The sequence below is a fragment of the Microbacterium sp. BWT-B31 genome (assembly GCF_041379855.1).
Lineage (GTDB): Bacteria > Actinomycetota > Actinomycetes > Actinomycetales > Microbacteriaceae > Microbacterium.
The window spans coordinates 1-41,084 of the sequence record NZ_JBFECU010000024.1 but is presented as its reverse complement, the minus strand read 5'-3'; the positions used below and the strand labels follow the sequence as shown (position 1 = coordinate 41,084).

The 41,084-nt window shown below is 67.7% G+C and carries 40 protein-coding genes, 2 pseudogenes and 1 CRISPR repeat array; of the genes and pseudogenes, 20 read left to right on the top strand and 22 right to left on the bottom strand.

Annotation, left to right across the window (positions count from 1 at the left end):
- Positions 1-105: 105 nt before the first annotated feature.
- Positions 106-621: a CRISPR direct-repeat array (repeat unit 28 nt; unit sequence GTGCTCCCCGCCCGCGCGGGGATGATCC).
- Positions 622-809: 188 nt separating this feature from the next.
- On the top strand, positions 810-2,072 hold the full coding sequence (locus tag AB1K54_RS16725) for an IS110 family transposase (protein ID WP_371203896.1): 1,263 nt from the start codon (positions 810-812) through the stop codon (positions 2,070-2,072).
- A gap of 964 nt (positions 2,073-3,036) precedes the next feature.
- On the opposite strand, the gene cas2e is transcribed toward AB1K54_RS16725, so the two are convergent.
- The 8 genes from cas2e to cas3 form a co-directional block, all read right to left on the bottom strand.
- Positions 3,037-3,408, bottom strand: coding sequence for a type I-E CRISPR-associated endoribonuclease Cas2e (gene cas2e, locus AB1K54_RS16720; protein WP_371203895.1), 372 nt, complete (start codon positions 3,406-3,408; stop codon positions 3,037-3,039).
- A 3-nt stretch (positions 3,409-3,411) separates the two neighbouring features.
- Complete coding sequence (cas1e, locus tag AB1K54_RS16715) at positions 3,412-4,353, bottom strand: type I-E CRISPR-associated endonuclease Cas1e (RefSeq protein ID WP_371203894.1); 942 nt, start codon at positions 4,351-4,353, stop codon at positions 3,412-3,414.
- A 4-nt stretch (positions 4,354-4,357) separates the two neighbouring features.
- Positions 4,358-5,044, bottom strand: coding sequence for a type I-E CRISPR-associated protein Cas6/Cse3/CasE (cas6e, locus tag AB1K54_RS16710; RefSeq protein ID WP_371203893.1), 687 nt, complete (start codon positions 5,042-5,044; stop codon positions 4,358-4,360).
- Positions 5,044-5,757, bottom strand: coding sequence for a type I-E CRISPR-associated protein Cas5/CasD (cas5e, locus tag AB1K54_RS16705; protein WP_371203892.1), 714 nt, complete (start codon positions 5,755-5,757; stop codon positions 5,044-5,046). Before cas5e ends, cas6e begins: the two co-directional genes overlap by 1 nt.
- Positions 5,758-5,761: 4 nt before the next feature.
- Complete coding sequence (cas7e, locus tag AB1K54_RS16700) at positions 5,762-6,901, bottom strand: type I-E CRISPR-associated protein Cas7/Cse4/CasC (protein ID WP_371203891.1); 1,140 nt, start codon at positions 6,899-6,901, stop codon at positions 5,762-5,764.
- Positions 6,902-6,941: 40 nt separating this feature from the next.
- The gene (gene casB / locus AB1K54_RS16695; RefSeq protein WP_371203890.1) at positions 6,942-7,586 is read right to left on the bottom strand and encodes a type I-E CRISPR-associated protein Cse2/CasB; all 645 of its coding nucleotides are present in this window, start codon (positions 7,584-7,586) and stop codon (positions 6,942-6,944) included.
- Positions 7,583-9,310 carry a type I-E CRISPR-associated protein Cse1/CasA gene (gene casA / locus AB1K54_RS16690; protein WP_371203889.1) on the bottom strand — a complete coding sequence of 576 codons (1,728 nt, stop codon included), beginning with the start codon at positions 9,308-9,310 and terminating at the stop codon, positions 7,583-7,585. Before casA ends, casB begins: the two co-directional genes overlap by 4 nt.
- Positions 9,311-9,693: 383 nt before the next feature.
- Positions 9,694-12,624 carry a CRISPR-associated helicase Cas3' gene (gene cas3 / locus AB1K54_RS16685; RefSeq protein ID WP_371203888.1) on the bottom strand — a complete coding sequence of 977 codons (2,931 nt, stop codon included), beginning with the start codon at positions 12,622-12,624 and terminating at the stop codon, positions 9,694-9,696.
- A 120-nt stretch (positions 12,625-12,744) separates the two neighbouring features.
- On the opposite strand from cas3, the gene purL reads away from it, so the two are divergent.
- The 4 genes from purL to AB1K54_RS16665 all read left to right on the top strand — a co-directional run bounded on the left by purL (position 12,745) and on the right by AB1K54_RS16665 (position 16,258).
- Complete coding sequence (purL, locus tag AB1K54_RS16680) at positions 12,745-15,093, top strand: phosphoribosylformylglycinamidine synthase subunit PurL (RefSeq protein WP_371203887.1); 2,349 nt, start codon at positions 12,745-12,747, stop codon at positions 15,091-15,093.
- An 8-nt stretch (positions 15,094-15,101) separates the two neighbouring features.
- Positions 15,102-15,236 carry a hypothetical protein gene (locus tag AB1K54_RS16675; protein WP_371203886.1) on the top strand — a complete coding sequence of 45 codons (135 nt, stop codon included), beginning with the start codon at positions 15,102-15,104 and terminating at the stop codon, positions 15,234-15,236.
- A 91-nt stretch (positions 15,237-15,327) separates the two neighbouring features.
- Entirely contained in the window at positions 15,328-15,501 is a 174-nt protein-coding gene (locus tag AB1K54_RS16670) for a hypothetical protein (protein WP_371203885.1), read from the top strand.
- 55 nt (positions 15,502-15,556) lie between these two features.
- Positions 15,557-16,258, top strand: coding sequence for a hypothetical protein (locus AB1K54_RS16665; protein WP_371203884.1), 702 nt, complete (start codon positions 15,557-15,559; stop codon positions 16,256-16,258).
- Between the two features lie 27 nt (positions 16,259-16,285).
- Here AB1K54_RS16665 and AB1K54_RS16660 read toward each other — a convergent pair.
- Positions 16,286-17,112: pseudogene (locus AB1K54_RS16660) on the bottom strand (integrase core domain-containing protein).
- 118 nt (positions 17,113-17,230) lie between these two features.
- Between AB1K54_RS16660 and AB1K54_RS16655 the strand changes: the two are divergent.
- On the top strand, positions 17,231-18,157 hold the full coding sequence (locus tag AB1K54_RS16655; protein WP_371203883.1) for a hypothetical protein: 927 nt from the start codon (positions 17,231-17,233) through the stop codon (positions 18,155-18,157).
- Positions 18,158-18,160: 3 nt separating this feature from the next.
- Here the strand turns inward: AB1K54_RS16655 and AB1K54_RS16650 are convergent, their stop codons facing one another.
- Both AB1K54_RS16650 and AB1K54_RS16645 read right to left on the bottom strand, forming a co-directional pair.
- Positions 18,161-19,261 carry a 1-acyl-sn-glycerol-3-phosphate acyltransferase gene (locus AB1K54_RS16650; protein ID WP_371203882.1) on the bottom strand — a complete coding sequence of 367 codons (1,101 nt, stop codon included), beginning with the start codon at positions 19,259-19,261 and terminating at the stop codon, positions 18,161-18,163.
- Complete coding sequence (locus AB1K54_RS16645) at positions 19,258-20,103, bottom strand: patatin-like phospholipase family protein (protein WP_371203881.1); 846 nt, start codon at positions 20,101-20,103, stop codon at positions 19,258-19,260. The genes AB1K54_RS16650 and AB1K54_RS16645 overlap by 4 nt, the downstream gene beginning before the upstream one ends.
- Before the next feature lie 121 nt (positions 20,104-20,224).
- On the opposite strand from AB1K54_RS16645, the gene AB1K54_RS16640 reads away from it, so the two are divergent.
- Genes AB1K54_RS16640 through AB1K54_RS16630 form a run of 3 tightly spaced genes read left to right on the top strand, consistent with a single transcriptional unit; the run spans position 20,225 to position 22,223 of the window.
- Positions 20,225-20,617 (top strand): GntR family transcriptional regulator, encoded by a 393-nt coding sequence (locus tag AB1K54_RS16640; RefSeq protein WP_371203880.1) that lies wholly within the window; start codon positions 20,225-20,227, stop codon positions 20,615-20,617.
- Positions 20,614-21,531 carry an ABC transporter ATP-binding protein gene (locus tag AB1K54_RS16635; RefSeq protein WP_371203879.1) on the top strand — a complete coding sequence of 306 codons (918 nt, stop codon included), beginning with the start codon at positions 20,614-20,616 and terminating at the stop codon, positions 21,529-21,531. The genes AB1K54_RS16640 and AB1K54_RS16635 overlap by 4 nt, the downstream gene beginning before the upstream one ends.
- On the top strand, positions 21,528-22,223 hold the full coding sequence (locus tag AB1K54_RS16630; RefSeq protein ID WP_371203878.1) for a hypothetical protein: 696 nt from the start codon (positions 21,528-21,530) through the stop codon (positions 22,221-22,223). Before AB1K54_RS16635 ends, AB1K54_RS16630 begins: the two co-directional genes overlap by 4 nt.
- 9 nt (positions 22,224-22,232) lie before the next feature.
- Here AB1K54_RS16630 and AB1K54_RS16625 read toward each other — a convergent pair whose 3' ends face one another.
- On the bottom strand, positions 22,233-22,532 hold the full coding sequence (locus tag AB1K54_RS16625) for a chorismate mutase (RefSeq protein ID WP_371203877.1): 300 nt from the start codon (positions 22,530-22,532) through the stop codon (positions 22,233-22,235).
- Between the two features lie 94 nt (positions 22,533-22,626).
- Here AB1K54_RS16625 and AB1K54_RS16620 point away from each other — a divergent pair, with 94 nt between their 5' ends.
- Positions 22,627-23,823, top strand: coding sequence for an AI-2E family transporter (locus AB1K54_RS16620; protein WP_371203876.1), 1,197 nt, complete (start codon positions 22,627-22,629; stop codon positions 23,821-23,823).
- Between the two features lie 40 nt (positions 23,824-23,863).
- On the opposite strand, the gene AB1K54_RS16615 is transcribed toward AB1K54_RS16620, so the two are convergent.
- Together AB1K54_RS16615 and AB1K54_RS16610 are read right to left on the bottom strand one after the other, a co-directional pair.
- Positions 23,864-25,102, bottom strand: coding sequence for a lactonase family protein (locus AB1K54_RS16615; RefSeq protein WP_371203875.1), 1,239 nt, complete (start codon positions 25,100-25,102; stop codon positions 23,864-23,866).
- A gap of 112 nt (positions 25,103-25,214) precedes the next feature.
- Positions 25,215-26,501 carry an adenylosuccinate synthase gene (locus AB1K54_RS16610; RefSeq protein WP_371203874.1) on the bottom strand — a complete coding sequence of 429 codons (1,287 nt, stop codon included), beginning with the start codon at positions 26,499-26,501 and terminating at the stop codon, positions 25,215-25,217.
- Positions 26,502-26,607: 106 nt separating this feature from the next.
- Here AB1K54_RS16610 and argG point away from each other — a divergent pair, with 106 nt between their 5' ends.
- Positions 26,608-28,050, top strand: coding sequence for an argininosuccinate synthase (gene argG, locus AB1K54_RS16605; protein WP_371203873.1), 1,443 nt, complete (start codon positions 26,608-26,610; stop codon positions 28,048-28,050).
- A 190-nt stretch (positions 28,051-28,240) separates the two neighbouring features.
- Here the strand turns inward: argG and AB1K54_RS16600 are convergent, their stop codons facing one another.
- From AB1K54_RS16600 to AB1K54_RS16580, 5 genes are all read right to left on the bottom strand, one after another.
- A complete protein-coding gene (locus AB1K54_RS16600; protein ID WP_371203872.1) occupies positions 28,241-28,687 on the bottom strand; it encodes a helix-turn-helix domain-containing protein in 447 nt (148 codons plus the stop codon).
- The gene (locus tag AB1K54_RS16595; RefSeq protein ID WP_371203871.1) at positions 28,687-29,415 is read right to left on the bottom strand and encodes a hypothetical protein; all 729 of its coding nucleotides are present in this window, start codon (positions 29,413-29,415) and stop codon (positions 28,687-28,689) included. Before AB1K54_RS16595 ends, AB1K54_RS16600 begins: the two co-directional genes overlap by 1 nt.
- An 82-nt stretch (positions 29,416-29,497) precedes the next feature.
- Complete coding sequence (locus tag AB1K54_RS16590; RefSeq protein ID WP_371203870.1) at positions 29,498-30,001, bottom strand: hypothetical protein; 504 nt, start codon at positions 29,999-30,001, stop codon at positions 29,498-29,500.
- Positions 30,002-30,077: 76 nt separating this feature from the next.
- Positions 30,078-30,632 (bottom strand): hypothetical protein, encoded by a 555-nt coding sequence (locus AB1K54_RS16585; RefSeq protein ID WP_371203869.1) that lies wholly within the window; start codon positions 30,630-30,632, stop codon positions 30,078-30,080.
- 83 nt (positions 30,633-30,715) lie between these two features.
- On the bottom strand, positions 30,716-31,081 hold the full coding sequence (locus AB1K54_RS16580) for a hypothetical protein (protein WP_371203868.1): 366 nt from the start codon (positions 31,079-31,081) through the stop codon (positions 30,716-30,718).
- Between the two features lie 226 nt (positions 31,082-31,307).
- Here AB1K54_RS16580 and istA point away from each other — a divergent pair.
- From istA to AB1K54_RS16555, 5 genes and pseudogenes are all read left to right on the top strand, one after another.
- A pseudogene (gene istA, locus AB1K54_RS16575) lies at positions 31,308-32,517 on the top strand (IS21 family transposase).
- Complete coding sequence (gene istB / locus AB1K54_RS16570) at positions 32,517-33,305, top strand: IS21-like element helper ATPase IstB (protein ID WP_371203867.1); 789 nt, start codon at positions 32,517-32,519, stop codon at positions 33,303-33,305. Before istA ends, istB begins: the two are co-directional and overlap by 1 nt.
- Positions 33,306-33,445: 140 nt before the next feature.
- Positions 33,446-33,943, top strand: a complete 498-nt coding sequence (locus AB1K54_RS16565) for an RNA polymerase sigma factor (RefSeq protein ID WP_371203866.1) — start codon at positions 33,446-33,448, stop codon at positions 33,941-33,943.
- On the top strand, positions 33,940-34,956 hold the full coding sequence (locus AB1K54_RS16560) for a hypothetical protein (RefSeq protein WP_371203865.1): 1,017 nt from the start codon (positions 33,940-33,942) through the stop codon (positions 34,954-34,956). The genes AB1K54_RS16565 and AB1K54_RS16560 overlap by 4 nt, the downstream gene beginning before the upstream one ends.
- Entirely contained in the window at positions 34,953-35,351 is a 399-nt protein-coding gene (locus AB1K54_RS16555; RefSeq protein WP_371203864.1) for a hypothetical protein, read from the top strand. The genes AB1K54_RS16560 and AB1K54_RS16555 overlap by 4 nt, the downstream gene beginning before the upstream one ends.
- Before the next feature lie 224 nt (positions 35,352-35,575).
- Here AB1K54_RS16555 and AB1K54_RS16550 read toward each other — a convergent pair whose 3' ends face one another.
- Complete coding sequence (locus AB1K54_RS16550) at positions 35,576-36,025, bottom strand: hypothetical protein (protein ID WP_371203863.1); 450 nt, start codon at positions 36,023-36,025, stop codon at positions 35,576-35,578.
- Positions 36,026-36,762: 737 nt separating this feature from the next.
- Here AB1K54_RS16550 and AB1K54_RS16545 point away from each other — a divergent pair.
- The 4 genes from AB1K54_RS16545 (at position 36,763) to AB1K54_RS16530 (ending at position 40,403) form a co-directional block, all read left to right on the top strand.
- The gene (locus AB1K54_RS16545; RefSeq protein ID WP_371203862.1) at positions 36,763-37,356 is read left to right on the top strand and encodes a hypothetical protein; all 594 of its coding nucleotides are present in this window, start codon (positions 36,763-36,765) and stop codon (positions 37,354-37,356) included.
- Between the two features lie 181 nt (positions 37,357-37,537).
- Positions 37,538-38,578: a peptidoglycan-binding protein gene (locus tag AB1K54_RS16540; RefSeq protein WP_371203861.1), complete on the top strand. Its 1,041-nt coding sequence runs from the start codon at positions 37,538-37,540 to the stop codon at positions 38,576-38,578.
- Complete coding sequence (locus AB1K54_RS16535) at positions 38,575-39,222, top strand: ABC transporter ATP-binding protein (RefSeq protein ID WP_371203860.1); 648 nt, start codon at positions 38,575-38,577, stop codon at positions 39,220-39,222. The genes AB1K54_RS16540 and AB1K54_RS16535 overlap by 4 nt, the downstream gene beginning before the upstream one ends.
- Before the next feature lie 38 nt (positions 39,223-39,260).
- Positions 39,261-40,403, top strand: a complete 1,143-nt coding sequence (locus AB1K54_RS16530) for an ABC transporter permease (RefSeq protein ID WP_371203859.1) — start codon at positions 39,261-39,263, stop codon at positions 40,401-40,403.
- Between the two features lie 64 nt (positions 40,404-40,467).
- Here the strand turns inward: AB1K54_RS16530 and AB1K54_RS16525 are convergent, their stop codons facing one another.
- Together AB1K54_RS16525 and AB1K54_RS16520 are read right to left on the bottom strand one after the other, a co-directional pair.
- Positions 40,468-40,749 carry a hypothetical protein gene (locus AB1K54_RS16525; RefSeq protein ID WP_371203858.1) on the bottom strand — a complete coding sequence of 94 codons (282 nt, stop codon included), beginning with the start codon at positions 40,747-40,749 and terminating at the stop codon, positions 40,468-40,470.
- Positions 40,750-40,792: 43 nt separating this feature from the next.
- A complete protein-coding gene (locus AB1K54_RS16520; RefSeq protein WP_371203857.1) occupies positions 40,793-40,984 on the bottom strand; it encodes a hypothetical protein in 192 nt (63 codons plus the stop codon).
- Positions 40,985-41,084 lie beyond the last annotated feature (100 nt).

The following is a 41,084-nucleotide window of genomic DNA, read 5'->3' as shown; positions in this document are numbered from 1 at the left end:
TGGGTCATCGTGGGATCTCTTCTTTGCTTCTTGGCGGAAACAACTGGTCATCCCACGGTGGCCCTCAATCGTCAACGACGACGAGGAACCGCAGGAAGTGACACCACGCTATGGGACGCACCCGGGATGATCCGCGTCGAACCCGAACATCCGACCCACTTGCGAAGTGCTCCCCGCCCGCGCGGGGATGATCCCGGGACCGTGACCAGAGACTCAGCGGCCGCGCCGTGCTCCCCGCCCGCGCGGGGATGATCCGCTCGCGCACGGCACGAGCCTGAAGATCGATTTGTGCTCCCCGCCCGCGCGGGGATGATCCCGCCCCGCAGACGGCCGCGAACTCACCGTACTGGTGCTCCCCGCCCGCGCGGGGATGATCCGGCGACGGGGCAGCCCGTCTTGAAGCCGCGGCCGTGCTCCCCGCCCGCGCGGGGATGATCCGAAGAGATGCGCGACGACGAACGGAACGCGGTGGTGCTCCCCGCCCGCGCGGGGATGATCCGTCGCGTCGCAGGGTGGAGTGTTGCGCGTCGAGGTGCTCCCCGCCCGCGCAGGGATGATCCCCGCAGCTCGGCGTAGTCGTCACGTTCGCTTTCGTGCTCCCCGCCCGCGCGGGGATGATCCCAACACCCGTTACTTTCTTCGTGACCGTCTGGCGGAGGATGCTGGGTGGTGACGGCCTGCTGGGCCCGGCATGATTGCTGCCCCCTGTCCTTGATGATCTGGGGGGTGTTGTCACCGGGTCTGGTTGGCGGTGTGTGATCGCTGATAGGGGCTGGACCCGAGCGTGCTCGAGGCCGTTCGTAACGTGGATGCCGAAACGCACCGTCGCGGGCGCCGTCGCGAGTGAAGCGGAGGACACTGTGGTCACCAGCATCGATAGATACGACGAGGTCGACGTGTTCGTCGGGCTCGACGTCGGCAAGGGCGAACACCACGCTGTCGCCCTTGACCGGGCCGGGAAGCGGCTGTTCGACAAGCCAATGCCGAACGACGAACGCCGGCTAAGAGCAGTGCTCGATCAGCTCGCGATGCACGGCGCGGTGCTGCTGGTCGTGGATCAGCCGGCGACGATCGGCGCGTTGCCGGTCGCGGTCGCTCAGGCTTGCGGGGCGCTGGTTGGCTACCTTCCCGGGCTGGCGATGCGGCGCATCGCGGACCTGCACCCGGGAGAGGCGAAGACCGACGCGCGGGATGCGGCGATCATCGCTGAGACGGCGCGGACGATGCCGCACACGCTCCGGTCGATCCAGGTCGCGGACGAGCAGGTTGCAGAGCTGAGCATGCTCTGCGGGTTCGACGACGACCTCGCCGGGCAGATCACCCAGGTCTCCAACCGGATCCGCGGCCTGCTTACGCAGATCCATCCCGCGCTGGAGCGCGTGATCGGGCCGCGGTTGGACCATCCGGCGATGCTCGATCTGCTGCAGCGCTACCCGTCACCGGTGGCGATGAAGGCAGCGGGTGAGAAGCGGCTCGGGAACCGACTGCTCAAGAACGCGCCCCGCAAGGGCCGCGTCTGGGCCGCCGAGATCGTGACGGCGCTGGGCGAGCAGACGGTCGTGGTCACCGGCACCGACGCCGCGGCCCTCGTGCTGCCGCGACTCGCGGAGCAGCTCGCTGCGTTGCGGAGACAGCGGGATGAGATCGCCGTCGAGGTCGAGAAGCTCGTCGAGCAGCACCCTCTTCAGCCGGTTCTGACGAGCATGCCCGGAGTCGGCGTCAGGACCGCGGCCCGGCTCCTCACCGAAGTCACCACCAAGACCTTCCCCGCCGCCGGGCACCTCGCCGCCTACGCCGGCCTGGCGCCCGTCACCAGACGCTCCGGGACCTCGATCCGAGGCGAACACCCCTCCCGCCGCGGGAACAAGATCCTGAAACGAGCCATGTTCCTCTCCGCATTCGCCGCGCTCCGAGACCCCAAATCCCGCGCCTACTACGACCGCAAGATCGCCCAGGGCAAACGCCACAACCAAGCCCTCATCGCCCTTGCCCGACGCCGATCCGACGTCCTCTACGCGATGCTCCGCGACGGCACCCTCTACCAGCCGCGAACCGTTCAGCTGGCGGCGTGATCTTCTTCGGCACGGTCATGCACGAGAACTACGGTCCCCTGATGGAATCGAATCTCGGGAACCCCGTTGCTGAGATCCCATATCGAAGAGTGACGACTACACCCTGTCTCTGACTTGAGCCGGTATGTCACGAGCACAAGGTTGGGAGCGAGTTCGTTGAACTGCCACTCGTCAGGCTCCGGGCATCTCGCGATCCGGCTCTGCGCCCAGAGCCGACACGATCTCTCCACGCGTCCAGCGCCGCCCGGAACGACCGATCTCAACAAAGCCCGCGCGAAGGAGCTTGTCGACCTCACCCCGATCTCGGCGGACATCGCTGGTGAGCAACGCCAACTCAGCGTCCTTGACGACGCGGAAGCGCTCACCAGATTCCCACATTGCTCTCGGAGCCTAGCCCCCAACCCGATCCGACTCGCATCCGAGCGGCACATCCAACGCCGAGCTCTCGCTTGACAAAAGACATAGGGGCACCCCCCCGAGGCGGCCCCACCACCTGGATGTGCTCCCCGCCCGCGCGGGGACGATCCCTGTTCCCACGTGGTCGACTGCTCGATCTGTCCGTGCTCCCCGCCCGCGCGGGGATGATCCCCCGTACCTTCGCAAGAAGGTCGAGGAGCGCGCGTGTCCCCGCCCGCGCGGGGATGATCTCAGGAAGTCGCCCCGATAGCCGGGAACCGTCACGGCGGGTTGGGTGCTCCCCGCCCGCGCGGGGATGATCCCGCAGCGCTCGACCCGGCGCACTACGTGAGCGCGTGCTCTCCGCCCGCGCGGGGATGATCCGTATCCGGGCAGCTTCGGCTATCCCGATCGTGTGTGCTCCCCGCCCGCGCGGGGAGCGTACCGAGGCCCTCGGTCATGTCCGCCTCGAGCGCGAGCTCGAACACAGTCTTCGTCAGAGTTCCCAGCAGCCCGCCCGGCGGAGCAGGCTGACACCCTGCCCCTGCTCCGCGCCATTCGCGCACGCCTACTTAGCGCGTCCGCGACGCTTCGCAGCGTTGCTCCAACCAGTACGCTGCGCAGCGCCGATCGCTCCACCCGTCGATGGCTGTGCTGCCTTATTAAGCTCGTGCGGACGCAGCATGAGCACCACGCCCTCGACGTCTACGGGCTCCCAATGGTGACCGTGCACAAGAAAGTCGAGTCGCTGCTCGTTCCGCGCCGAGAACACCATGATCGCGCGCCCTGACCGCACCATCTCAGTTGTGCGCTTCCACATCAGTTCGCGAACGCGCGTCGACACGGATCCGACGAAGACGCCCGCCGAGATCTCCAACAGCCACCGTGTCAGGTATCCGCGCAGCCCACTCGGGCAGGCCGTCAGAACAAGCACGACCATCGCTCAGCCGTCCGTCCCGTACGCGGTTGCGCCGGCTACATTCTGCTGCGCGCCATCCCACAGGTAGACGATGTTCTCGCCGGAAGTGGCATCCTCTTCACCGTCGTCCGGAAGAAGAAGACGGCGGATGTCACGCACACAGCGGTCAAGAAATGCACCGCCGCGGAACTGGTCGCGTAGTGCGCGGCGAGCCGCGCTCCCGATGTCGAAGGGCGCTTCCGCCGCGAGGTCGAATGCCAAAGGAATGGTGAGCTCCGCTTTGTACAGATCCGCGATGTCGTAGACGAAGGATCGAGCATGCCCCGTGTGGACGAACCCGAGACCCGGAGAGCACCCGAGCGCGACGATTACGGAGTGGACCACGCCGTAGAGGCTCGTGTTCGCCGCAGAGAGCGCTTGGTTCACGGGGTCGCTCGCCTCGAACACCGCTACGTCGTAGTCCCGTCGACTCCACGGCACTCCCGTGCGATTCGAATGATCTCGGTAGGCGCGACGGATGCGTGAGCCTTCACGACCTCGGAGCTGCTGAATCGTGAGACCCGAGGTGTCCTCTCCGGGGAACCGCATCGCATACATCTCACGGGCCACACGAAGCCTCGAACTCTGATTTGACATGAGTCGCGCCTGCGCCTCGAGCAGCCGCGAACTGTGCGAAAGGGAACGTCCATGCGCGTAGTATCGAACACCTTCCTCACCCACCCAGACCACCGTCGAACCGCTCTCTGCCATGAGCAGCATCGCTTGTTGCGTGACGGTGGTTCCGGGACCGAGCAGCAACGCTCCCAGCGAGGCAGCGGGAATACGCATCACTCCACGTTCCTCCGTCGCCGTGATGGCGTTCGCCTCGCGGTGAATACTGCACTTCTCGAGATAGATGAAGGTCAGGCGGTCCTGAGCACGAACCAGATCAGGAAGGTCCGGGGGCCTGGCCCCTGGTACTGCCATCACATCACCAGTCCGGAGCGATCGTCATAAGGCCGCATCCGTAGCTCTTGGCGCGACCGATCCCGTGTGTAAGGGTTCGCTTGAATGCCTCTCGGTCGGTGACAGTGAGAGTGCCTTCGAATGTCGCCACCCGCAGCGTCACGCGAGTTTCGCGTCTCGAGAACGTCAGAGTCCGTCGATCCGACACGACCAAGTCGAGCGCCGCCGGAATCTCGCCGTCCGCCGCGCTTTCGACAGCCAAAGCACGCGCAACCGTGAAGCCCGCTGCCTCCTGTCGACGCAGGAGCCACTCCTCCTGCTGCCGCGCGGTCACATGGCCGTAGACCTTCCCTCGCCGGCTCTCCTCGACACGCGAAGACCTCGTTGGGTTCGCGGTCAAGCGGAAGGCGTAACGGTGCCCCTGCTCAACGCGCTCGAGCAACGGTCCGTACTCCCGCACCTGTTGCGTTTCGGGCAAAGTCGGCCATCCTCCCTGTTCGGCGAGCGCGGTGAGGTCCGGGCGTTGAGGGCTAACGATGTACACGTTGCCTACCGTCTGGGAAAGATCCAGCCTCCACAGCACGCGTCCTTCCGGTCGCGCAGACGCATCCGGAAACGCCGCCATAACGGCCGCATGGAGCACGTGCGACGACTCGAAGAGCGGTCGGCCTGCGCGGCGGTTCGGGTTGAGCTGGACGCGCGAGAGGAACATCACACCTCCTCGTCCGCGACGAGAATCATCGGATCATGGCCTGTCGGCCGCGCCCGCTGCGCTTTCGATGTCGATGAGGTCCATATGACTTTCACATCCCGCCAGTCGTGACGCCGGCGGCGAGGATCGAAGCTTCGTGGGACGTCCTGCAGGGACACGTCAGCGGTCTCCCCGGCGTGAGCGTCGAAGAGCATCTCCAGCGGCGGATGTTGCTCGCCCGCGTGACGTCGGAAAGCCGGGGTTGCGCGCCATTCAGCCGTCGCGATCGCTTCTCGCAAGTATTGATCGACGATCTGGGTTCTGAGCGGACCCGCAGGCGGAAACGCTCGGCGCCCGAGGTAGAGCGGGAATCGCGGGCGTCGGAGTGCCTCCCGGATGTCAGAGATGACGACTTTGTCCACGGCATACAAGCCGACGAGAAACACTGCATCGGCGAGATAGTGCCTCTCTGAAAGCGGCATGGAAGTGCGGCCGTCCAGCGTACGTGCGGTCTGGAAGTCCCGCTCGATCCGGCCAGGCTGGTCGACGCGCACCCCGAACTCCAGTGAGTCGAAACGATGGAGCGAAGCAGTGCGGTCGAGCCCCATCGCAGCCGCCACCAGACCGATGACGCCACTTCGCGTCGGCGCGGTCTCGGTGGCGCGTGTTGCGAAGCGACTACGTGAGCCCCATGCCTGCTGGGGCCCCGCAAGGTCGATGAGAAGGGTGGGCATCGCGTCAGGCGCTCTCCGCCAGACGGCCGGATACGACGTCACCCAAGGCAGCGACAGCGGCGGTGAGAGACGTCGGCGTGCCCAGTTCGTCCAGCGCCGCCGTCGATTCGCCCACGCGTGCGACCCAGCTCTTCACGGGTGTCGTGCCGAAGACCGTGTCGATCCGTTGTGCATAGGTGCTCAGCTTCTCACTGGCCGTCCGCAGCCGCGGGTTCTCGGTGACCGCCTCTTCGAAGGCACCGACCAGGTTGACCGGCTGGCCGTCGCGGATGCTGAGCACGACGGCATCCGGCAGCGTTCGATTGGCGAAGCTGTTCTGCTTGCCGGACGGCATGCTCGTGACGAAGGCCAGCACGAAAGCTTCGACGGCGCGACGGGTCGCGTCGGCGTCACCCAGGTTCTTGAGCAGGCGGTCGACATCGACCGTCGCGTAGCGATAGAGAGTGGAGGAGTTGAACTCGACGGTGCCGATCATGCCTGCGCCGGCGTCCTCGTTCTCGTCGGCCGCCTTGTGGTCGTCCACGGCCGTGAAGTAGTCGAACTCTGCCTCGACGGGGTGCACGCTGATCGCATGGGCGACCTGGCACGCGGCATCGACGTTCAGATCGCTCGAGTCTGCCACCATCCTCCCGAAGAGGGAGAGATCGACCGAGTTGGAGGTGTCGAGTGCTCTCTTCACGTCTGCAGCCTTCAGCGCGGTTTTCGGGTCATCCGACGTGTTCGCATCGAGGCACAGCTGCGCGACGTTGTCGAGTTGGAGCGCACTGAGAAACAGAAGGTAGCCCGACTCGTCAGGGAGCGGGTTTTCGCTCGTGGACCTGCGTGCCGCGCTGAGCTTGATCCCGGCGGCGCCGAACGCGAGGCCAGCGAGTTCCTGCGCACGTTCGACCGAGATGCGCGCGTCCTTCGCGACGATCCGCTCGCCGAGCAGTTCGACCACACGCTTAGTGCGCATACCGAGGGAAGATGCGTCGAGGACGTCGGCGAAGGCGAGTCGGGTCGCACGCTTCCACGCTTGGCTGGAAACTCTTGCGCGTCGAACACCGCCGTACACAGCGGACTTCGGACTGCCGGTGTCGTCGCGATTGAGATTGCTGGGCGGGACCGTCTGCAGAATGCTGATGTCGAGGATGGTGCGGGTCATTGGTGCTCCTTTTCAGAACGGATCGAATATCTGGGATCGGTCAGTGCTCGGTCGTCGACGCGTCCGCGTCATCACCGTCGTCTTCGGGATTGTGCTCGCGATAGAAATGCCGGCCCCAGGCCAGCCGCACACCATCCGCCCCGCTCGTGCCCCGCAGGTCGAGCAGATCGCGCCCGAATTGGCCGTAGTCCAGAGGGATGCCGTGGGCGCGGAGTTGTTGGATCAGCCCGCGCGCGTGATTCATCGTCTCGTCCCAGGTCGTCGCCGTCGCCAGCGCCGTGAATCGAGCCCGCACGGCATCCCGCGCCCCGGATCGTCGACCGAGCAGGCGTGCAGAGCGGCCGAACGAGTAGCCCTTGCGATGCATCCTGGCGTCGCGATGGGACTGTTGATGAATGGCGAAAAGCGTCAGGGCTGCGTAGGCCGCTCGCTCGGCGTCAAGCGGGCGGTTGTCGAGCCCGTTCGGGTTTGGATACAGCCCCGCCATGGTCAGCCCAACGAGTCGCACATCCTCTCCGGGCTGCTGAGATGCGCCGCGCCGCAGCATCGCCAGTTCAGCGACCGCGGCGGGGTGGTCGTTCAGGTACCCGCTCTGCAGCCGCTCCGCTCTTGAAGCGACGTGGATGGCCAATCGCTCGCCGAGGGACTTGCGATCGGCGGCCTCCGGTTCCGCGGCCATGGTCATGCGGGTTCTCCTTCTCCATCGGGCCGGGCCGAGCCGGCGATCGCCTTCGCCGTGAAGGGCCCGAAAGTCTTGTTCAACGCTCGGAGGAACCAGCCCTCGGCCCGGGGGGTGGTGATGAGGTCGGTGCGTCCGCCTCGAGTCACCTCGCGTCCTGCCCATGCGGCAGGGCTGGCGCCGGTGACCGCCTCACGACCCAGCCGCATGAGCACAGAGTGGGCGCTGCGCTTCCAGCCGGCGATAGCGTCCAGCGGGTCCTCATCGCCCTGGAGCCCCGCGAGCCATGCACGGTACGGCCCATCGAGCGCGGCGTAGGCGAGATCCCCTGCGCGAGCACGACTCCCCTCGCCCGCCCCCCCAGCCGCCCGCTCGAGATTCTCGGCCAGGCGGCGCAGATGCATCACGCCTTCGTCAGCAAGCCGCACGGCCTCTTCCGCTTGTAGCGCGAGCGCACGATTCGACGCGCTCAGCAGAGCCAGCGGAATGGCGACCTCATCATGCAGCACCTCGTCCACAACGGAGTTATTGCTTCCGTACACCACTCCGATCGACCGAAGGCGCATCAGTGATCCTGCTGCCAGTTCGCCTACGGCGTCTCGCGCGATCCACTCGACGACCCCCGGGATGAGCCCGCTTGCGACCCCGGCTTTCGGCCCGAGCGGGGATACTCCCGGGAGTAGCGCTCCGATGCCTCGCCAGAGCGCCCTTCCGGCCTGGTGCTCGCGAGGCATGTAGACCGTGTGTTTTGCGACCTTGGTCTGAGGGTCGCTGTACCGCCAGGCGCTCATGGGCTCATACGTGTACTTGTTCTGCGGCGTGAGCTTGTCGCCATTGGCAACCAGACATCCCACGACGCGGTCATCCTCGCGATAGAGACGGATGCGGCGGGACTGCCACGTGTAGAGGCGTACGGGTCCGTTCGGCAGCAGGCCTTCGCGCTCGGCCGGGGTGTCGGGAAGGTCATCCTCCCACGGAGGGACATCTGCCTCGGTGTCCGCGTCGATCCCGTAGCCCGGCGCGACCAGATTGAGCAGCAGCGTGTCTTTCAGCGTCGTCCCCTGGGCAAAGACGGCTCCCAGCAAACCCGACCAGGCGACTCCGATCGGATACCCCTTGCCGCGCTTGACTCGGCCATCGCCGAGGGCACCGGACTTTATCCCAGAGGCGTCCCATGCCTGCGCGTTGACGAGCCAGCGCGCCGCCTCGGCGAACGACAGATCCTTGGCGCCGCTACCGCTGCGATTGGTGAACAGTCGGTTGTTGCTCGGCAGGTCGAGGATGAGCTGGGCCACCCCTTTGCTCTCACCAGACGCCGTTACAAGATTCGCTACCTGATAGAAGGGCCGCTCCGCATCGAAGAGGTCGAGCCTCGCCGCGTAAGTGTCGAGATAGCCGTTGATGAGCTGCACAGGCAGCCCACTTCGGCTCCACTCCTCCCAGCGAGCCGTCGTGAGTCGTTCACCGCCTCTGACGCGATAGAGGATCGCGAGCATCAGCCGCAGAATCGCGAACGACTGGGTCGGAAGCTCACCCCGGATTTCGCGAATCTCGTGTGCGCGACGGAACGCATCGCGAAGCGACACCTCTGCCGAACGGCCGTCGCCCAGTTGAACAGGGATCCAGGGCTGGGTGACCAGCGAGAACCCGTCGTCGGATACAGCCAATTCGTCCTCCCCAGCGCACATCCACATGTGCGCTTCGACGTCGATGTCGGTGGCTCCTGCCACGATTGCTTGCGTCCGAACGTACAGACAGTCACCCCAGGCGTCAAGAGTCTTCTTAAACTTCTTTTAGATTGGACGTTTATGTGAATCGGCCGCCACTCAGTTCAAGACACCCCCGCGCGGGCGGGGAGCACGAATGCGACTCCATATCTTCTCTTGGAGTGGACGGGATCACCCCCGCGCGGCGGGGAGTGCGTGGTCTTCGGGATCCCTGCGGGAAGCCTAGCCCGGCTGATCCTCATCGAGTCAAAGTGTGAACACATCATTGAAGAAGTGACCGTACTCACCACGATAAGGTTTGACGTACGTTCGTGATCGGAGGGGACCATGCGGGCGCTCTTCAATCGCAACAGCTATGCAAAGGCTTTGAAGACGCGTCCGCGCAATTAGACAGTGCGCCGTTCGTAGAGCAACCCGTCCGCCGGCGAGTAGCGCAGATCGAACTCATTGAGCCGAGCACGACCGTCCATGTCGAACGCGAGAACCAGTTCGCCCTTCAAGGCGTAGCTTCCATGCCACGAGGGCAGATCGAACGATCGCTCGAGTGCGGCGATGTGCCGATCGATCGCGTTGCCTCGACACATCCCCGGCGGCAGGCGGAGCACGCATCCAAGGATCGCTCGCGTCAGTCTTGAATTCGGCGGCTCGTTCGCAGGAATCTGCTGACCGCCTTCGGGAACCCACACCGGGAGGAGAAACGTGCCGTCCATATCACGCTGCAGCACGATCACCTCGAGCGTCTCATCCGTGTCCCGCACTGTCGCCCGGCCGGGCGGGGTGAGCTCGGGGTCCGCGTCGGGCGCAGAGATCCAGCCGATCAGCGTCGGGTCTTCGCCGCGCACGGGCTGGAGGAGGCCAGCGCGCGCACCCTCCGTCTTCTTCTGCTCGATAGATCTGTGGTTGCGCGCCGCTTCGACGAGCGCATCTCGCCAAGACGGCGGTACGTAGTCCGTGTCATCGCTGTAGACGAGCTCGACCAGTGGGCGGATGTCGTTGGGAAGCGCGATGCTGCCCCGTCCCTCGAGTGCCGCCATCGTGCGCAAGAGGATCGCCTCCGAGTACACGGCCAGGGTGCCCTTGTCGAAGACGGGCGAGGCGCCGTCCCTATCCACGCCGGTGAGGAAGAGACGCGGTTCACGCAACGGCGCTGGACGCTCTCGCCACGCATGGCGATGCAGGCGCCCGCTGCGCTGAAGCAGCAGATCAATCGGCGCGACATCTGTCACCATCAGATCGAAGTCGATATCGAGCGACTGCTCGATCACCTGCGTCGCGACGATGATGCTCCGCGGCGGACGCGTGCCCTTCGGCCCGTACGCGTCGAGCAGCGACCGGTCCTTGGCCGCGCGATCAACTCCGAGAAAGCGTGAGTGCGCAAGGGTGATCTGCACGTCGTCGCCTGCGAACGCCTCCCGCAGAGCTGCGGCGCGCTCCTGCGCCCGCCGCACAGTGTTGCAGATCACCGCGGCGCACCCGCCGTCTCGCAATGCGGAACGCAGCATGCCGGTCAATGCGTCAGTGTCGTCCGGTAGCCGATCGACTCTCAGAACCCGGCTGACGCCCGCACCGCCTGGAGCGAGGATCTCGGCCGGTCCCGTCACCGAGGATCTCACGATCGAGGGATAGTCGACGACATCGTGCAGTGCCCCGTAGCGCTGAGCGTCGACCGCAGCGCGACGCTCCCTTGCGTGACGCCGCCGATCAAGCAGTGCCTGATAGTCGCTTTCGTCCTCCTCCGCGCGCTCATCGGCCAGACCCGTCGCTTCACGACCGCGGTCGTAGGCCCGGATGAACTCCTCACGCTGACCCGATGGCAGGGTGGCGGAGAGCAGAATCACCGGCACTCCGTAGGCTCCGAGCCACTCGATCACTCGCAACAGGTATTGCCGCATGTAGACGTCGTAAGCGTGCACCTCATCGATGATGACGACCTTGCTGGCGAGGGCGAGGTGCCGCAGCATGACGTACCTGCTTCGCAGACCTGCGAACAGGGCTTGATCCACTGTCCCCACGACAAAGTTCGAGAGCGGACCGCGCCGTGGGGCGGCGAACCATCTGTGCGCCACGAGCATCGAGTCTTCGGACGCCTCCCGGTGCGAACTGTGCTCATCGCCGATCGAGCGGAAGTGGGCCTTACGGGTCTTCTGCTCGTAGTCGCGGTTCTGTGAGGCCCGTCCGCGTGCGAGGAAGACGGATGCCGGCACGTCGAGGCCGAGCCGCTCTCCCCACTCGAGCACTCGCGAGAACATGCCATCCGCCGTGGCCTGTGTCGGCAGACCGACGAAGATTCCGCTGAGACCGAAACGCGATGCGACGATCTCGGCGGCCAGGAGCGCGGCCTCGGTCTTGCCCGAACCCATTTCGGATTCCAGGACCATCAGCTCAGGGGCCTCGGTTCGGAGCGCCATCTCTACCAGCGCCGTCTGCGTCGCGTGAGGGATCGCCCCGTCGGGAAGCGTGAATCGCTCCGCAAGGAGTGTCGCTGCATCCGTGTTCGACGGCGCGGCGGCCCACGGGCGCGGAAAGTCGAGCGCTTGCCACGCTCCCCTCACCCGGTCGGGAGTCGTGTGCGTGGGCCAGGCACCCAGTTCGGCAGCGTCCAGGAGATCACTGCTCGCGATCCAATCCGCGACGATGACGAGTGCGCTGAGCAGCACCAGTGCGGGTTGTGTGAGGATCGCCGAGCGCCAGTGGGCGTGCGACGCACGCGAAGCGAACGCTGCATCAGCAGCCGACAGCAGCTCCCGCCTCACGTCCGCCCAGGAGCCTTCACCGATGAGGTGGGACCGGGGTTCAGCCGACCTGACTTCCGCCGCTGTGGCAGGACGACCGTGGTGCGAGGCGACGACACTGGCCAGCGCTTGGGCAGCGTCGGGGTCGAAGAGATGCTCGCTCATCAGCCATTCACGTACGGCGAGGAAGCCGACGAGTTCGTGACGGGTGCGCCCACGCTCATCATCGTCCTTGATCCGCGGGTCACACCGAAGACCGGCCACTCTCATATCCTCAGCCAGGCTCTCGACCTGAACAGCGAAGGCCGGCGAGGCCTTGCCGATGTCGTGTACACCGGCGAGCCACGTCACGAGATCGCGCGCGGCATCCTCCGAGCCGACACATCGTCCGATCGTCTCCTTGACCGAACGCGGTGCCCATTCTTCCCATAGAAGCCGCGCGACTCCTGCGGCGTCATCGAGATGCTGGTAGAGCGGAAGCCAGCCGATCAGCGGGGGCTTCTGAGTCGGGTCAGTGCGGGTCTTCGCCCACACCGCTCTCGCGGCCGGACTCAATGACCGATCCTCGATGAACGTCGCCCGCATCGGTTCCCCTCCGCCCTCGTGTCCCCATAATGATGCCGCCATCCGCCGACACGAGTCGGACGACCCCGGCTCAACTAGACTGAGACCGTCCGGCGCCCGCGATTCCTGGAGCTCAGCCGCATGACCACCCCCACCTCGGCCCCGGCGGCCGCACGCCCCGCTGCCGACACCGTCGAAAACGCCGTCGCCACCCCTGAGAAAGAGCAGCCGTTCGCCGCTCTCGGCCTCAAGCCCGACGAGTACGCGCAGATCAAGAGCATCCTCGGCCGCCGCCCCACGTCGGGCGAGCTGGCGATGTACTCGGTGATGTGGTCGGAGCACTGCTCCTACAAGTCGTCCAAGATCTACCTGCGCAAGTTCGGCGAGAAGGTCTCCGACCAGATGCGCGAGCGCCTCATGGTCGGCATGGGGCAGAACGCCGGCGTCGTCGACATCGGCGAGGGCTGGGCGGTCACCTTCAAGGTCGAGTCGCACAACCACCCGTCGTACATCGAGCCCTTCCAGGGCGCCGCGACGGGCGTGGGCGGCATCGTGCGCGACATCATCTCGATGGGCGCACGCCCGGTCGCCGTCATGGACCAGCTGCGCTTCGGCGCCATCGACAACCCCGACACCGCCCGCGTCGTGCACGGCGTGGTGAGCGGCATCTCGTTCTACGGCAACTGCCTGGGCCTTCCGAACATCGGCGGCGAGACCGTGTTCGACGCGGTCTACCAGGGCAACCCGCTGGTCAACGCCCTCGCGGTGGGGGTGCTGCGCCACGAAGACCTCAAGCTCGCCAACGCCTCCGGCCCCGGCAACCAGGTCGTGCTGTTCGGCGCCCGCACCGGCGGCGACGGCATCGGCGGGGCATCCATTCTCGCGTCCGACACGTTCGCCGACGGCGGCCCGACCAAGCGCCCCGCGGTGCAGGTGGGCGACCCGTTCGCCGAGAAGGTGCTCATCGAGTGCTGCCTCGAGCTGTACCGGGGCGAGCTCGTCGAAGCGATCCAAGACCTCGGCGCCGCCGGCATCTCGTGCGCGACCAGCGAGCTGGCCGCCAACGGCGGGTCGGGCATGCGCGTCGACCTCGAGAAGGTGCTGCTGCGCGACCCCACGCTCACGCCCGAAGAGATCCTCATGAGCGAGAGCCAGGAGCGCATGATGGCGATCGTGGCCCCCGAGAAGCTCGACGCGTTCCTCGAGGTCACCTCGAAGTGGGATGTCGAGACCAGCGTGCTCGGCGAGGTGACCGGCGACGGGCGCCTGAAGATCTTCTGGCACGGCGAGCAGATCGTCGACGTCGACCCTTCGACGGTCGCAGTCGACGGGCCCGTCTACGAGCGGCCCGTCGCCTACCCGACGTGGATCGACGCGCTGCGGGACGACTCGGCCACCGCCCTCCCCCGCGACCTGGACCCTGCCGCGCTGCGCGAGCAGTTCACGCGCCTGGTCGCGAGCCCCAACCTTGCCGACACGTCGTGGATCACCAACCAATACGACTACTTCGTCGGCGGCAACACGGCCCTGGCGTTCCCCGACGACGCCGGCATGGTCCGCGTCGACGAGCACTCCGGCCTCGGCTTCGCGATCGCCACCGACTGCAACGGCCGCTTCTGCCAGCTCGACCCGTACGAGGGCGCCAAGCTCGCCCTCGCCGAGGCGTACCGCAACGTCGCCGTCACCGGCGCGATCCCCACCGCGGTGACCGACTGCCTGAACTTCGGCAGCCCTGAGAACCCCGAGGTCATGTGGCAGTTCTCGCAGGCCGTCGACGGACTGTCCGACGGATGCCTCGAGCTCGGCATCCCCGTCACCGGCGGCAACGTCAGCTTCTACAATCAGACCGGCGACCAGCCGATCTTCCCGACCCCGGTGGTGGGCGTCCTCGGCATCATCGACGACGTCGCCCGCCGCATCCCGTCGGGCTGGCAGGACCCGGGTGAGAACATCTACCTGCTCGGCGTGACGGCGACCGAGCTCTCGGGCTCGCAGTGGGCCGGCACGATCCACGACCACCTGGGCGGACGCCCGCCGCGCGTCGATCTCGCGCAGGAGCGCAAGCTCGCCGAGCTGATCCACGCAGGTTCGCAGCAGTCGCTCATCTCGTCGGCGCACGACTTGTCGTCGGGCGGCCTCGCGCAGGCCCTCGCCGAGGGCGTCACCCGCTTCGGCGTGGGCGCGCGCGTGTGGCTGAACGAGATCATGGAACGCGACGGGGTGGATGCCGCGACCGCCCTGTTCTCGGAGTCGACGGGCCGCGTCATCGTGACGGTGCCCCGCGAGGACGACGTCAAGTTCCGTGGGCTGTGCGAGGGCCGCGGTTACCCTGTGCTGCGGATCGGGGTCACCGACTCGGCCGCTGACGGCGACCCCGCGACCCTCGAGGTGCAGGGCCTGTTCACCGTGCCGCTCACCGAGCTGCGCGACCTGTCGACCTCGACCCTGCCGGCCGCCTTCGGCCCGACAGTGGTCGAGCCCGCCGCCTGAGGACGCACATGACCAACGACGACGACTACGAGGGCTTCAACACCGCCCGTGAGCGCCGCACCAAGATGGTCGCGTGGGTTGTGATCATCTCGCTGATCCTGGTGGGTGGCGGCGCGACAGTCTTCTCCCTGCTGTTCCGCTGATCGCCGCAGGGATCAGCCGAACCGGTTGTCGAGTGCGCGCGAAGCGCGCGTATCGAGACACCGCTCGGGCCTGGTGCCCTAGGCTCGGGCCATGACGGACCGACCCACGCTGTGGACCCGCATCAGAAACCTGATCTCGCCTCCGCCCGAAAACTACGACACGCGCAAGGCCCGCCCGAGCGGCGCCGCACCCGACCAGCAGCTGCCGATCTACGAGGCGACCGACGCCCGGCGCGCCGGCGGCACGATGCAGATCGGCGGCTGAACGGTCTCGGGGGATTCCCTGCCCACCGCGTGAGGCCCGCCGTTAGCATGGCGGTGTGGAGACGTTCCTCCTGCTGATCGAGAGCTGGTGGTGGGTGACCCCGGTCGCCGCCGGTGCAGGCGTCGCGGCCTACGGCGGTCTCACGACCCGTCGGCGTCGCGCGCGCCGGCTCGAGCTCGACGCCGAGCGCGAGCAGGAGTCCCGCTCGTACCGCGCCCTCGTCGAAGCCCGCGCCCAGGTGCGCCATGCCCAGGCCGCGTCGTACGCCGCGCGAGCGGTGCCCGGTGCGACCCTCATCGAGTCGATGGTGCCCTCGACCCCTGAGGCCATCGCCGCGTGGCGGCGCGTGCTCGACGCCAAGCGCGCCGAGAAGGCCGCCGCGTTCGCGCTGCGCGCCAGCCGCAGCCGCATCAAGGCCCTGCAGACGCAGTACCGCGCGGCATCCCGCACCGATCCGCTGCCCATCGAGAGGGTGTTCCAGACGCACGACGCCGTGATCGCGCGGTGGATGGCGTACGAGACCGACCCCGCGAAGGCACTGGACTATCCGCAGATGCTGGACCCGCGGCATCCGGCGACCGTCGCCTTCTTCGAAGCTCATCGCGAGGCCGCGCGCCTGCGCCCCGCGTCGGCGCGCGAAAAGGTGACGCCGCAGCGGTTTCTCGACTATCGCGCCGCCGTCGCGGCGACCGTCGCGGCCTTCGACGAGGCGGAGCGGCAGTCGGGGGCGCATACGCCGCCTGCGAGGCGGCCGTGAGGGCGCGACCGGCGCCGGCAGACCTCGCTAGCTGTAGGTCTCCGGGACGTTCGGAACGCGGTTGATGGGTGAGAGTCCGCCGATGCCGCCGTGGGCTCTGTGGTGATTGTATTCGTGGAGCCATGCCTGGTAGGTGGCGGCACGTTCGGTCTCGGATCGGTAGGGGCGGGCGTAGGCCCATTCGGTGGCGAGGGTGCGGTTGAACCTCTCCACCTTCCCGTTGGTCTGCGGACGGTAGGGGCGGGTGAACTTGTGCTTCACGTCGGTGCCCAGCGCGGTCTCGAACGCGCGGGAACGATAGGCCGAACCGTTGTCCGTGATCACCCGGGCCGGGAGGTCTTCCGGTTGGCCTGACCCTGCTGGCGGCTCATCACACGGTGCCCGCCGCCGTCGGGGATGCGGCCGAGCTTCTTGATATCGACATGGACCAGATCACCGGGGTTCGGATGCTCGTAGCGCACGGGCTTGGGGCGACGCACCGGCAGCCCGGTGGCCTTGTCCACGTGCGCGAGCAACGGCATCCGGTAGCGGCGCAGCACGTTCTCCACGGTCGAGCGCGACAGGTGCAGATGCCACGCGATCCGGTGCGGACCCCACCGGCGGGTGAAACGCAACGCGATGATCCGCCGCTCCGTGCGACGGGCCGTGCGCGTCGGCGACGACAGAGGCCGGGACGACAGATCGCGCATCCCGGCAGCACCGGCGAGCCGGTACCGGTCCGCCCATCTCTTCGCGGTCGCCGGCGAGCAGCTGAACCGCTCAGCGGCGCGCCGCAACGGCCAGCGGGAGTCGACGACCAGACGGGCCAGCCGTAGACGACCGGTCTCAGACAAGGGAGCGTTAGCGTGAGTCACGAGGGTCTCCGTGTTGACGATGCGAGTGTGGTAACCCACATCGAACCGGAGACCCTCACCCCTCAGCTCACGACCCGCTGATCACAACCTCCCGGAGAGCTACAGCTAGCATGACAGGGTGGAGGACTTCTGGCAGTTCGCCGGCAACTACTGGTGGCTGATCTTCCCCCTCATGGGGGTGCTCGCCGCGGCCGGCAACGCTTGGGAGCGCGGTGTGCGGGGCCGTCACAAGCGGCGCCTCGAAGTGCTCAAGGCCAAGGCCGAGCTGAAGGCGGCGCAGGCTGCCGCGCGCGGCAGGACCGGGCCGGATTCCCCCAACCAGATCGCGGCACAGGTGACGGGCGCCGTCGCCGCAGGCATGGGCGCTGTGCCGGCACAGGCCACGCGCGAGACGCAGTCGACGCAGCTTGAGCGCCTGTTCGCCGAGCACGACGCGATCACCGCGCGCTGGCTGGACTACGAGCTCGACGTCGCCAAGATCATCGCGTTCCCCGCGATGAGCGACGGCCGCCAGCCGCTCACAGCCGCGTTCCTGCGCGCCAAGCGGGTCGCCGACGGGCTGCGCCCGGCCTCGTCCAAGGCGAAGCTCACGCGGGAGCAGCTCACCGAGTACCGCAACGCCGTCGCCGACTTCGAGGTCGCCTTCGACGTCGCCGAGCGCGACGCGCGGCGCCTGCGCGACTCGGCCTTCAGCCCGAGCGAGCGCAAGCGGCTCGAGACCGCCAAGAAGCTGCTGACCGTCGCGATCGACCAGGCCTCGACGCCGGCCGAGCGCCAGCTCGCCTACAAGCGCGTGCGCGAAGAGCTCGACGGGCTCATCTCGATCTCGGACGAGGCGATCGAGGTGCTCGAGAAGAAGGTCATGCTCGAGCTGCCGTCGAGACCGGCTCGGCAGACGCCGCAGGCGACGGATGCCTCGTCCCCGCCGCCACCGCAGCCGCGGCCCGTCCCGCACACGCCGGGTGCGGCATCCGCTCCGGCGCCCCAGCCCGGCGTGTGGCCCGTGCCCTCGCGCACCACCGACCCGGGGGCGCCGCCGGCCTGACAGTCATCCGGCGACGTGCTCGTCGGGAGCGCCTCGGTCGGCGTGATCGCCGTGCTCGTCGATCCACCGGTCGATGCGCTCGAACCACGCGAACAGCCACTCGGCCTGCGCCTCGGGATCGGCCGGGATCGTCTCGCGCGGGATCAGCCACGCGCGCAGCGTGATGCGCTTGCCCATCGGCAGTTCGCGCCACAGGTCGCGCATCGTCGCGAGGCGCTCGAGGCCGGTGTGGGCGATCAGCACCATGTCGGCATCGGGTGCGCCGGTGAGCGCGGCGTGCACTCCTCCCGGCTGCGGCGGCATGACGTGACGCAGCGCCTCGGCACGCCGGGCCATGTCTCTGCGCCCCGCCGCCCGCAGCCGCGCGATGCGGCTGCGGCGTCGGCGGGGCGACGCCTGGCCGCCTTCGGGAAAGATCACGAGGGCGGCCTCGGGGCCGAGGCCGGCTGCGAGCGCGGCGATCTGCTGCTCGGCTGCACGGCCGCTGGCTGCGCGGCTTGTGCCGAAGCCCGACGGCACGATGAACCGCGTCGGAATGCGGTTCAGCAGAACGTCGATCGCCGGGTCCCATTGCAGGGTGTCTTTGAGCACGATGCGCGGCATCCGCCCCACGCCGTTGAGCATCGTGTGCACGACGATGAAGGAGTCGCCCGGGCCGCCGTGGCGGCTCGCGACGACGATCGGGCGGCTCTGGTCGAAGAGCTCGACGAACGCCGCGTGTGCGACGTCGCGGTCAGGGTCGTCGGAGCCGGTGGTGACGATGTCCAGGCGCAGGACGGAGCCGAAGATCCAGAAGAGCGCCCGCAGCGCGAGCCCGCCGAGGCGGTAGTGGGCGCGGACGAAGGCGGGCGAGCGCAGCTTCCATCCGAACCCCGAGCCGATCCACAGGCCGAAGAGGGCCAGCAGCAGGGCGGCGTCCCACACGAGGTAGACGAACACGAGCCACAGCACCCGCGGGATCCGCATGTGGCCCGGGATCAGCGCGAGCAGCGCGAAGAACGCGACCCATCCGAGCGGGATCAGCACGAGCAGCACCAGGCCGAGCGCGACGACGACGGGCGCGAACACCACGCGGCGCACCCACCGCGGGGGAACCCGCATCATCCCGACCCGCCCAGCCCGTCGAGCCCGTCGAGGTAGGCCGCGCTCGCCGCGTAGGCCTGGTCGATCCGTCGGTGCACCGTGGTCATGCGCCGATACGACAGGAGCGAGTCGTCGCCTTCGAGCGAACCGCCCGAGGGCAGCACGTGCAGGGCGACGCCTGCGGGAAGGTTCGCGATGTCGCGCGCATAGCGGTGCCGCCGCGCGATCTCGAACGCGACGCGGGCGGTGTCGACCGCCGACCTCGGCGCGACCAGCTGCGTCTCGATGCGCCCGACCTGCAGCACGAAGATCGTGCGGGCGCCCGCGCGCACGGCCGCCTCGATCGGGATCGAGTTGACGATGCCGCCGTCGATGTAGTGCTCGCCGTCGATCTCGGTCGGCGGGAAGAGCCCGGGCACCGATGCCGACGCGAGGATCGCGGGAATGAGCGGCCCCGAGTCGAACACCGTCTCGGCGGCGTGCTCGATGTTCGCCGCCACGACCCGCAGGCGTACGGCGAGCTCTTCGAAGCGGGCATCCGCGCCGAGCGCCCGTTCGAGGAGCGCCCGCAGCGGCGCGGGCGAGTTGAGGTGCGTCTTGGTGCGCACGAACCGGCCGAACTGCGACAGCAGCGACTCGCCGTAGACGGCGTTCGCCTCGGTCGAGGTCCACGCCGCCATCAGGGTGTCGACGACGGCGGGCGTGGGGTCGGAGGCCACCAATGCCCCGTTGATCGCTCCGATCGAGGTGCCCACCACGAGGTCGGGCTGGATGCCCCGCTCGAGCAGGGCCCGCAGCATCCCGATCTCCACAGCACCGCGGATGCCGCCACCCCCGAGCACGAACGCCACCGGCTGCTGCATCCCGACCCCTCTCACCAGCTCTCTCAGAATGGCACGGCACGCCCCGCGAGAGGGGTTGACATGATCGCGGTTCAGTGGTTATTTAGTCAAGTAACTAACCAACGAGCCCGGGGAGGCGGATGTGATCGAGGAAGGTCGGCCGCTGTACCTCCAGATCGCCGAGAGCGTGGAGGACTCGATCATCGACGGTTCGCTCGCCGAAGAGGGTCAGGCGCCGTCGACGAACGAGCTGGCCGCCTTCTATCGCATCAATCCCGCCACCGCCGCGAAGGGAGTGACCGTGCTCGTCGACAAGAACGTGCTCTACAAACGCCGCGGCGTCGGAATGTTCGTCGCCCCGGGCGCCCGCGCGCGCCTGCTCGCCGAGCGACGCGACGCCTTCGCCGCCACGTACGTCGACCCCCTGCTCGCCGAGGCGCAGAAGCTCGGGCTCACCCCCGCAGACCTCGGGGCGATCATCCTCGAGCGCTCCCGCCGCACCGAAGCCGTCACCACGGAAGGAACCGCACCATGACCGCTGTGATCGAGGTGAAGAACCTCACCAAGCGCTACCGCGCCACCCTGGCGGCCGACGACGTATCGTTCCAGATCGAGAAGAACACGATCTACGGGCTGCTCGGCCGCAACGGCGCCGGCAAGACCACGGTGATGTCGATCCTCACCGCCCAGAACTTCGCCACCAGCGGCGAGGTCCACGTGTTCGGCGAGCACCCGTACGAGAACGCGAAGGTGCTCTCGCGCATGTGCTTCGTGCGCGAGAGCCAGAAGTACCCCGACGACGCGCTGGCCAAGCACGCCTTCGGCTCGGCGAGACTGTTCTTCCCGAACTGGGACGAACAGTTCGCGCGAGAACTGATCGACGAGTTCCAGCTGCCGATGAAGACGCGCATCAAGAAGATGTCACGCGGGCAGCTGTCGGCCGTCGGTGTCATCATCGGGCTCGCCTCACGCGCAGAGATCAGCTTCTTCGACGAGCCGTATCTCGGACTCGACGCGGTCGCGCGCCAGATCTTCTACGACCGCCTGCTCGCCGACTACACGGCTCACCCGCGCACCGTCATCCTGTCCAGCCACCTGATCGACGAAGTGTCGAACCTCATCGAGCGCGTGCTGGTCATCGACAAGGGGCGCATCATCATGGACGAGACCACCGACGACGTCCGCGGCCGGGCGGCGACCATCGTGGGCGAGGCGAGCGCCGTCGAGGCGTTCGTGCGGGGCCGCGAGGTCATCCACCGCGAGTCGCTCGGCCGCGTCACCTCGGTCACGATCCTCGGGGCGCTCACCCGCGCCGACCGAGAGCGCCTCGCCGCGGCCGACCTCGACGTCTCGCCGGTCTCGCTGCAGCAGCTCATCGTGCGGCTGACCCAGCGATCCGCGCCCGCGGCGGGCGAGGCATCCGCCCTCGACGAAGGAGCACTCCGATGAACCGTGTGTTCAATGTCGTCCGACTGCAGCTGATCAACAAGCAGACCTACATCTGGGTGCCGCTGCTGATCCTCGGCGGCGCGGTCCTGCTCACCCTCGCCATCTACGCGATGCTCGTCGGCGCGGGCATCGAGGGCCCGTTCTACGGCGGCGGCGCGCAGGCGCCGCTGTGGTACTTCCTCGTGGTCGGCGTCCAGGCGCTCACCCTCACGTTCCCCTTCTCGCAGGCCATGAGCATCACGCGGCGCGAGTTCTACCTCGGCAGCCTCCTCACCGCGATGCTCACTTCGCTGATCCTCGCCGTGCTGTTCGTGCTCGGCGCCTGGATCGAGTGGGCGACGGGCGGATGGGGCATGGACGGGTGGTTCTTCAACATCCCGGGAATCTCCGAGGCAGGGCTGTTCGCGACGGGCCTGGCGTATTTCACGATCGCGCTGTTCGCGTTCGTCGTCGGGTTCTGGGCGGCGACGATCTACAAGCGGTTCGGCTCGCTGTGGCTGACGGTCGTGCTCGTCGGAATCGGCGCCCTGCTCGTGCTCGCGCTGTTCATCGTCGGCCGGCTCGACGCGTGGGGTGCGATGTTCGGGTGGATCGCCGCACAGGGATCCATCGGGCTGTCGCTGTGGGGGCTGCTCGTCGCCGCCCTGCTGGCGGGCACCTCATACCTGACGCTGCGCCGCACCGTGCCCTGACAGACCGGCCTACCTGCTGTCTGCGGCGGCCGTGTGGTGGCGGATGACCTCGGCCACGACGAACGCGAACCACTTCTGCGCGAACTCGGGGTCGAGGTCTGCCTCTTCGGCGAGGCGCCGCAGGCGCGCGATCTGCTGCTCCTCGCGGGCTGCGTCGGACGGCGGCAGCCCGTGGTCAGCCTTCAGCTCGCCCACCTGCTTCGTGCAGCGGAACCGCTCGGCGAGCATGAAGATCAGAGCGGCGTCGATGTTGTCGATGCTCGCGCGCAGCCGCAGGAGCGTGGCGGTGGGGTCGACGTCGTCGGTCATGGGCGGGGCCTCCTCGACCTCGACCATACCCCGGCCGCGACGCATGCCGTCCCGATTCTGTCGAGTGGGGCATCCGTCCCCCTAGAGTGAGCACATGAGCGACGGAACAGGCACGCCACGGCCCGAGTCGGCGGCGGCAGGCCCTGCCGGAACGGATGCCGCGGCAACGGCTGCCGCCACCTCGGCGGTTCACCCGCCCGACCCCGCCCTCGCAACCATCACCGCGCCCCCGCTGCCGACGACCTCGACCCGGGTGGACCGCCCGATCGCCCTGGGCTTTCTGATCACGCTCGGCGGCCTGATCGCGATCGCCCTCGGCGTGGCGTTCTCGAACCTGTCGACGATCGTCATCTACGTCGTCTTCGCGCTGTTCGCGGCTCTCGGCCTCGACCCGGTCGTGCAGATTCTCGAGCGGCACAACGTGAAGCGCGCGTGGGGCATCGTCATCACCTACACCGTGTTCGCGCTGCTGCTCATCGGGGTGCTGTGGCTCATCGTGCCCACCGTCGTCACCCAGATCGGCGAGTTCATCTCTGGGGTCCCCGAGATGATCAGCGACTTCCAGGCCTCGGACTTCTACAACTGGATCCAGGCGAACGTCGGCGACCAGCTCGGCGCCGCCCTCGATGAGCTCCGCACCTACGTCACGACGCCGTCGAACATCGCCGCGATCGGCGGAGGCATCCTCCGGATAGGCTTCAGCATCGCCACCACGATCTCGGGCATCATCATCATCCTCGTGCTGAGCCTGTACTTCCTCGCGGGCCTCCCGGCGATCAAGGTGGCGTTCAACCGGCTCGCTCCGGCACGCAGCCGCGCGTTCGTCGGGGGCATGACCGACGAGATCACCGGCTCGATCGGCGGCTACCTGATGGGGATGGTGATCCTCGCGTTGTGCAACTCGGTGGTCGCATTCATCCTGCACCTCAGCCTCGGGCTGCCGTTTCCGATGCTGATGGCGGTCGCCGCGTTCTGCATCACCCTGATTCCGCTCATCGGCTCGGTGCTGTTCTGGATCGCGGCATCCGTGCTGGCACTGTTCACAAGCCCGGTGTCGGCGCTCATCTTCGCCGTCGTCTACCTCGTCTACATGCAGCTCGAGGCCTATCTGCTCACGCCGCGGGTCATGAACAAGACGATCTCGGTGCCCGGGGCGCTGGTCGTGATCGGAGCGCTCGTCGGCGGCACCCTGCTGGGACTGCTCGGGGCGCTCGTGGCGATCCCCGTGACGGCGTCGATCCTGCTGATCGTCAAACAGGTGTTCATTCCGCGGCAGGACGCAAAGGTCTGAGCGCCGGGCACCTTGTGGCGACTCGCTGAACGAGCGAGGGTCAGCGCAGCGGCAGGAGGCAGGTCGGCGACGGCACCTCGGCGAGGTGCCGCACGCGCCCGGGAACCCCGGTGCGGATGTCGAGCGTCAGCGATGCGACCTCGTTCGAGAGCTGGCCGGCGACCAGCAGCGTGTCGCGCACCACGACGTGGTGGCGGGGCCAGTCGACCCCGGCATCGACGAGCGCGACCCGCTCGGTGTGCTCCCCGGCGCCGCGCACGCGCAGCACCGCGATGGTGTTCGAGCCGCGAAGACCCGCGTAGAGGAACTGGCCGTCGCGCGAGCGTGCGAGCTCGGCCGCCGAGTCGCCCGCGAGCGCACCGGTCGGGATGCCGCCGACGAGCCGCCAGCGCGCGTCCGGGCCTTCTTCGAGCGTGAACACCTCGCACGAGTACTCCGTCACGACGTGCAGGTGCCCGCTCGGATGCAGCACCAGGTGGCGTGGCCCGCTGCCGAGCGGCAGCACCACCTCGTGGTCGAGCACGAGTCGCTCGGCGCTGCGGCGCCAGAACCGCACGAGGTCGTACCCGAGATCGGCGGTGACCACTCGCCCGTCGGGGAGGAACAGCGCCGAGTGCGCGCGTGAGACACGTTCGGGAGCCGCTGCCGCAGCATCGGTGCCCGCTCCCGCACCGTCGAGCACGACGGCGCCGGCCACATCGAGCGCGGGGGCGTCGTACTCGGGCACGAACCGCGCGAACTCGTCACCCGCTGCGGCCTTCAGCGACCGGGCCGCCGCCGCGAGCGCGTCCTCGACGTCGGGGTCCGTCCGCGTGCTCGTCTGGGCCTGCGCCCACGAGAACGCAGCCGCGCCCGGCGCGTACGGGTCGGCCGCTTCGGCGCCGAGCTGCGGCGCCGACAGTCGGCCCGCGGCATCCACCCTCAGGTGCACCACTCGACCGTCGCCCCAGCAACTCGCCACGAGCGCGCGACCGTCGGGCGCCACGACGGCGTGACACGTCGCAGCGCCTGCCTCGACCGGGCCGCCGAACGCCGCGAAAGACTCCTCGCCGGTGCGGCGGAACGCCTGCACGACGCCGGTGTGCTCGAGCGTCGCATAGAAGACGTCGAGGGTCGGATGCTTCGTCACCCACGACGGCGAATCGGCGGCCGCGACCGGACCGACGTATGCGAGCGGTCCGCCCGCGGAGCCGCCGTCGGCGTCACCGGCGCGCAGCACGCCGAGTCCCTGGGCTGCGCCGTCCATGTCGGCGGTGTACCCGCCGAGCAGCAGCCTCACCTGGCCGACCCCTGCCGCGGGATCGGGCGATTCCCCTGGCACGGCACGGCCGGCGCGCAGGCACCCTGCGCCGATGACATCGCCTGGTCCGGTCGCACCTCGCGGGCCGTCATCAGTCGATGAGGTCGTGTCGCACGACCACCGCGTCGCGGGCCGCGCCCACGCCGATGACCGAGATGCGCGTGCCGCTCATCGCCTCGAGCGCGAGCACGTATCGCTGCGCCGCGTCGGGAAGGTCATCGAACGTGCGGGCGCCGGTGATGTCTTCGCTCCAGCCCTCGTGGTACTCGAGGATCGGCTTCGCGTGGTGGAACGCGGACTGGTCGACGGGCATCTCGTCGTAGCGCACGCCGTCGACGTCGTAGGCGACGCACACGGGGATCTGCTCGAGTCCGGTGAGGATGTCGAGCTTGGTGAGCACGAGGTCGGTGATGCCGTTGATGCGCGTCGCGTAGCGCGTCACCGGGGCGTCGTACCAGCCCACCCGGCGGGGGCGGCCGGTCGTCGTGCCGAACTCGAAGCCGCGCGAGCGCAGCCACTCGCCGCTCTCGTCGAACAGCTCGGTCGGGAAGGGGCCCGAACCGACGCGGGTCGTGTACGCCTTGACGATGCCCACGATGCGGTCGAGGCGGTTGGGGCCGACGCCTGCTCCCGTCGCCGCGCCGCCCGCGGTCGCCGACGACGAGGTGACGAACGGATACGTGCCGTGGTCGACGTCGAGCATGGTGGCCTGGCCGCCCTCGAACACGACGACGTCGCCGGCGTCGAGCGCCTCGTTCAGCAGCAGCGACGTGTCGGCGACCATCGGGCGCAGCCGATCGACGTACGACAGCAGGTCGGCGACGACCTCGTCGACGGCGATGGCGCGGCGGTTGTAGACCTTCAGCAGCAGGTGGTTCTTCTGGTCGAGCGCCCCCTCGACCTTCTGACGCAGGATGTTCTCGTCGAAGAGGTCCTGCACGCGGATGCCGACGCGGTTGATCTTGTCGGCGTACGCCGGGCCGATGCCGCGGCCGGTGGTGCCGATCATGCGCTTGCCGAGGAAGCGCTCGGTGACCTTGTCGAGCGTGCGGTGGTACTGCGTGATGATGTGCGCGTTGGCGCTCACGCGCAGCCGCGACGTGTCGACGCCGCGCGCGTGCAGCGCCTCGAGCTCGGCGAACAGCACTTCGAGATCGATGACCACGCCGTTGCCGATGACGGGGTTCACGCCGGGCGACAGGATTCCCGAGGGCAGCAGGTGCAGCGCGTACTTCTCGTCGCCGATCACGACCGTGTGACCGGCATTGTTGCCGCCGTTGAACTTGACGACCCAGTCGGTGCGCTCACCGAGGAGGTCGGTGGCTTTGCCCTTGCCCTCGTCCCCCCACTGGACGCCGATGATCACGATGCCTGGCATGGGCTACTCCCCCGCTATCGGACGGTTACACCCCATCCTATCGAGCACGGCGGTGACGGATGCTTCGGCCCGAGGCATCCGTCACCCGCTCGGTAGACTGGAGCCCATGTCGAAAGTCCTCCAGTCCCTGCCCGTCGGCGAGCGCGTCGGAATCGCCTTCTCGGGGGGCCTGGACACCTCGGTCGCCGTCGCCTGGATGCGCGACAAGGGCGCCGTCCCCTGCACCTACACCGGTGACCTCGGCCAGCCCGACGAAGACGACATCGCGTCGATCCCCGACCGGGCCCTCACCTACGGCGCCGAGGTCGCGCGGCTCGTCGACTGCAAGCCCGCGCTCGTCGAAGAGGGCTTCGGGGCGCTCGCGTGCGGCGCGTTCCACATCCGCTCGGGCGGGCGCACCTACTTCAACACGACTCCCATCGGCCGCGCCGTCACCGGCACCCTGCTCGTGCGCGCCATGAAAGAGGACGGCGTCGACATCTGGGGCGACGGCTCCACCTATAAGGGCAACGATATCGAGCGGTTCTACCGCTACGGGCTGCTGGCGAACCCGGCCCTCCGCATCTACAAGCCGTGGCTCGACGCCGACTTCGTGACCGAGCTGGGCGGCCGGGCCGAGATGTCGGCCTGGCTCGTCGAGCACGGATTCCCGTACCGCGACAGCGCCGAGAAGGCGTATTCGACGGATGCCAACATCTGGGGCGCCACGCACGAGGCGAAGACCCTCGAGCACCTCGACGTGTCGCTCGAGACCGTCGAGCCCATCATGGGCGTGCGGTTCTGGGATCCGTCGGTCGAGATCGAGACCGAAGACGTCACGGTCACCTTCGACGCGGGCCGCCCGGTCGCCCTCAACGGCGTCGAGTTCTCAGACCCGGTGGCGCTCGTGTTCGAGGCGAACCGCATCGGTGGCCGCCACGGCCTGGGCATGAGCGACCAGATCGAGAACCGCATCATCGAGGCGAAGTCGCGCGGCATCTACGAGGCGCCGGGCATGGCGCTGCTGTTCATCGCGTACGAGCGCCTGGTCAACGGCATCCTGAACGAAGACACCCTCGCGACCTACCACGAGCAGGGCCGGCGCCTGGGCCGCCTGATGTATGAGGGCCGCTGGCTCGAGCCGCAGTCGCTCATGCTGCGCGAGTCGATCCAGAAGTGGGTGGGCTCGACCATCACCGGCACGGTGACCCTGCGGCTGCGCCGTGGCGAGGACTACACGATCCTCGACACGTCCTCACCGAACCTCTCCTACGCGGCCGAGAAGCTCTCGATGGAGCGCGTCGGCGACGCCGCGTTCGGCCCCACCGATCGCATCGGCCAGCTCACGATGCGCAACCTCGACATCGCCGACTCCCGCACCCGCCTCGAGCACTACGCCGCCGCCGGCATCATCGGCGGCGCCACCGGCGAACTCATGGGCCACCTCTCGCAGGGCGAGGCCGCCGAGATCACCGAGCACGCCGAGGACTACAGCGCCGAGCGCGAAGAGCTGGCAGAGGCGACGGATGCCGCGAACGAGGCATCCGCCTTCGACCTCGGCACCGACTGACCCGGCCGACTCACTCGCCGGGGCATCGTCTCGGCACCGACTCTCGCTCGCCTCGCCCTGCAGAACTCCTCCAATTCGGCACGCCGCAGCCGGGAACCGGCCTCCAGCACGGCATCCACGCCGATTCGAAGGAGTTTCGCCGTACGAGGTGTGCTGGCTCGCCCCGTGACGGATGCCGAGGAGGCATCCGTCAGAAGCGTCCGCCGACCTCGGCCACTCGCTGCGACGCCATCGACTCGAGTCGCACGAGGAACTCCGCCGACGGCATGACCTTGCCGCTGAGGTAGGTGCTCAGTCGCGACGGGGAAGTCCCGAGCCTTCGTGCCGCCTCCGCCTGGGTGTACCCAGTCGCCTGGTAGGCGCGGACGATCCGCCGCAGCGCCGCGGTGCGTGGCGATTCGATCAGCAGAGCGATCGTGCTGCGGGTGACGGCGACGGCACCGGATGCCTCGGCAACTGCCGCCGCTTCGGCGAAGTCCTCCGCGATCGGGCCCGCCGGGTCGGCGACTACCGCGAGCGCGATCTTCCGCCAGTCGTCCACGCCGCCACGCTCCAGCGCGGCGACCATCCCCTCTACGCCCCACTCCGCGACGGGGTCGGCAGGGCTGACGGTGAGGTTGCGGAACGCGAGCGCCATCACTGCACCTCGGCGAGGACGATGCGCGACGCGAGGTCGCGACAGACGTCCACGACGTCCGCCCAGTCGTGCCAGCGCGGACGCAGACCCTTGTACTGCGCCAACCGCGTCGTCGTGCGCGAGTCCCGAGGCTGTGGATCGGCGAGCTGGCGAACGACTTGATCGCGCACCGGCCGTGCGTCGGCCGGCTGGTGCGGATCGGCGTAGTAGTCGTCGATCCGCGCGAGGACACCGGCAGCGTGCTCCAGTCCATACCGCGAGGCGAGGGCTGCGACGTCGAGGTAGTCGCGCACCTGATTGCGCTTGACGACGAGATAGGCCTTGATCCGCAGGATCTCGTCGGGAGTGGGCACTGTCAGCGACGAGTCATCCTGGAGTCGAACCGACTGCACCTCGAGGGGCCGCAGTCGGATCAGCTGGCGGATGCCGGTCTCGATGCCGCCGAGCTCGCCCAGGATCAGCTTGCCGGGCACGACGCGGTTCAGCACGAAATCGCCTTCTCGCTCGAGGGCCTCGAGGACGGTGTCGAACCTGTCGTGCAGATCCGCGACCACGTGGTCATGATCGAACGACAACCGGTGCCCCGCGTAGTACGCCGCCGCCGACCCGCCCACCAGCACGGCATCGGGAACAAGCTCCTGAAGGCGGGCGGCCGACTCGAGCACGGATTCGAGTTTCGCGCTCGTCTCGTCGTGGCCACTCGAGAGCGAGGGATCGTCGGTGCTCATGCATCGAGAGTATCAGATGTGATAACAATGGCAGAGTTCTGGTTCGAGCCGCGTCAGGCCCGAGCCAGCAAGAACCCAAGCATCACTCGCCGAGCACGTCCCAGTAGGACTTCTGCGGGCAGAGGCTGTTGAGGCGATCGAAGCCACCGGTCGGCATTCCTCCTGATTCGCGCAACGCGACGTAAGGATTCCACTTCGCACCGTCGTCCAGGAACGCCTGCCGGCTCGGAGGAGTGACTGGGGACCCGTTCTCCGTGAGGCAAGCGGCCGTCTGCACCTGCAGATCGTAGAAGGCCGCCCGTTGCTCATCTGTCACGAACTTCGCCGGATCGAGATCCTCATTGCATTCCTCGGTGTCCCGTGCCAACACATCGGCCTGTTCCTTCGCAGTTCCGACAGAGACACCACCCTGCTCGAGTTGCGCGTCCCAACTATGGTCTCGGAGGCACCGCAGGAGTGCCTGCGTCGCATCGGTCTCGCTCGTCGGATAGGGCGACGTCTCGGTTGAGGCGACACACCCGGACAGCACCGCCGCCACAACCATCACGCCGGCGACCAGCGTGGAGCGCATCGAGTCAAGCCCCATGGCTGCTCCTCCTCGTCGGCTCGCATGAGGGTTCACTGAGAGATGGCTGCTCGCGAGGATTCCTTATCTTCGCCGCCTATCCGTTGAACCCCCAGGTGTCGAGCGGGTCTGGGCAACTTTCCAGGTAGCGCTCCTTTCCCGGCAAGCCATCGTAGAGGTTGTACGCGGCGCCGGTCATCATGAGGTCTTCCTCATACACCTGGTACGACGGCAACGCGGGCGGGCTAGCCCCCGCGTTCAAGAGACACTCCAGCAGTCTCTCCTGAGCGGCGAATTCTTCAGCCGCCAGTCGTCCATCCAACGCACGGCCCGGATTCGTCCCGACTCCGAGCTCGATGTGGCACGCCTTCGTCGCGTCCTGGTATGCGGTTTGCTGTTCGGGAGTCACTCTCGCTTCGAAGCCGCCCTCGACGCGACCGACGATGACGTCCCAACCCTTGTTCTGCAGGCATGTGCCCACCGCCGCGGCGGTTTCGGAGGCGCTCCTCCACTGGTTGTCCGGGTCGAAAGTGGCATCCGGCGCGGGAACCGGCCAGCCGTCCGAAAGCCAGACACCCTGTGCAGGATCGAACGTCGGCTCCGTCGTCAGGCCTTGAACGCCCGAGCTGACCGACCGGTCGGGCGCGGGCATCGTGCCCTCCCCGCCGGCGGCGCAGCCGGCGAGGAGGGCAGACGCAATCGCGACCGAAGACGCGAGAGTGTAGCGATTGGCTCTCACGAAGGCTTTGGCGCGCAGAATCCACTCGCCGCAATGAGGTCGTAGGGCGAGTAGATGGTCCAACTGCCTGAACTGGTCAGACCGTTCCAGCTCGTGTGAAGAGCGTTCCCGTAGAAGACCGGGTTGTATCCCGTCGAGTTGTAGAAGTGGGACGTGAGGGCACCGGACGGTGCCGTGGCGGTGAGTTGACTCTGCAGACCCTGCCGATGCGTGCTCGCGCATGACGTGCTGCCGTTCTGGGTCTGGGCCATCGCCGGAGCCACCCCTCCCAGCACGAGCATGGCCGACATGGCCACCGATGCGGCGGTGAGACGTGTGACCTGTCTCTTCGCGTTCTTTCCGTTTGGTTCTCGTTCTGCCACAGCAATTCTTCCTTCCATTGTCGGCCGCTTGCGGCCTTCGTGTTCTGACTCGCCTACTTGAGCTCTTACCTTGAAATGGCCGTAGGGGAGGAATCCTTACATCGGGTCCTCTGACGCAGAGGGCGGGCGGCCGTCGATGCGCCGAGGAATTGGCGGTTGTCGGCGACGCTCCAATCTGACGCATTGACGACGGGCGAAAACGAGGCCACCCAGACAGATTGGGTGGGTGATCTCGGTGGAAGATTGGGCGTTGATCAGGCGGCTGGTCGCGGACGGAGTTCCGCGGCGGCAGGTCGCGAGGCAACTGGGGATCGGGCGGTCGACCGTCGATAGGGCGTTGGCGTCGGACCGGCCGCCGAAGTATGAACGGCCGGCGCAGCCGACGACGTTCACACCGTTCGAGGCGCGGGTGCGGGCGATCCTCACGGAGTATCCGGAGATGCCGGCGACAGTGATCGCGGAACGTGTCGAATGGGACGGGTCGATCACCTGGTTCCGGGAGAACATCAAACGCCTGCGACCTGAGCATCGCCCGGTCGATCCGGCGGACCGGCTGTCGTGGGCGGCGGGTGATGCAGCGCAGTGTGACCTGTGGTTCCCGCCGCGGAAGATCCCGCTCGAGGATGGCTCGAGTGTGCTGCTGCCGGTGCTGGTGATCGTCGCGGCGCACTCGAGATTCGTCACGGCGCGGATGATCCCGACCCGCAAGACGGAGGATCTGCTGCTGGGGTCGTGGGAGCTGATCCAACAGCTCGGAGCGGTGCCGCGCCGGCTGATCTGGGACAACGAACCCGGCATCGGGCAGAAGGGCCGGCTCGCTCGCGCAGGGCGTATCGGCGTTCGCCGGGACGCTGGCGACGAAGGTGGTGCAGCTGCGGCCTTACGACCCGGAGTCGAAGGGCATCGTCGAGCGTCGCAACGGCTGGATGGAGACCTCATTCGTGCCCGGCCGAACGTTCGCCTCCCCGGTGGACTTCAACGCTCAGCTCGCCGAGTGGTTGGAGCGCGCGAACGCGAGAGTGGTGCGGACGATCAAGGCCCGCCCGATCGACCTGGTCGAGCACGACCGCGCGCGGATGCTGCCGTTGCCGCCGGTTCCGCTGCAGCTGGGCTGGCGGCAACGGGTGCGTCTGGGTCGGGACTACTACGTGCGGCTCGATGCGAGCGATTACTCCGTGGACCCGGCAGCGATCGGCCGAATGGTCGACGTCACCGCAGACCTCGACCGCGTCCGGGTGCGGTTGGACGGACGGATCGTCGCCGACCATCAGCGAATCTGGGCGCGCGGCGCGGTCGTCACCGCACCTGCCCACCGGGAGACCGCGGGGTTACTGCGGCAGCAGTTCCAGCAACCGCGGCCGCTTCCCGTCTCTGATGATCTGAGCCGGGATCTCGCTGACTACGACCGGGCCTTCGGAATCGAAGGAGTCGCGTGATGGCTGCCAAGACGACCGACACCGCCAAGCAGATCACCTATCTCGCCGGCGCGCTGAAAGCGCCCCGCATCACGGAAGCCGCCGGCCGGCTGGCCGATCACGCCCGAGATGCGGGCTGGTCGTTCGAGGACTACCTCGCCGCGGTGCTCGAACGCGAAGTGTCCGCGCGCAACGCTTCCGGCGCGGAGCTGCGGATCAAGGCGGCCGGGTTCCCGGCGCGCAAGACGCTCGAGGACTTCGACTGGGACGCGCAACCCACCGCCCGCCAACAGGTCGCTGCTCTCGCCTCTGGAGGATTCCTGCTCGAGGCTCAGAACGTGGTGCTGCTCGGCCCGCCCGGAACCGGCAAGACGCACCTGGCCACCGCGCTCGGGATGGTCGCCGCCCGGCACGGGCACCGGGTGCTGTTCGCCACCGCGACGGACTGGGTGACTCGCCTCACCGAGGCGCATCGGCTAGGGAACCTGCCCCGCGAACTCGCCCGGCTGCGCCGTTACGGGCTGATCATCGTCGACGAGGTCGGCTACCTGCCGTTCGAGCAAGACGCCGCCAACCTGTTCTTCCAGCTCGTCTCAAGCCGCTATGAGCACGCCTCACTAATCCTCACGAGCAACCCGCCGTTCAGCGGCTGGGGAGGTGTCTTCGGAGACCAGGCGGTGGCCGCTGCGATGATCGACCGCATCGTCCACCACGCCGACGTGCTCACTCTCAAAGGCGCCAGCTACCGGCTCCGCGGCAGGGGCATCGAGAGCCTCCCGAGCATCAGAACCCAGGATCCGGCAGACTAACGAAACGACGAACCGGTGGCCTCATTCTCGAGCGTCGCTTTGGCTTCAGGTTGGACCGTCGTCGACAGCGGTCGGGAATCGCGGTGTTAGGTTTCCGGCCCAGCGGCCATTTCAAGGATGAGACGTAGTTTGGGGCTCGGATGACGGCGAAGCAACAAGCCTTCGAGTCGCTGTTCGCCGCGCACTTCATCGAGATCGTCCGATTCGCCGAGCGGCGTGTCGGCGACACCCAGACTGCAGAAGACATCGCCCAGGCGACATTCGAACTGGCGTGGTCGCGCCTCGACAGGCAGCCGATCACCGCCCCATGGCTCATCAAGACAGCAGGGAACAAGGTGAAAGAGCATCTGCGACGCAGCCGCCGAAAGGTGTCGGCGGATGCCGCCTTGCAGCGCCGAGAGGAAGAGCGTCCCGTCGGGCTCGATGCCCTGGAGTCGCTCGCGCTCCGTTCGGCGCTGCACCTGCTGACGGACCGTGAGCGAACCGTCGTCGAGCTCACATATTGGGAAGGGCTCAGCGCCCAGCAGATCGGTGAGGTACTCGGAGCATCCGACAAGACCGTCTGGGTCACCTTGAGCAGAGCCCGCGCGAAGATGCGCCCAGCGCTCGAACGAACAACCGAGGGGGTGCAACGATGACCGGACCCCTCGACGACGACATGCTCGACCGGTTCATGCGCGCTACCGATCCGGCTCTCACGCCCGCGGACGCTCCGCTTACCGTCAGGCACATCGCGATTCGAGATCGGATCATGATGGACGCCGATCCCGAGGCGCGGCGCCGCCGCCCGCACCTGACACTGTGGCTGACAAGCCTGCCGGTGGCCGTCACCGTCGTCATCGTCGCGCTGATCGTGATCACGGGCATCCCGCTCGGCTCGACACCCGCTGTCGCCCTGACGCCACCCCCACTGACGTTCACCAAGACGGGTCAGACGACATCGGAGGTGCTCATGGAAGCGCAGCGAGCACTCGCTGAGGATGGAACACCCGCCGAGCCGCTCCGTTCCGCGACGTCAACCGGGTGGTACCTGCAGATGGGGCAGAACGCGGAGGGTGTGACGACGACGGCGACGGTGAGTCCACAGATCACGACCGTTCGGTGGGCACCGGATGGCTCTGGCCAGTTCACCGTCGTGGCGGGCGAACCGTACTGGGGGGACGGATCCCCCGCACCGACGCTCGCTCCCAACGCGCCGCCGCCCGGGACCGTCATCTCCGACAGCAACATCCCGACGGGCGGCATCGGCGTCCCGACGACCGACCCACCGGGTTCGACTGAAGCAGAGATGGCCGCATGGCTGGTTGCGATGGGACTCCCGGCGGATGCTGACGCCGCAGATCTCATCGACACCATCAACCTGGCGATGAATTACTGGACGCTGACCAACCAGCAGCACTCCCTCCTCTTGAAGGCACTGCTCACCCGGGACGACGTGGACGTCGTCGGCACGGGGAGGGATCGTGCGGGTCGCGATGTGGTCGGCATCACGACCGACTCCACACGATTCCCGGGCTCCCGACGACTCCTCCTGATCAGCACCGAGACCGGTCGAATCGTTGCCGAGGAGGTCCTCCGCACCACCCCGTTGGGCAAACTGCCCGCGGGATCCGTCATCTCCTACACACTCTGGGGGCTACCCACCACATGAAGCTCCGCGCCGCCCTCGCCACCTTCGCGGCTGCGATCCTGCTCGCTGCGATGCCCACCACCGCGCACGCCGACGAACTCGATCCTCAGATCGCAGCGGCCCTCCAGGCCGTACCCGGCGGCGAAGCACTGAACTCCACCACCGCGTACTGGCCAGACCTGGCGATGACGCTGAAGGTGCCGGACCCAAGGTTGCGGGAGTCCATCGGCAACTGTCCGAACGGCAGTGTGTGTGCGTTCACCGGCGATTCCCTCACCGGGTCACGACTTGCGTGGACAACCTGCGGGACCTTCTCGACAACGGCGTTCACCGTCCCCGTTCGATCCATCGCGATGGCGGCGAGGGGTGGGGATCCCTCGACCGCCATCTCGTTTCCGTATGCTGAGCTGTCCTGAGCAGGAAGTGCTGTCCACGAGCCGATCGAGCGGTCGGGCGCGGGCATCGTGCGCAATCGCGACCGAAGACGTGTCCGGTGCTCGGAGTCACATACGTTTCTGACTCCGAGCACCGGATCGCACCGACAGCTACTCGCGAATCTGCGGGCACGCCTCTTCGAGTGCCGGGCCACGTTCGCGCACGACGTCGACATCGATGTCCGCGTACGGCGACCACGCGCCCTTCATCTCGCCTGATACGTGGGCGCCGGCGGAAGCTCCACACCTTCGCCGACCAGGCACTCCCTGAGCTCGAGGAAGCGATCATAGTACCTCTGACGGTCAGCATCGCTCACGTCGTCGAACGTCGGAGTCTCCACCCTTGACCAGCAAGCCTCCGAGGCCGACTCGTACTGGCTCTCCTGCCCACGCGGCACATGAGTGTTGACGCTGTCGTCGTCGGCCGCAGTCGCGCCCCAGCCGGCGTCGCGCAGGCACGCCGCCACCAGTTCGCTCGCCTCTCGACCGCTCTTCACGAGAGTCGCGTCCGCCTCATCGGCAGTCGGCGCACACGCCGCGAGCACGAGCAACCCGATAATCGTGACGGCTGAAACCAAAGGCCGCCCTACGCGCGACAGGTGTTCGCACGCGAAGTCGAAGTCATCATCGGTCAGTTCGTCCCGGTTGTCGCCCATGACTCTCCTTCGATCGGCCCCCGTTGCAGGGGCTTCACTAGGAAATGGCCGGTCGCGAGATTTCCTTACATCGCCGCCTTTGTGCAACTCGCCGCGCGGCGTGTTCGCAGGGATCGAAGGCTCTCGAACTCGCCCTGCAGCGTCAACGGCGCTGGCGGCACGTGACGAGCGCTGCGCACCCGCGCCGCAGGGCTCAAGACCTCCCCATCACACGAGGCGACATCCGTCGAGATCGTGTTGTTAGGTTTCGCCCACCTGCGGCCATTTCAAGGTGAAGTCACTCTTCGATCGTGTACGCACATCGGAAAGTGAGAAGGCCTTGACATGAGGGAGGGCAATAGTGCGAAACAGGCGTTGGGTTAGAGTCGGAGCGATTGCGGGAGCGATTGCGCTGGTGACAGCGGTCGCGGGTGTCGGAACACCCGCGACGGCGCTTGAGACAACCTCCCCCTTGCTTACGTGCTCCGCACCAAAGACGGTGAAGGGTTACTCGAACCCTACGAACGGCTCCACCCATAACCACCGTCAGAACGGCACCGGTGCCTATTGGAGTTCTGACTTCTGGGGCCCTGGCGATCACCACAGCTATGGCCCGTACCTCAGCGCAACTGTCTGGTTTACAAGCGCGGGTGCGTCAACGTGGTCCACGAGCTGCTTCTAGAGGCTTTGTCGTGATCCACCGTTGCTCGGCCGCAGGGGCTCTCGCGATCATGGGTCTCATGATCGTCGGGTGCGGGGTGACCGAACCGAGCGACATACGATCCTTCGACGACCTGGCGGCGCCGGCGGCGAGCGCCATCAGCGAAGCCCTTGCAGCGAACCTCCTCGATCAGCAGATCGAGGCGGCCTGGGACAACACACACGCGTTGTTTCCGGACTTGGATCGCCCAGACGTCACCACTGTGCGCATGGTCGCAAGGACGGAGTGGGCGCAGACGATTCTCGCGTGCATGACGGATGCGGGATACTCCGGGCGAGCAGTGGAAGATGGCTCCTTCCAGACAGGAAGCATCGACCCCACCATCGCTCCGCAGTACTACACCCAGCTCTTCGTCTGCAAAGCGGAGTACCCGATCGATCCACGATACCTCGCACCTTTCAACGTTGAGCAGATCGAGTACCTCTACGCGTACTTCCGAGACCAGCTTGCCCCGTGCCTAGAAGAGCATGGCTACACACCGAGCAAACTGCCGTCGTTTCGAACCTTCTCAGACGGCTGGACCGATGAATCTGCGAGATGGACGCCGTACGCGGACGTCATACCAACTTCAGAGAGTGCTTGGTTGGAACTCCAGCAGAGCTGCCCGCAGCTACCGCGCTCCATCTATTGAGCCCCAACGGTCGGAGATGCCCCATGCCAACTGCCCTACGGGCGAATCACAACAATGACTCAGACCGGTGCGCACGATGACGAGTCAAGAGCTTGAGGTCACGGTCGACGAGACGCCGGCGCCCGCCGCGCCGTCCTTGACTGGCACCGCAAAACTCCGGAGGAGGCGCTGGGGGTGGTGGGTGCTGGGCGCCGTAGTGCTGGCAGGTGCTGCCGGCGCGGTGGGGTGGGCGGCGGCATCCGTTCTCTCTCCGGCCGAAGACGTGCTCGAAGCGACCCCGTTCACGTTCGTGGAGGTCGCGGCGGGTGAGGTGGGGTCGAGCATCCAGCTGAACACGGTCGCCGAGTGGTCGCCGGTGCCGGTCGGCACCAACCGGGCCGCGGGTGTGGTCACCACGATCGGCGTCGCTCCGGGCGAGGAGGTGGTGCAGGGGTCGGTGCTGTATACCGTCGACCTGCGGCCGGTGGTCGTCTCGCAGGGCGCGGTGCCCGCGTTCCGCGCAATCGGCGCCGGGGCTGAGGGCGCCGACGTCGTCCAGCTGCAGGCGCTGCTCGCCGCGCGCGGGGTGTACGACGGGCCGGCCGACGGCACGGCCGGATCTGGCACGGTCGGCGCGATCCGGGAGTGGCAGAAGAGCATGGGGATGCCGCAGACCGGCGTGATCGAGCCCGGCGACGTGATCTTCGTGCCGACGCTGCCGACCCGCATCGCTCTCGATGAGGAGGTCGTGTTCCGCGGAGCGACCCTCACCGGCGGTGAAGAGGTCGTGCGCGGGCTGCCCGCAGCCCCCGTGTTCACCGTGCCGGTCACCGGCGCGCAGGCGGCGATGATGCCGGCGGGAACGCGCGTGGAGATCACCGCGCCCGACGGAACCGTGTGGACCGCGTTCGCCGGCGCCCGCGCGTCCGACCCCAACAGCGGCACGATCGACGTCGCCCTCGACGGCGAATCCGGCACCGTGATCTGCGCCGACCAGTGCGGCCAGGTGCCCGTGACCGGCGAAGCGCTGCTCGGCTCGCGGATCGTCACGGTCGCCCCCGTGCAGGGGCTCGTCGTGCCGTCGGCGGCGCTCGTCACCGAGGCATCCGGTCAGACCGCCGTCATCACCGCCGACGGTCAGCGCGTGCCGGTCACGGTGGTCGCCTCGGCGCGCGGCATGAGCGTCGTCGAGGGCGTCGAGGCCGGAGCACGCGTGCGGGTGCCCGCGACGGACGCGCCGTGACCCGCCCTGTGCTCGAAGCCCGCGGACTCACGTTCGCGTACGGCCCACGCAGCAACCCGGTGCTGTCGGAGTGGGACGCCGCGTTCCCGGCCGGGTCGACCACCGCGCTCACCGGACCCTCGGGCCGCGGCAAGTCCACCCTGCTCTACCTGCTCGGACTCATGCTGCACCCCACCGCCGGCGACGTGCTCGTCGACGGCGTCGCGGTCACCGGGCTTCGCGATGCGGCCCGAGCACGGCTGCGCGCGGGCCGCTTCGGGTTCGTGTTCCAGGACGCCGCGCTCGACGCCACCCGCACCGTGCTCGACAACGTCACCGAGACCGCCCTGTATAGAGGAGAGCAAAAGGATGCCGCGGCCCGCCGCGCCACCGCGCTACTCGAGCGCTTCGGGGTCGACGTGCCCCCGCACCGCCGACCCGGCCAGGTCTCGGGCGGTCAGGCCCAGCGGATCGCGCTGTGCCGGGCGCTGCTCGGCGAACCGGGGATCCTGCTCGCCGACGAGCCCACCGGCAACCTCGACCCTGCGACCGCGACCGTCGTCGTCGACGCGCTGCGCGACCATGCCCACGCGGGCGCGGCGGTTGTCATCGTCACCCACTCCCCCGAGGTCGCGGCTGCGTGCGACCGGGAGATCCGGCTGTGACGCGCGCTTCGTCTCGCTTCGCTCGCTCAACGACCGGGATGGCGGTCGCTCGCTCAACGACCGGCGTGGCGGTGACGCGCGGGGCGACCGGGGTGGCGGTGGTGCGGGAGGCGTGGGCGTCGGTGGTGTCGCAGCCCGTGGCATCCGTTCTCACGACCCTCATGATCGTGGGCATGGTGCTCGTCGTGATGCTCACCACCGGCCGCACCGTCGGCGCCGAGCAGGCCGTGCTCGGCTCGATCGACGACGCCGGCACCCGCACCATCCAGGTGCGCGCCGAGAACGGCGCCGGCCTCACCGCCGACGTGCTGGAGCGCATCTCGCACCTCGACGGCATCGAATGGGCCGCCGCGTTCTCGTCCGCGGTCGACGCCACCAACACGGGTATCCCCGACGGCACGCGCGTGCCCGTGCGACTCGCGTATGGAATGCACCTCGACCGGCTCGGCATCCCCGCCGTCTCACCCGTGCCCGGCGGACTCGCCTACGCGTCGACGCTCGCCCTCGATCAGCTCGGCCTGCCCGACGTCGCCGGGTCGGTGACGACCACGACCGGCACGTCGTACGCCATGGCGGGGCGGATCGAGACCCCCGATTTCCTCGCGGGGTTCGAACCGGTCGTGCTCGCGCCGCAACCCGACGCGACCGGCGCCGAGACCGTCAACGTGCTGGTCGTGATCGCCGAACGCCCCGACCTCGTCGCGCCAGTGTCGGACGCCGTGCTGTCGGTGCTCGCCGCGGATGACCCGACCAAGGTCACCGTGCAGACCTCCGAAGCCCTCGCCCAGCTGCGCGCGATCGTGCAGAGCCAGCTCGGCGGATTCTCGCGCGGGCTCGTGCTGGTGCTGCTCGCGGTCACCGGCATCCTCGTCGCGGTCATCCTCTACGGGCTCGTCATGATGCGCCGCAAAGACTTCGGCCGCCGCCGCGCGCTCGGCGCCACCCGCGGGCTCATCGTCGGGCTGCTGCTCACGCAGACCGCGATGCTCGCCGTCCTCGGCGTAGGGCTCGGGGTCGCGGCATCCGTCATCGCCCTCGTCGCCACCGGCGACCCGCTGCCGGGATGGGACTTCACCCTCGCGCTCGGGGTCCTCGCGCTCGCGACCGCGGTCGTCGCGGCGCTCATCCCCGCTGTGGTGGCCGCCCGGCGAGAGCCGATCCGCGAGTTGCGGGTGCCTTAGCAAACCTCGATCGTGCTTGCCAGCGGTGACGACCGATGTGCCGTCGGCGAAGCGCGAGCCGAGCTCACACTTCTATTTGTCTCCAGCCGCCATGATGGCCTGCCATGAGGATCTGGACCACGTACGCTGAGCCAAGCTCTTGCGCAAGCCTCTGCGCAAGAGCTTGGCCGACCCGATAGTGCTCTGCCACCGCGATCGTGTTGCCCTCTGCGATCGCCTGGCCGACCGAATTCCAGTGCCGGAACTCCAGCATCAGGCCGGTCGAGACGGGCATCTGAGATTCGTCGTCGAAAATCGGCGGTGGAAACCACACCGGAAGGTGGTCGCGGAATTCATCAGCGACCACCCTCACGATTCGGCGCGGATCGCTCATTGGTGTGCGAAGCCCTCTAGCAGACGTATGCGCTGCTGGGGATCGAAGTGGTGATGCGATTCGTATCGGTCCCGAAGATCACCGACGGATAGAACGTGTACTCGTAGTTGCCGTACTGGTCATACATCAGCGTGGGGGCGCCTACGCATCTCGTATTGTTCGACCCCTGTGGCACATCCACCATAGCTGTGAACGTGGCGACGGTCACCGCGTGATCCTTCGAGAGAACTCTTCACATCCGTCTCGAAAGGAACCACGACGATGACCGTCGTACCCAGTATTGACCCTGCCCGTTTCCTCCACGAACA

Excerpts from the sequence above, each read along its gene's own strand:
- AB1K54_RS16725 (WP_371203896.1), top strand. The coding sequence starts at position 810 with ATGCCGAAACGCACCGTCGCGGGCGCCGTCGCGAGTGAAGCGGAGGAC.
- AB1K54_RS16555 (WP_371203864.1), top strand. The coding sequence starts at position 34,953 with ATGAAGCTCCGCGCCGCCCTCGCCACCTTCGCGGCTGCGATCCTGCTC.
- AB1K54_RS16645 (WP_371203881.1), bottom strand. The coding sequence starts at position 20,103 with ATGCAGCAGCCGGTGGCGTTCGTGCTCGGGGGTGGCGGCATCCGCGGT.
- cas3 (WP_371203888.1), bottom strand. The coding sequence starts at position 12,624 with ATGCGGGCGACGTTCATCGAGGATCGGTCATTGAGTCCGGCCGCGAGA.
- casB (WP_371203890.1), bottom strand. The coding sequence starts at position 7,586 with ATGACCATGGCCGCGGAACCGGAGGCCGCCGATCGCAAGTCCCTCGGC.
- AB1K54_RS16600 (WP_371203872.1), bottom strand. The coding sequence starts at position 28,687 with ATGGCGCTCGCGTTCCGCAACCTCACCGTCAGCCCTGCCGACCCCGTC.
- AB1K54_RS16550 (WP_371203863.1), bottom strand. The coding sequence starts at position 36,025 with ATGGGCGACAACCGGGACGAACTGACCGATGATGACTTCGACTTCGCG.
- AB1K54_RS16650 (WP_371203882.1), bottom strand. The coding sequence starts at position 19,261 with ATGATGCGGGTTCCCCCGCGGTGGGTGCGCCGCGTGGTGTTCGCGCCC.
- AB1K54_RS16620 (WP_371203876.1), top strand. The coding sequence starts at position 22,627 with ATGAGCGACGGAACAGGCACGCCACGGCCCGAGTCGGCGGCGGCAGGC.
- AB1K54_RS16590 (WP_371203870.1), bottom strand. The coding sequence starts at position 30,001 with ATGGGGCTTGACTCGATGCGCTCCACGCTGGTCGCCGGCGTGATGGTT.
- AB1K54_RS16560 (WP_371203865.1), top strand. The coding sequence starts at position 33,940 with ATGACCGGACCCCTCGACGACGACATGCTCGACCGGTTCATGCGCGCT.
- AB1K54_RS16565 (WP_371203866.1), top strand. The coding sequence starts at position 33,446 with ATGACGGCGAAGCAACAAGCCTTCGAGTCGCTGTTCGCCGCGCACTTC.
- AB1K54_RS16630 (WP_371203878.1), top strand. The coding sequence starts at position 21,528 with ATGAACCGTGTGTTCAATGTCGTCCGACTGCAGCTGATCAACAAGCAG.
- AB1K54_RS16635 (WP_371203879.1), top strand. The coding sequence starts at position 20,614 with ATGACCGCTGTGATCGAGGTGAAGAACCTCACCAAGCGCTACCGCGCC.
- AB1K54_RS16610 (WP_371203874.1), bottom strand. The coding sequence starts at position 26,501 with ATGCCAGGCATCGTGATCATCGGCGTCCAGTGGGGGGACGAGGGCAAG.
- argG (WP_371203873.1), top strand. The coding sequence starts at position 26,608 with ATGTCGAAAGTCCTCCAGTCCCTGCCCGTCGGCGAGCGCGTCGGAATC.
- istB (WP_371203867.1), top strand. The coding sequence starts at position 32,517 with ATGGCTGCCAAGACGACCGACACCGCCAAGCAGATCACCTATCTCGCC.
- AB1K54_RS16625 (WP_371203877.1), bottom strand. The coding sequence starts at position 22,532 with ATGACCGACGACGTCGACCCCACCGCCACGCTCCTGCGGCTGCGCGCG.
- purL (WP_371203887.1), top strand. The coding sequence starts at position 12,745 with ATGACCACCCCCACCTCGGCCCCGGCGGCCGCACGCCCCGCTGCCGAC.
- cas1e (WP_371203894.1), bottom strand. The coding sequence starts at position 4,353 with ATGGCAGTACCAGGGGCCAGGCCCCCGGACCTTCCTGATCTGGTTCGT.
- AB1K54_RS16595 (WP_371203871.1), bottom strand. The coding sequence starts at position 29,415 with ATGAGCACCGACGATCCCTCGCTCTCGAGTGGCCACGACGAGACGAGC.
- cas2e (WP_371203895.1), bottom strand. The coding sequence starts at position 3,408 with ATGGTCGTGCTTGTTCTGACGGCCTGCCCGAGTGGGCTGCGCGGATAC.
- AB1K54_RS16670 (WP_371203885.1), top strand. The coding sequence starts at position 15,328 with ATGACGGACCGACCCACGCTGTGGACCCGCATCAGAAACCTGATCTCG.
- AB1K54_RS16530 (WP_371203859.1), top strand. The coding sequence starts at position 39,261 with ATGGCGGTCGCTCGCTCAACGACCGGCGTGGCGGTGACGCGCGGGGCG.
- cas7e (WP_371203891.1), bottom strand. The coding sequence starts at position 6,901 with ATGACCCGCACCATCCTCGACATCAGCATTCTGCAGACGGTCCCGCCC.
- AB1K54_RS16585 (WP_371203869.1), bottom strand. The coding sequence starts at position 30,632 with ATGCCCGCGCCCGACCGGTCGGTCAGCTCGGGCGTTCAAGGCCTGACG.
- cas5e (WP_371203892.1), bottom strand. The coding sequence starts at position 5,757 with ATGCCCACCCTTCTCATCGACCTTGCGGGGCCCCAGCAGGCATGGGGC.
- cas6e (WP_371203893.1), bottom strand. The coding sequence starts at position 5,044 with ATGTTCCTCTCGCGCGTCCAGCTCAACCCGAACCGCCGCGCAGGCCGA.
- AB1K54_RS16675 (WP_371203886.1), top strand. The coding sequence starts at position 15,102 with ATGACCAACGACGACGACTACGAGGGCTTCAACACCGCCCGTGAGCGC.